General features: G+C 74.9%; 54 protein-coding genes, 1 tRNA gene and 1 other RNA gene (2 of these 56 running past the window's edge). 32 read left to right on the top strand and 24 right to left on the bottom strand.

All coding sequences use genetic code 11. The features are described from left to right. The 4 genes from ACFU9A_RS18700 to ACFU9A_RS18685 form a co-directional block, all read right to left on the bottom strand. A protein-coding gene (locus tag ACFU9A_RS18700; protein WP_430576791.1) for a LytR C-terminal domain-containing protein crosses the window boundary here: on the bottom strand, positions 1-12 show its beginning. It extends 633 nt beyond the left edge of the window; the window shows 12 of its 645 coding nt (coding positions 1-12); its start codon is at positions 10-12; its stop codon lies beyond the left edge, outside the window. 60 nt (positions 13-72) lie between these two features. Then, complete coding sequence (locus ACFU9A_RS18695; protein WP_380320948.1) at positions 73-369, bottom strand: type II toxin-antitoxin system VapB family antitoxin; 297 nt, start codon at positions 367-369, stop codon at positions 73-75. A 131-nt stretch (positions 370-500) separates the two neighbouring features. Continuing rightward, the gene (locus tag ACFU9A_RS18690; RefSeq protein ID WP_430576790.1) at positions 501-1,262 is read right to left on the bottom strand and encodes a class I SAM-dependent methyltransferase; all 762 of its coding nucleotides are present in this window, start codon (positions 1,260-1,262) and stop codon (positions 501-503) included. Between the two features lie 164 nt (positions 1,263-1,426). After that, positions 1,427-1,511, bottom strand: a tRNA-Ser gene (locus tag ACFU9A_RS18685). Between the two features lie 154 nt (positions 1,512-1,665). Here ACFU9A_RS18685 and ffs point away from each other — a divergent pair. From ffs to ACFU9A_RS18665, 4 genes are all read left to right on the top strand, one after another. Next, an RNA gene (ffs, locus tag ACFU9A_RS18680) (signal recognition particle sRNA small type) lies at positions 1,666-1,762 on the top strand. A 417-nt stretch (positions 1,763-2,179) separates the two neighbouring features. Next, positions 2,180-3,088 (top strand): MetQ/NlpA family ABC transporter substrate-binding protein, encoded by a 909-nt coding sequence (locus ACFU9A_RS18675; protein ID WP_430576789.1) that lies wholly within the window; start codon positions 2,180-2,182, stop codon positions 3,086-3,088. A 57-nt stretch (positions 3,089-3,145) separates the two neighbouring features. Further along, a complete protein-coding gene (locus tag ACFU9A_RS18670) occupies positions 3,146-4,414 on the top strand; it encodes a methionine ABC transporter ATP-binding protein (protein WP_430576788.1) in 1,269 nt (422 codons plus the stop codon). Further along, positions 4,411-5,073: a methionine ABC transporter permease gene (locus tag ACFU9A_RS18665; RefSeq protein ID WP_430576787.1), complete on the top strand. Its 663-nt coding sequence runs from the start codon at positions 4,411-4,413 to the stop codon at positions 5,071-5,073. The genes ACFU9A_RS18670 and ACFU9A_RS18665 overlap by 4 nt, the downstream gene beginning before the upstream one ends. Here the strand turns inward: ACFU9A_RS18665 and ACFU9A_RS18660 are convergent. After that, the gene (locus ACFU9A_RS18660; protein ID WP_430576786.1) at positions 5,012-5,983 is read right to left on the bottom strand and encodes an EamA family transporter; all 972 of its coding nucleotides are present in this window, start codon (positions 5,981-5,983) and stop codon (positions 5,012-5,014) included. The two genes, ACFU9A_RS18665 and ACFU9A_RS18660, sit on opposite strands and share 62 nt — an antisense overlap. 80 nt (positions 5,984-6,063) lie before the next feature. Here ACFU9A_RS18660 and ACFU9A_RS18655 point away from each other — a divergent pair, with 80 nt between their 5' ends. From ACFU9A_RS18655 to ACFU9A_RS18640, 4 genes are read left to right on the top strand one after another with little or no spacing between them, the layout of a single operon-like run. Further along, positions 6,064-6,975, top strand: a complete 912-nt coding sequence (locus tag ACFU9A_RS18655; RefSeq protein ID WP_430576785.1) for a LysR family transcriptional regulator — start codon at positions 6,064-6,066, stop codon at positions 6,973-6,975. A gap of 10 nt (positions 6,976-6,985) precedes the next feature. After that, positions 6,986-9,646, top strand: a complete 2,661-nt coding sequence (locus ACFU9A_RS18650; RefSeq protein WP_430576784.1) for a DNA polymerase III subunit gamma and tau — start codon at positions 6,986-6,988, stop codon at positions 9,644-9,646. A gap of 1 nt (position 9,647) precedes the next feature. After that, positions 9,648-10,139, top strand: a complete 492-nt coding sequence (locus ACFU9A_RS18645; RefSeq protein WP_430576783.1) for an NUDIX domain-containing protein — start codon at positions 9,648-9,650, stop codon at positions 10,137-10,139. Between the two features lie 10 nt (positions 10,140-10,149). Next, positions 10,150-10,575, top strand: coding sequence for a VOC family protein (locus tag ACFU9A_RS18640; protein ID WP_430576782.1), 426 nt, complete (start codon positions 10,150-10,152; stop codon positions 10,573-10,575). Positions 10,576-10,611: 36 nt separating this feature from the next. Here ACFU9A_RS18640 and ACFU9A_RS18635 read toward each other — a convergent pair whose 3' ends face one another. Next, entirely contained in the window at positions 10,612-11,130 is a 519-nt protein-coding gene (locus ACFU9A_RS18635) for an NUDIX hydrolase (protein WP_430576781.1), read from the bottom strand. A 122-nt stretch (positions 11,131-11,252) separates the two neighbouring features. Here ACFU9A_RS18635 and ACFU9A_RS18630 point away from each other — a divergent pair, with 122 nt between their 5' ends. The 6 genes from ACFU9A_RS18630 (at position 11,253) to ACFU9A_RS18605 (ending at position 16,290) form a co-directional block, all read left to right on the top strand. Beyond that, positions 11,253-12,227 carry an ABC transporter ATP-binding protein gene (locus ACFU9A_RS18630; protein WP_430576780.1) on the top strand — a complete coding sequence of 325 codons (975 nt, stop codon included), beginning with the start codon at positions 11,253-11,255 and terminating at the stop codon, positions 12,225-12,227. Continuing rightward, entirely contained in the window at positions 12,224-13,069 is an 846-nt protein-coding gene (locus tag ACFU9A_RS18625; protein ID WP_430576779.1) for an ABC transporter permease, read from the top strand. Before ACFU9A_RS18630 ends, ACFU9A_RS18625 begins: the two co-directional genes overlap by 4 nt. Before the next feature lie 37 nt (positions 13,070-13,106). Next, positions 13,107-14,402, top strand: a complete 1,296-nt coding sequence (locus ACFU9A_RS18620; RefSeq protein ID WP_430576778.1) for a sensor histidine kinase — start codon at positions 13,107-13,109, stop codon at positions 14,400-14,402. Further along, on the top strand, positions 14,399-15,004 hold the full coding sequence (locus ACFU9A_RS18615; protein ID WP_430576777.1) for a response regulator: 606 nt from the start codon (positions 14,399-14,401) through the stop codon (positions 15,002-15,004). Before ACFU9A_RS18620 ends, ACFU9A_RS18615 begins: the two co-directional genes overlap by 4 nt. 40 nt (positions 15,005-15,044) lie before the next feature. Further along, the gene (gene recR, locus ACFU9A_RS18610) at positions 15,045-15,644 is read left to right on the top strand and encodes a recombination mediator RecR (protein WP_380324338.1); all 600 of its coding nucleotides are present in this window, start codon (positions 15,045-15,047) and stop codon (positions 15,642-15,644) included. A 76-nt stretch (positions 15,645-15,720) separates the two neighbouring features. Continuing rightward, entirely contained in the window at positions 15,721-16,290 is a 570-nt protein-coding gene (locus ACFU9A_RS18605) for a DUF5063 domain-containing protein (RefSeq protein WP_430576776.1), read from the top strand. A gap of 10 nt (positions 16,291-16,300) precedes the next feature. On the opposite strand, the gene ACFU9A_RS18600 is transcribed toward ACFU9A_RS18605, so the two are convergent. Next, entirely contained in the window at positions 16,301-16,825 is a 525-nt protein-coding gene (locus ACFU9A_RS18600; protein ID WP_430576775.1) for an SRPBCC family protein, read from the bottom strand. 74 nt (positions 16,826-16,899) lie between these two features. On the opposite strand from ACFU9A_RS18600, the gene ACFU9A_RS18595 reads away from it, so the two are divergent. Then, the gene (locus ACFU9A_RS18595; RefSeq protein ID WP_430576774.1) at positions 16,900-17,691 is read left to right on the top strand and encodes a sulfite exporter TauE/SafE family protein; all 792 of its coding nucleotides are present in this window, start codon (positions 16,900-16,902) and stop codon (positions 17,689-17,691) included. Positions 17,692-17,727: 36 nt separating this feature from the next. Here the strand turns inward: ACFU9A_RS18595 and ACFU9A_RS18590 are convergent, their stop codons facing one another. Further along, positions 17,728-18,183: a MarR family winged helix-turn-helix transcriptional regulator gene (locus tag ACFU9A_RS18590; protein WP_430576773.1), complete on the bottom strand. Its 456-nt coding sequence runs from the start codon at positions 18,181-18,183 to the stop codon at positions 17,728-17,730. A gap of 77 nt (positions 18,184-18,260) precedes the next feature. On the opposite strand from ACFU9A_RS18590, the gene ACFU9A_RS18585 reads away from it, so the two are divergent. Further along, on the top strand, positions 18,261-18,641 hold the full coding sequence (locus ACFU9A_RS18585) for a VOC family protein (RefSeq protein WP_430576772.1): 381 nt from the start codon (positions 18,261-18,263) through the stop codon (positions 18,639-18,641). A 43-nt stretch (positions 18,642-18,684) separates the two neighbouring features. Here the strand turns inward: ACFU9A_RS18585 and ACFU9A_RS18580 are convergent, their stop codons facing one another. Further along, the gene (locus tag ACFU9A_RS18580; protein WP_430576771.1) at positions 18,685-19,578 is read right to left on the bottom strand and encodes an alpha/beta fold hydrolase; all 894 of its coding nucleotides are present in this window, start codon (positions 19,576-19,578) and stop codon (positions 18,685-18,687) included. 71 nt (positions 19,579-19,649) lie between these two features. On the opposite strand from ACFU9A_RS18580, the gene ACFU9A_RS18575 reads away from it, so the two are divergent. The 3 genes from ACFU9A_RS18575 to ACFU9A_RS18565 all read left to right on the top strand — a co-directional run bounded on the left by ACFU9A_RS18575 (position 19,650) and on the right by ACFU9A_RS18565 (position 24,191). Further along, entirely contained in the window at positions 19,650-21,650 is a 2,001-nt protein-coding gene (locus ACFU9A_RS18575; protein ID WP_430576770.1) for a BTAD domain-containing putative transcriptional regulator, read from the top strand. 107 nt (positions 21,651-21,757) lie between these two features. Beyond that, positions 21,758-23,062 (top strand): aspartate kinase, encoded by a 1,305-nt coding sequence (locus tag ACFU9A_RS18570; protein WP_430576769.1) that lies wholly within the window; start codon positions 21,758-21,760, stop codon positions 23,060-23,062. Positions 23,063-23,069: 7 nt separating this feature from the next. Further along, positions 23,070-24,191, top strand: a complete 1,122-nt coding sequence (locus ACFU9A_RS18565; RefSeq protein ID WP_430576768.1) for an aspartate-semialdehyde dehydrogenase — start codon at positions 23,070-23,072, stop codon at positions 24,189-24,191. A 70-nt stretch (positions 24,192-24,261) separates the two neighbouring features. Here ACFU9A_RS18565 and ACFU9A_RS18560 read toward each other — a convergent pair whose 3' ends face one another. After that, positions 24,262-25,068, bottom strand: a complete 807-nt coding sequence (locus ACFU9A_RS18560) for an alpha/beta fold hydrolase (RefSeq protein ID WP_430576767.1) — start codon at positions 25,066-25,068, stop codon at positions 24,262-24,264. Positions 25,069-25,220: 152 nt separating this feature from the next. Between ACFU9A_RS18560 and ACFU9A_RS18555 the strand changes: the two genes are divergently transcribed. From ACFU9A_RS18555 to ACFU9A_RS18520, 8 genes are all read left to right on the top strand, one after another. Continuing rightward, on the top strand, positions 25,221-25,610 hold the full coding sequence (locus tag ACFU9A_RS18555) for a GntR family transcriptional regulator (RefSeq protein WP_430576766.1): 390 nt from the start codon (positions 25,221-25,223) through the stop codon (positions 25,608-25,610). Then, a complete protein-coding gene (locus tag ACFU9A_RS18550; RefSeq protein ID WP_430576765.1) occupies positions 25,607-26,611 on the top strand; it encodes an ATP-binding cassette domain-containing protein in 1,005 nt (334 codons plus the stop codon). The genes ACFU9A_RS18555 and ACFU9A_RS18550 overlap by 4 nt, the downstream gene beginning before the upstream one ends. Continuing rightward, entirely contained in the window at positions 26,608-27,384 is a 777-nt protein-coding gene (locus tag ACFU9A_RS18545; RefSeq protein ID WP_430576764.1) for a hypothetical protein, read from the top strand. Before ACFU9A_RS18550 ends, ACFU9A_RS18545 begins: the two co-directional genes overlap by 4 nt. A gap of 5 nt (positions 27,385-27,389) precedes the next feature. Continuing rightward, a complete protein-coding gene (locus ACFU9A_RS18540) occupies positions 27,390-28,154 on the top strand; it encodes a hypothetical protein (RefSeq protein ID WP_430576763.1) in 765 nt (254 codons plus the stop codon). Between the two features lie 37 nt (positions 28,155-28,191). Next, positions 28,192-29,175 carry an ABC transporter ATP-binding protein gene (locus ACFU9A_RS18535; protein WP_430576762.1) on the top strand — a complete coding sequence of 328 codons (984 nt, stop codon included), beginning with the start codon at positions 28,192-28,194 and terminating at the stop codon, positions 29,173-29,175. Next, positions 29,172-29,981 carry an ABC transporter permease gene (locus tag ACFU9A_RS18530; RefSeq protein ID WP_430576761.1) on the top strand — a complete coding sequence of 270 codons (810 nt, stop codon included), beginning with the start codon at positions 29,172-29,174 and terminating at the stop codon, positions 29,979-29,981. The genes ACFU9A_RS18535 and ACFU9A_RS18530 overlap by 4 nt, the downstream gene beginning before the upstream one ends. A gap of 117 nt (positions 29,982-30,098) precedes the next feature. After that, entirely contained in the window at positions 30,099-31,067 is a 969-nt protein-coding gene (locus tag ACFU9A_RS18525) for a bile acid:sodium symporter family protein (RefSeq protein WP_430576760.1), read from the top strand. After that, entirely contained in the window at positions 31,064-31,795 is a 732-nt protein-coding gene (locus ACFU9A_RS18520; protein WP_430576759.1) for a glutamine amidotransferase, read from the top strand. Before ACFU9A_RS18525 ends, ACFU9A_RS18520 begins: the two co-directional genes overlap by 4 nt. Before the next feature lie 66 nt (positions 31,796-31,861). Here the strand turns inward: ACFU9A_RS18520 and ACFU9A_RS18515 are convergent, their stop codons facing one another. Further along, positions 31,862-34,171 (bottom strand): immune inhibitor A domain-containing protein, encoded by a 2,310-nt coding sequence (locus ACFU9A_RS18515; protein WP_430576758.1) that lies wholly within the window; start codon positions 34,169-34,171, stop codon positions 31,862-31,864. Positions 34,172-34,723: 552 nt separating this feature from the next. Here ACFU9A_RS18515 and ACFU9A_RS18510 point away from each other — a divergent pair. The 3 genes from ACFU9A_RS18510 to ACFU9A_RS18500 all read left to right on the top strand — a co-directional run bounded on the left by ACFU9A_RS18510 (position 34,724) and on the right by ACFU9A_RS18500 (position 37,361). Beyond that, complete coding sequence (locus ACFU9A_RS18510; RefSeq protein WP_430576757.1) at positions 34,724-35,791, top strand: 3-deoxy-7-phosphoheptulonate synthase; 1,068 nt, start codon at positions 34,724-34,726, stop codon at positions 35,789-35,791. A gap of 258 nt (positions 35,792-36,049) precedes the next feature. After that, entirely contained in the window at positions 36,050-36,619 is a 570-nt protein-coding gene (sigK, locus tag ACFU9A_RS18505) for an ECF RNA polymerase sigma factor SigK (RefSeq protein WP_430576756.1), read from the top strand. Further along, a complete protein-coding gene (locus ACFU9A_RS18500; protein ID WP_430576755.1) occupies positions 36,612-37,361 on the top strand; it encodes an anti-sigma factor domain-containing protein in 750 nt (249 codons plus the stop codon). The genes sigK and ACFU9A_RS18500 overlap by 8 nt, the downstream gene beginning before the upstream one ends. A 166-nt stretch (positions 37,362-37,527) precedes the next feature. Here the strand turns inward: ACFU9A_RS18500 and ACFU9A_RS18495 are convergent, their stop codons facing one another. After that, a complete protein-coding gene (locus ACFU9A_RS18495) occupies positions 37,528-38,202 on the bottom strand; it encodes a fasciclin domain-containing protein (RefSeq protein ID WP_430576754.1) in 675 nt (224 codons plus the stop codon). A 128-nt stretch (positions 38,203-38,330) separates the two neighbouring features. On the opposite strand from ACFU9A_RS18495, the gene ACFU9A_RS18490 reads away from it, so the two are divergent. After that, complete coding sequence (locus ACFU9A_RS18490) at positions 38,331-40,307, top strand: cytochrome c biogenesis protein DipZ (RefSeq protein WP_430576753.1); 1,977 nt, start codon at positions 38,331-38,333, stop codon at positions 40,305-40,307. Positions 40,308-40,344: 37 nt separating this feature from the next. On the opposite strand, the gene ACFU9A_RS18485 is transcribed toward ACFU9A_RS18490, so the two are convergent. From ACFU9A_RS18485 to ACFU9A_RS18450, 8 genes are all read right to left on the bottom strand, one after another. Further along, a complete protein-coding gene (locus ACFU9A_RS18485; protein ID WP_430576752.1) occupies positions 40,345-41,781 on the bottom strand; it encodes a sulfatase-like hydrolase/transferase in 1,437 nt (478 codons plus the stop codon). A 69-nt stretch (positions 41,782-41,850) separates the two neighbouring features. After that, the gene (locus ACFU9A_RS18480; protein WP_430576751.1) at positions 41,851-42,759 is read right to left on the bottom strand and encodes a carbohydrate ABC transporter permease; all 909 of its coding nucleotides are present in this window, start codon (positions 42,757-42,759) and stop codon (positions 41,851-41,853) included. Next, positions 42,756-43,715: a carbohydrate ABC transporter permease gene (locus ACFU9A_RS18475; protein ID WP_430576750.1), complete on the bottom strand. Its 960-nt coding sequence runs from the start codon at positions 43,713-43,715 to the stop codon at positions 42,756-42,758. The genes ACFU9A_RS18480 and ACFU9A_RS18475 overlap by 4 nt, the downstream gene beginning before the upstream one ends. Continuing rightward, positions 43,712-45,169 carry an ABC transporter substrate-binding protein gene (locus tag ACFU9A_RS18470; RefSeq protein ID WP_430576749.1) on the bottom strand — a complete coding sequence of 486 codons (1,458 nt, stop codon included), beginning with the start codon at positions 45,167-45,169 and terminating at the stop codon, positions 43,712-43,714. The genes ACFU9A_RS18475 and ACFU9A_RS18470 overlap by 4 nt, the downstream gene beginning before the upstream one ends. A 132-nt stretch (positions 45,170-45,301) precedes the next feature. Then, entirely contained in the window at positions 45,302-46,369 is a 1,068-nt protein-coding gene (locus ACFU9A_RS18465; protein ID WP_430576748.1) for a LacI family DNA-binding transcriptional regulator, read from the bottom strand. Positions 46,370-46,387: 18 nt separating this feature from the next. Continuing rightward, a complete protein-coding gene (locus ACFU9A_RS18460) occupies positions 46,388-47,767 on the bottom strand; it encodes a DUF4232 domain-containing protein (RefSeq protein WP_430576747.1) in 1,380 nt (459 codons plus the stop codon). 76 nt (positions 47,768-47,843) lie between these two features. Further along, complete coding sequence (locus ACFU9A_RS18455) at positions 47,844-49,091, bottom strand: NAD(P)/FAD-dependent oxidoreductase (RefSeq protein WP_430576746.1); 1,248 nt, start codon at positions 49,089-49,091, stop codon at positions 47,844-47,846. Between the two features lie 86 nt (positions 49,092-49,177). Beyond that, complete coding sequence (locus ACFU9A_RS18450) at positions 49,178-50,308, bottom strand: FAD-dependent monooxygenase (RefSeq protein ID WP_430576745.1); 1,131 nt, start codon at positions 50,306-50,308, stop codon at positions 49,178-49,180. 171 nt (positions 50,309-50,479) lie between these two features. Here ACFU9A_RS18450 and ACFU9A_RS18445 point away from each other — a divergent pair, with 171 nt between their 5' ends. Further along, positions 50,480-51,964 (top strand): mannitol dehydrogenase family protein, encoded by a 1,485-nt coding sequence (locus tag ACFU9A_RS18445; RefSeq protein WP_430576744.1) that lies wholly within the window; start codon positions 50,480-50,482, stop codon positions 51,962-51,964. A gap of 70 nt (positions 51,965-52,034) precedes the next feature. Here ACFU9A_RS18445 and ACFU9A_RS18440 read toward each other — a convergent pair whose 3' ends face one another. From ACFU9A_RS18440 to ACFU9A_RS18425, 4 genes are all read right to left on the bottom strand, one after another. Then, positions 52,035-52,982, bottom strand: coding sequence for a sugar-binding transcriptional regulator (locus tag ACFU9A_RS18440; protein ID WP_430576743.1), 948 nt, complete (start codon positions 52,980-52,982; stop codon positions 52,035-52,037). Positions 52,983-53,156: 174 nt separating this feature from the next. Then, on the bottom strand, positions 53,157-54,161 hold the full coding sequence (locus tag ACFU9A_RS18435) for an NAD(P)-dependent alcohol dehydrogenase (RefSeq protein ID WP_430576742.1): 1,005 nt from the start codon (positions 54,159-54,161) through the stop codon (positions 53,157-53,159). A 49-nt stretch (positions 54,162-54,210) separates the two neighbouring features. Then, positions 54,211-55,077, bottom strand: coding sequence for a sugar phosphate isomerase/epimerase family protein (locus ACFU9A_RS18430; RefSeq protein ID WP_430576741.1), 867 nt, complete (start codon positions 55,075-55,077; stop codon positions 54,211-54,213). A 40-nt stretch (positions 55,078-55,117) separates the two neighbouring features. Continuing rightward, positions 55,118-55,127, bottom strand: partial view of an HAD-IA family hydrolase gene (locus ACFU9A_RS18425; protein WP_430576740.1) — the final stretch only. The gene runs 698 nt beyond the window's last position; the window shows 10 of its 708 coding nt (coding positions 699-708); its start codon lies off the right edge, out of view — the gene reads right to left on this strand; it ends in the stop codon at positions 55,118-55,120.

Here is a 55,127-nt window from a genome sequence, read left to right as displayed (position 1 = left end):
AGGTGATGTCACGCGAAGAAACTACCTGAGTTCGTGGGATCGTTCGCGGGCGCACCGCGGTCACGGGGGCGGTCACCGGAGCACGAGGACGCGGGCGTGCAGCACCGGACGCTGCTGCAGCGCGGCGCGGACGGCGCGGTGCAGACCGTCCTCCAGGTACAGGACGCCCTGGTACTCGACGACGTGCGCGAAGAGGTCGCCGAAGAACGTCGAGTCCTCGGCGAGCAGGTGGTCGAGGTCGAGCGTGCGCTTGGTGGTCACGAGCTCGTCGAGGCGCACCTGGCGCGGCGGCACGTCCACCCAGTCCTTGGCGGTCACGTGTCCGTGGTCGGGGTAGGGACGGCCGTCCCCCACGGCCTTGAAGATCATGGCTGCCATCGTAGGGGCGGGCTCGCGACCGGCGGCCTGGTTGCCTCGCGATACGGACACGATGTCGTCACGATCCCATCACGACGGCCCCTCGGGAACCCGTCCTGGCCTGCGGCGACGCCCCACGGCGGTCAGTCCGGCCGCCGGAGCTCCAGCAGGTGGCGCGCCGAGTGGGCGACGAACGGGCCCTCCGCCTCGATCTGCTCGTGCAGCGCGCGAAGCTCCGGCAGGTAGGCCTCGACGGTGAAGCCCGGCACCATCCACACCACCTTGCGGAGGAACCACACGACGGCGCCGACGTCGTGGAACTCGATCCGCAGCCGCTCGGCCCGCAGGTCGACCAGCTCCAGCCCGGCCGCGCGGGCGTCCGCGACCTCGTCCTCGGGGTCGCGGCCGCGCCGCACGTCGTCCGGCAGCGGGCCGAGGAAGAACTCGACCAGCTCGAAGACGCTCGCCGGCCCCACGTGCTGTGCCAGGTACGTGCCGCCCGGCCGCAGCACGCGGGCGATCTCCGCCCAGCGCGGCGCGACGGGGTGTCGGCTCGTCACGAGGTCGAACGCCGCGTCGCCGAACGGGAGCGGGGAGTCGCCGTCGTGCGCGACGACGGCGACGCCGCGCGGGTGCAGCAGCGCGGTCGCGGCGGCGACGTTCGGCGGCCAGCCCTCGGTGGCGACGAGCAGGCGGGGGAGCGCGGGCGCGGTGCCGAGCACCTCGCCGCCGCCGGTCTGCAGGTCGAGTGCCGCGCCGACCGTGCCCAGCCGCTCGTGCAGCAGGCGGGAGTAGCCCCAGCTCGGGCGCTCCTCCGTGGCGCGCCCCTCGAGCCAGGAGAAGTCCCAGCCGGCCATGGGTGCGGCGTCGGCCTCGGCGACGAGCTCGTCGAACGTGCGGTCCATCTCCCCATCGTCCGGTGCCGACCGGGCGGGTGCCATCGAAATACGGGCGGCGTACGGGCGGTGCGGCGACGCCGCGGGGCGAACCGCCGGGTCGGCGACCGCGGCGAGGGGGCGCAACGACGACGGGGCCCGCACCGTGTGGTGCGGGCCCCGTCGGGTCCAGGCGGAGGATGGGGGATTCGAACCCCCGAGGGCGTGAACCCAACACGCTTTCCAAGCGTGCGCCATAGGCCGCTAGGCGAATCCTCCTGGAGCGCAGCCGACATCGAGCGCCGGCAGCCTCAGCAGGATAGCGGACACCCAGGGGTGCGTCCGAATCGCGCGGACGTGATGGTGGTCTCCGTGCCGGGAGCCGCCCCCGGGCCGGTTTCGGGACGGGGCGGGGTCTCGGTTAGGCTGTCGGGCAGACCCCTCGTGCGGCACCATCTCGCCGAACTCCCCCAGGGCCGGAAGGCAGCAAGGGTAAGTGAGCTCTGGTGGGTGTGCGGGGGGTCCTTACTTTTCCGGCCGCGATGGCGGCCTGATCCGCCCCCGCGACGCCGCGGGAGTGCCGCGGGTCACAAGATCCACGATGTGGACGGAATTTCGTCCGACCCGTGAGATTTCGGGTCGATGGGCTTGGTGGTGGGCCCCCGTGGATGGTCACCTTGACGGCATGCCCCGCATCGCTCCCGCAGCACCGTCGACCGCGCGCTCCTGCCGTCGCGGCGAGATGTGCTGCCGCGCGACCGTCGCGGGCCGAATGTGCGTGCTCGACTGACGACCCCTCGGTTTCGCGCCTGACGACCCGACCGTCGTCGCCCCGCCCCCGGCCCGGCCGGGAGCCCCGTACCTCGCCGCCTCGAGCTGATGGCCGTGGCCGCAGCACCCACCCGCCTCCTCGGCGCCGACCTGGCGCCTGCCCGGAAGGACTCACCATGTCCCGCAGCACCCGCAACCGTCTCCTCACCGTCACCGCGATCGCCGCGGCCACCACGTTCGCGCTGTCCGCCTGCGGCAGCGGCACCGACGCCGCCTCGGGCGACGGTGACGCCAAGGGCGACGGCAAGCTCCGCGTCGGCGTCGTCGGTGCCGCCGACGACAAGTGGGCCGTGTTCACCCAGGAGGCGAAGGCCGAGGGCCTCGACGTCGAGCTCGTCGACCTCCAGGACTACACGCAGGCCAACCCCTCGCTCTCGCAGGGTCAGCTCGACGCGAACCAGTTCCAGCACCTGCAGTTCCTCGCGGGCTACAACGTCGACGCCGGCGACGACCTGGAGCCGATCGGCGCGACCGCCGTCTACCCGCTGGGCCTGTACTCGTCGAAGCACGACTCGCTCGACCAGATCCCCGCCGGCGGTCAGGTCGCCGTGCCGAACGACCCGACCAACCTGGCCCGCGCGCTCCTGGTGCTCCAGGAGGCCGGCCTCATCGAGCTCAAGGACGGCGGCAGCGCCGTCTCCACCGAGGCCGACGTGCTGCCCAGCTCCAAGGTGAAGGTGACGCCGGTCGCCGCCGAGCAGACGCCGATCCAGCTCCAGTCGGTGGACGCCTCGATCGTCAACAACGACTTCCTCGAGGACTCCGGCCTCTCCGCGGACGACGCCCTCTTCCAGGACGACCCGGACTCCGCCGCCGCCGAGCCCTACATCAACGTGTGGGTGGCCCGCGCCGAGGACGCCGACGACCCCGACCTGCTGAAGCTCGCGGAGGTCTCGCACTCCGACGCCGTCGTCGCGGCCGAGAAGAAGGCCTCCGGCGGCACGGCCGTCATCAAGGAGAACACCCCCGAGGAGCTGCAGAAGATCCTCACCGGCCTCGAGGACGACATCCGCGCGGCCTCCTGACCCGACGTCGTGGCCGGGGCGCGCTGACCGCGCGCCCCGGCCACCGTGCTGGGCAGGATGGGCAGGGCGTGGACGGGCAGGACGAGCAGTGAGGACGGACAGGTGAGCGAGACCGTGACCGAGGGCGGGGCCCGGGCCGGCGCGCCGGCGATCGAGCTGCGCGGGGTGTCGAAGACGTTCGGCGACGGCGACCGCGCCGTGCACGCCGTGGACGACGTGTCGCTCACCGTGCAGGCCGGCGAGATCTTCGGCGTCATCGGGTACTCCGGCGCGGGCAAGTCCACGCTGGTGCGACTCGTCAACGCGCTCGAGACCGTGACGTCCGGCACGGTGCTCGTCGAGGGCACCGACATCACCGCGCTCCCCGAGCGGAAGCTGCGGGGCGTCCGCGCCCGCATCGGGATGATCTTTCAGCAGTTCAACCTGCTGACCTCGCGCACCGTCGCGGGCAACGTGGCCTACCCGCTCAAGGTGGCGCGCTGGCCCAAGGAGGAGCGGGCGGCGCGCGTCGCCGAGCTGCTCGAGTTCGTCGGGCTGGCCGACAAGGCCAGGGCGTACCCGCGCCAGCTCTCCGGCGGGCAGAAGCAGCGCGTCGGCATCGCCCGCGCCCTCGCGACGTCCCCGACCATCCTCCTCGCCGACGAGTCGACGTCGGCCCTCGACCCCGAGACCACCCGCGACGTCCTGTCGCTGCTGCGCCGCGTCAACGCCGAGCTCGGCATCACCATCGTCGTCATCACGCACGAGATGGAGGTGGTGCGCTCCATCTGCGACCGCGTGGCCGTCATGGAGCGCGGCAGGGTCGTGGAGGTGGGCGACGTCTACGACGTCTTCTCCGCCCCGCGCGCCGACGCCGCCCAGCGGTTCGTCGGCACCGCCATGCACGACCGCCCGTCGCCCGACGCGCTCGCCCGGCTGCGCGAGCGCCACCCCGGCCGCCTCGTCACCGTCGGCGTCCGCGAGGGTGCGAGCACCGGCACCGAGCTGTTCCGCCTGCTGCGCGAGCACGAGGTGGACGGCGCCGTCGTCTTCGGCGGCATCAGCGAGGTGGGGGAGCGGCCGTTCGGGTCGCTCACCGTCGAGCTCGTCGCCCCCGCCGACCGCCTCGCCGCCTTCCTCGCCGCGCTGCGCGCGCAGGCCGACGTCGTCGACCTCGGCACCGCCGCGAACCCCGTCGACGACCCGCGCGCGATCCGCGCCGACCGCGGCCCGCAGGCCGACACCCCTGCGCCCGACGAGGGTGACGAGCTCGGCGACCCGTATCGCGAGGCTCGTGACGCCGTCACCCGCCACGGCTTCTTCGGCAACCTGGGAGGACGCTCATGAACAAGGACTGGTCCACCCTGTGGCCCCTCCTGTGGGAGGCGTTCGGCCAGACGCTGCAGATGGTCAGCATCGCGCTGCTCACCGGCGGACTCGCGGGCCTGGCGCTGGGGCTCGCGCTCTACGTGACGCGGCCGGGCAACCTCATGGCGAACAAGGCGGTGTTCGGCGTCCTCAACGTGCTCGTCAACATCGTGCGGCCCATCCCGTTCATCATCTTCGTGACCCTGCTCGGGCCGGTGACGTTGCAGGTCGTGGGCACGACGCTGGGCACGGAGGCGTTCATCTTCCCGCTGTCGGTGATGACGGCGTTCGGCACGTCGCGCATCGTCGAGCAGAACCTGGTGGGCATCGACCCGGGCGTCGTGGAGGCCGCGCGGGCGATGGGGGCGTCGTCGTGGCGGATCATCACCACGGTGCTGGTCCCCGAGGCCCTCGCGCCGCTGATCCTGGGCTACACGTTCCTGTTCATCGCGGTGCTCGACATGTCCGCCATCGCCGGGCTCATCGGCGGCGGCGGTCTGGGTGACTTCGCGCTGCGGTACGGCTACCAGCGCTACAACTGGGCGGTCGTGGTGGTCACCGTCGCCGTGATCATCGTCATCGTGCAGGTGGTGCAGTGGCTGGGGAACCTGCTGGCGCGGAGGGTGCTGCACCGCTGATCGCGGCGCGGCGGGGCGCGAGCTGTCCCGCGACGAGCGCCAGGAGCGCCAGCGCGAACCCGGCGAGCTGCAGCGGGCTCAGCGTCTCGCCGAGCACGAGGGCGCCGAGCGCCGCGGCCGTCAGAGGCGACAGCAGCCCCAGCAGCGCCGTCGCCGTGACGGGCAGGGCGCGGATGCCCGCGAACCAGAGCGTGTACCCGACCAGCCCGCCCGCGAGCCCGAGCCAGAGGTAGCCGGCCAGCGCGCCCGCGTCGACCTGCGCGGGGACGCCCTCGAGGAGCGCCAGCGGGGCCAGCGCGAGGCCGCCCGCGGTGAGCTGCCAGCCCGCGAAGGCCATGGGCCCCACGCCCTCCGGTCGTCCCCACCGCTTCGTCAGGGTGACGCCGAACGCCATGACCGCGGCGCCGGCCAGCCCGGCTGCGAGGCCCACGGGGTCGAGCACGGCGTCCGGCCCGAGCACCACCAGCCCGACGCCGAGCACCCCGACGCCGCCCCAGGCCAGGCGCCACCGTGACCAGCGCTCGCCGAGCACGGCGACGGCGAGCACGGCGACGAGGATCGGCTGCGTCGCGCCGAGGGTGGCGGCGACGCCGCCCGGGAGCCTCTCCGCCGCCACGAACAGCAGGGGGAAGAAGGCGCCGATGTTGAGGACGCCGAGGACGGCGGCGCGCCACCACCACGAGCCCCGCGGCAGGGTGCGGCTCAGCGCGAGCGCGAGCAGCCCGGCGGGCAGGGCGCGCGCGGCCGCGGCGAACAGGGGGTGGTCCGGCGGCAGCAGCTCGGTGGTCACCAGGTACGTGGTGCCCCAGACGACGGGGGCGAGCGCCGTGCGCAGCGTGCGGGCGGCGGTGCCGCCGCGTTCCGGGGCAGGGGCCCCGACGGCGGCGGGCGGGCGGGTGGTCGTGGTCATGGGCACCACTGTCCGGCCGCCAGTGTCGATGAGTCCAACACATGCTTGTCACCGCATCGATCGTGATTCACGATAGATCGATGGAGCTGCAGCAGATGCGGTACGTCGTGGCGGTCGCGGAGACCGGGAGCTTCACCCGGGCGGCGGGACGGTGCTTCGTCGTGCAGTCCGCGCTGAGCCACCAGGTCGCGGCGCTCGAGCGGGAGCTCGGCGTCCGGCTGTTCGCGCGGACGAGCCGGCGGGTCGAGATCACCGCGGCGGGGGAGGCCTTCCTCCCGGCCGCCCGGGTCGCGCTGGAGTCCGCCGAACGGGCGGCCGCCGACGCCGCGGCCGCCGCCGGCGAGGTGCGCGGCACGCTGCGGCTCGGCGTCATCCCGACGGTGACCGCCCTCGACGTGCCGGCCGTGCTCCGCCGCCTGCGCGCCGCCCACCCGCGGGTGGGCGCGTCGCTGCGGATGGCGGGCAGCGACGAGCTCGTCGCCGCCCTGCGCGCGGGGGAGCTCGACGTGGCCGTCCTCGGGCTGCCCGACGACGGCGTCCCGGCCGGGGTGAGGCACCGCGAGCTCGCGCGCGAGCGGCACGTCGCCGTCGTCGGCCTTGACCACCCGCTGCACGGCCGCTCCCGCGTCGACCTCGCCCGGCTGGCCGACGAGGTTTTTGCGGACTTCCCCACGGGCACGCCCGGGCGCGCGCAGAGCGACCGGGCCTTCGTGGCCGCGGGCCTGCGGCGCGAGGTCGCGTACGAGGGGATGGTGACCGACCTGCTCCTCGGCCTCGTGCGGGAGGGCCTGGCGGTCGCCCTGCTGCCCGAGGCGCTGGTCGCGGGCCGGGAGGACGTCGTGGTGCTGCGGGTGACGCGGGGGCCGTCGCGGGTGCAGCACCTCGCCTGGAGCAGCCTCAACCCGAGCCCGGCGGCGGAGGCGTTCGTCCGGCTGGTGGACGAGTCCGACGCCACCCCGGACGGCCTCGTCGGTGTCGGTCGGGGCGTCTAGGGTTGGCGGGGTGACCACCGCCCTGTACCGCCGCTACCGGCCCGAGACGTTCGCCGAGGTGATCGGCCAGGAGCACGTCACCGCACCGCTCATGCAGGCGCTGCGCAGCGGGCGCGTCAACCACGCCTACCTCTTCTCCGGGCCGCGCGGCTGCGGTAAGACGACGTCGGCGCGCATCCTGGCGCGCACGCTGAACTGCGCGCGCAACACCCCGGACACCCCGATCGACACCCCGTGCGGCGAGTGCCCGTCGTGCGTGGAGCTGGCGCGCGGCGGCCCCGGCTCGCTCGACGTCGTCGAGATCGACGCGGCCAGCCACAACGGCGTCGACGACGCCCGCGACCTGCGCGAGCGCGCCACGTTCGCGCCCGCCCGCGACCGGTACAAGATCTTCATCCTCGACGAGGCGCACATGGTGACGCCGCAGGGCTTCAACGCCCTGCTCAAGATCGTCGAGGAGCCGCCGCCCCACGTGAAGTTCGTGTTCGCGACGACGGAGCCGGACAAGGTGATCGGCACCATCCGCTCGCGCACGCACCACTACCCGTTCCGGCTGGTGCCGCCGGACGTGCTCGGCCCGTACCTCGAGCAGCTGACCGCCGCCGAGGGGATCGAGCTCGGCGGCGGCGTCGTGCCGCTGGTCACCCGCGCGGGCGGCGGGTCCGTGCGCGACAGCCTGTCCGTGCTCGACCAGCTCATCGCGGGCGCCACCGGCGGCGTCGTCGAGTACGACACCGCGGTCGGCCTGCTCGGCTTCACGCACGCCACGCTGCTCGACGACGTCGTCGACGCCCTCGCGGCGGGCGACGGCGCGTCGATCTTCCGCGTCGTCGACCAGGTGATCGCCACCGGGCACGAGCCCCGGCGCTTCGTGGAGGACGTGCTGGAGCGGCTGCGCGACCTCATCGTCATCGCGGTCTCCGGCGACGCCGCCGAGGCCGTGCTGCGCGGCCTGCCGGCCGACCAGCTCGAGCGCATGCGGACCCAGGCGGGCCGCCTCGGCGTGTCCGAGCTGTCGCGTGCGGCCGACCTCGTCAACGCCGCGCTCACCGAGATGACCGGCGCCACCTCGCCGCGGCTGCACCTGGAGCTGCTGTGCGCGCGCCTGCTGCTGCCGGGTGCCGACGACGGTGCGGAGGGCCTCGCGGCCCGCATCGACCGCCTCGAGCGCGGCAGGATCGCGGCCGGCACGGCTGCGCCGGCCGGTCCGCCCGCTGAGTCCGACGCCCCGTCGACGCCCGCACCGCCCTCGTCGCCCGCACCGCTGTCGACGCCCGCACCGTCGGCGTCCGGGGGCGGCGGAGGAGGGCTGAGCGGCGCCGCTGCCGCACGGGCCGCCCTGCAGGCGAGCCGCCGTCCGGTCGCCGAGCCGGAGGCCGAGCACGCAGCAGAGCCTGCAGCAGCGCCCGAGCCCGAGCGTGTCGCCGAGCCCGAGCCCGCGGCAGAGCCTGAGCCTGAGCGTGTGGCAGAGCCCGAGCCGGTCGAGCCCGAGCCCGAGCGTGCGGCAGAGCCCGAGCCTGAGCCTGAGCCTGAGCGTGCGGCAGAGCCTGAGCCCGAGCGCGCGGCAGAGCCCGAGCCGGTCGAGCCCGAGCTGGTCGAGCCTGTCGAGGACGTCCGGCCCACCGGGCCGGAGTCCGCGCCGTCCGCTCCCGCGGGCGACGTCACGTCCGAGGTGGTCCGGCGGCGCTGGCGCGAGGTCCTGGGCGCCATCCAGAGCCCGCAGGCCGCCGCGTTCCTCGGCGAGAACGCCGAGGTGATGACCCTCGAGGGCGACGTGCTGCGCCTCGGGTTCGCGTCGGCCGTCGTCGGGCTGGCCCGCCGCGGACGACCGGAGACCATCTCGGACGCCGTCTACCAGGCGCTCGGTGTCGCGGTGCGGGTCGAGATCGTCGAGAAGGAGGCCGGCCGGCGTCCTCGGGAGGCCGGGAGCTCTCCCGCCTCGTCCGACCCGGGCGGCGATGCCCCCGAGGAGCCTGACGTCGCCGAGCCCGTCGCCGCCGAACCCGACGTCGCCGAGCCCGACATCGACGCGCCCGACGAGGGAGGACGCGGCGGAGGCGGCGGAGGCGGCGGTGCCGCCGCCGGCGGCCCGGCAGCCGGCAGCGGACACCCCGCCGCCACGGTCGCGGCGAGCGAGTCGCGCCCGGAGGCCGCCGTCGCCGTCCTCGAGCCACCCGCTCGTCGTGCGCCGCAGGACGCCCCGCAGCGGACCCGGCAGCCGCAGCCGCCGGCGGGTCGGGTCGCGTCCGTCGACGACGCCGACGCCGCCTGGCTCGCCGGCGTCTCGCTGCACGAGCCCCCGCCCGACGGCGACCCCGAGCCGCCGCTCGACGAGCCGGCCGAGGCTCCGGCCGGCCGGCCGGTCGCGACGGTGACGGCACCGCCCGCGCCGACGCCGCCCGCCCCGGCTCCCACCGCGCCGCCGGTCGCCGCCCCGCCCGCGGGGCCCCCGGCCCGCGAGACGCCGCGGCAGGCCGCCGAGCGTCGCGTCCGCGAGGCGCAGCAGGCCGAGGGGCGGTCGTCGTGGACGCCGTCCCCCGGCGCGAGCCTCGCCGACGACGAGCCGTCCGCCGACGACCCCGACATCACGTCCACCGGCGTGGTCGGCGTGCAGCTGGTGGTCAAGATGCTCGACGGCAAGGTCATCGAAGAGATCGCGGAGCAGCCCTGACATGACGGGCGAACCGAGCACCGCGGCGTCCCTCGGCAGGGCCAGGACGACCAGGACGACCAGGACGACCGGGACGACCGGGACCCGCACCACGACGCTGCACATCGTCGCGGCCGTCATCGTGCGCGCCGACGGCCGCGCGCTGCTGGTGCGCAAGCGCGGCACCACGGCGTTCATGCAGGTGGGAGGCAAGATCGAGCCCGGCGAGGACCCGGTCGCGGCGCTCGTGCGGGAGTGCGCGGAGGAGATCGGCCTCGTCGTCGACCCCGCCGCCGTCCGCCCGCTGGGGCGGCGCGCCGCCGTCGCGGCCAACGAGCCCGACCACGTGGTGGACGCGCACGTCTTCGAGGTCGCGCTCCCCGCGGGCTTCGTCGTCGAGACGCGTGCGGAGCTCGAGGAGCACGCCTGGGTCGACCCGGCCGCGCCCGTCGCCGGGCACCCGCTGGCGCCGCTGTCGGCCGACCTCATGGCCGACGTCGCCGCCGGGCGCTGACGGGGAGACGATGACCGGCGACCCCGACGGCCAGGCACCGTCCCCGCGCCGCGGCGCGATCCACCACGTCGAGCTGTGGGTGCCCGACCTCGCCCGCGCCGAGCGCTCGTGGGGCTGGCTGCTCGGCGAGCTCGGCTACCGCCCCCACCAGTCGTGGGAGCACGGCCGGTCGTGGCTGCTGGGCGACGCGTACGTGGTGGTCGAGCAGAGCCCGGCCCTCGCCGCGGCCGACCACGACCGCCTCCGCCCGGGCCTCAACCACCTGGCGTTCCACGCCGGCACCGCGACGCAGCTCGACGCCCTCGTCGCCGCCGCGCCCGCGCACGGCTGGGCGCTGCTCTTCCCCGACCGCCACCCGTTCGCCGGCGGGCCCGACCACCGCGCCGCGTACCTCGAGGACGTGGACGGCTACGAGGTCGAGCTCGTCGCCGGCTGACCCGCCGCACGGGCCGCCGCCCTCGCGGGCCCCGCACTACCTCGACGAGGTGCGGAGGCCGTCCAGCCAGCCGGCCAGGTTCGCGACGGAGTCGGGCATGAACGGCACCTCGTCGAGCATCCGGAGCAGCCGGGCGGGCGTGACCCACGCGCCCCACGCGACCTCCTCGGGCTGCCAGGTCACGGGGCCGTCGTAGGTGCACTCGTAGAGGAACTCGCGCATCCGCGTGCGCTCGTCGGCGTAGTCCGCCGCCCCGAGGGGCCGCAGCTCGACGCCGGTGACGCCCAGCTCCTCGGCCAGCTCCCGCCGGGCCGAGGACGCCGGGTCCTCCCCGGCGCGCAGCACGCCGCCCGCGCAGAAGTCGTACCGGCCCGGGTAGAGGTCCTTGGTGTCGGTGCGGCGGTGCACGTAGACGTCGCCGGCCCCGTTGCGCACCACGACCGCCGTGGCGGCGTGCCGCAGGTTCTCCGCGCGCACCCGGTCCCGGGGCGCGGAGCCGCAGGGCCGGCCCTCGTCGTCGTACAGGGCCACGACCTCCGGAGCGGACTCGTCCATGCGTGCATCCTGCCGCAGCGGCGGCCGGCATGACGGATGTCACGCCCCGCCCGTGCACCCGTCACGGAAGCCGGTGACAGCGCGCACTACCTGCGACGACGCCGCGCCGCGAGGGTGGAGCCATGACCACGGAACCCATCGTCCACGTCCGCGGGGCACGCCGCCGGTACGGCACCTTCGAGGCCGTCCGCGGGGTCGACCTCGACGTCCATCGCGGTGAGCTCGTCGCCCTGCTCGGCACCAACGGGGCGGGCAAGACGTCGTTCGTCGAGCTCGTCGAGGGGCTCGCCCCGGCCGACGGCGGCACCGTCCGCGTGCTCGGCCGCGACCCGTACCGCGACCGGCGGCAGATCGTCGGGTCGCTCGGGATCATGCTGCAGAGCGCCGGGTTCTCCGGCGACCTCACGGTGGCGGAGACCGCGCGCACCTGGGCCGGCACGCTGTCCCGCCCGCGCCCGGTCGACGAGGTCCTGGCCACCGTCGACCTCACGCACCGGGCCGACGTCCGCGTCGCGAGCCTGTCGGGCGGCGAGAAGCGCCGGCTCGACCTCGCGCTCGCCACCATGGGCGACCCCGAGGTGCTGTTCCTCGACGAGCCCACCACGGGGCTGGACCCGGAGAGCCGGCGCGCCACCTGGCGCCTGGTCCAGGGCCTGCTCGACGCCGGCACCACCGTGCTGCTCACCACCCACTACCTCGAGGAGGCCGAGGAGCTCGCGGACCGCATCGCGATCCTCCAGGCCGGCCGCGTGGTCCGGACCGGGTCGGTGGCCGACATCGTCGCGTCCGAGCCTGCCCGGGTCGACCTGGTGGTGCGCGACCAGGCAGGCCGCGCCGCGGTGCCGACGGTGGCCGACCTGCCGTCGCTCGAGGGCGTCGTGGACGTCCCCGAGATCGACCGCAACGGCCGCGTGCGCCTGCGCACCACCGCCCTGCAGGACGACCTGTTCACGCTGCTGCAGTGGGCCGACGCCCGGCAGCTGCGCCTCGACGACCTCGACGCCCGGTCCGCCTCGCTCGAGCAGGCGTTCCTCGCCATGGACGACCGCACCAGCACCGACAGCACCGACAGCACCGACAGGGAGGTGGCGGCATGACCACCACGACCACGACGACCCGTCCCGCCGCGAGGAAGGCGGAGCCCCGGATCAACCTGCGGCGCGTCGGGGCGCTCGCCCGCGCCGAGCTCCGGCTGCTCGTCCGCAACCGCACCGCCCTGTTCAACGCCCTGGCGCTGCCGCTCCTGACGGTGGGGCTGGTCACGGCGATGAGCGGCGTCGGCGACGGCGCGGGCGACGTCGCCGGCACGATGCTGCTGAACGTCCTGACGCTGATGGCGCTCACGTTCGTCGTCTACTACAACCTCACGGTCGCGTACGTGGCGCGGCGCGAGGAGCTGGTGCTCAAGCGCTACCTCGTGGGGGAGTCCTCGCGGGTGGAGATCCTCGCGGGCGCCGCCACGCCGGCGGTCGTCGTGGCCCTGGCGCAGGTGGTGCTCGGCGTCGTGGCGGTGTCCGTGCTCCTCGACCCGCCCTCCTTCGTCAACCCGCTGCTCGCGGTGATCGCGGTGGTCGGCGGCGCCCTGATGCTGACGGCGCTCGCGGCCGCGACCTCCGGCCTGTCCCGGACCGTCGAGTCGGCGCAGCTCACGACCCTGCCGCTCCTGATCGTCGCGCTCCCGTTCGCCGGCCTGTTCGGCCGGGGCGCGTCGGACGGCGTCGCGGGCGTGATCGACACGGTCGGCGCCTACACGCCGCTGCGCCCCATCACCGACCTCATGTCCCTCGGCCTGGCCGGCGTCGACGCCGACGGCCAGGTGCTGACCACGTTCGGCGAGACCGTCGCCGCCGGGCGGGGGTCCGTGGTGGTGCTCGTGGTGTGGACCGCGCTGGGCCTCCTCGCCGCCCGCCGCTGGATGCGGTGGGAGCCGCGCCGGTGACCGGACCGCGCCGCCGGTGGCGTGGCAGGCTGGCACCGTGACGACCGCCCGCCCGCCTGCCACGACGCGCACCGGCGGCGCGCGCGGGGTCGAGCTGTACACCCGCGTGAGCCTGTACCTCTTCGTCTTCCTCGAGCCGTTCTTCTACCTCTACGCCGTGACGGCGGTGTCGAACCTGGAGGCCGAGCTCTCCGTCCTCGCGGGGGTCGTGCTGGTCACGCTCGGCATCGCGCACACCGTCCTGTGCCTGGCCACCGTGCACGCCGGGTTCGACGGCCCGCTGACCGTCGGCCGGCGCCCGCGACCGGTGGTCGTGGTGCTGCTCGCGCTGACCGTCGCGGTGCTGGCGGCGGCGGTCGCGCTGCTGCCGCCGTACCCGGGCGGTGGCCTGCTGCACGACCCGCGCTCCGCGATGATCGCCGTGTGCGGGGCCGCGACGTGCGGGGCGCTCGCGGTCGCCGAGCCGCTGCGCCGGGTGGCCGTCGTCGGGGGCGCGGTCGTGCTCGTCGTCGTCGCGCTGCGGGTGCTGTCCGGCGCGGAGCCGGTCGCCGCGGCGGTGCTCGCCGGGGCGCTGACGGCGGTCTTCGTGCTCTTCTGGTCGAGCACGGCGCGGATGTCGATGTGGATCGTCGAGGTGGTGCGTCGGCTCGACGACGCCCGCGAGGTCGCCGCCCGGCTCGCGGTCGCGGAGGAGCGGCTGCGCATCGCCCGCGACATGCACGACGTCGTCGGGCGGGCCCTGTCGGCCGTGGCCGTGAAGTCGGAGCTCGCCGCCGCCCTGGCGCGGCGAGGCGACCCCCGGGGCGCGGACCAGATGGACGAGGTGCGCACCCTCGCGCAGGACTCCCTGCGCGAGGTGCGGGGCGTGGTCGCGGGGTACCGCGGCGCGGACCTGGCGACCGAGCTCGACGGCGCCCGGTCGGTGCTGCGCGCGGCCGGCGTGGCGGTGCGGGTGGTGGGCGAGGTCCCCGACCTCGCGGCGCCGCAGGTCGAGGCGCTGGCCTGGGTGGTGCGCGAGGGCGTGACCAACATCGTGCGGCACTCCGACGCCCGCGAGTGCCGCATCGTCCTGGCCGACGAGCCTGTCGACGGCGCGGGCGGCGCCGGCCGGGGCCGGGAGCTGGCGCTCACGGTGAGCAACGACGGCGTGCGCGCGGGCGCCGCGCCCGACGTCGCGGCGGGCTCGACGGCGGGCACGACGTCCGGCGCCGGGCTGGTCGGGCTCCGCGAGCGGCTCGCGGCGGTGGGCGGCGCGCTGGAGGCGGAGGCGGTCGGCGACCGCTTCGTGCTCACCGCCCGGGTCCCCGCCCCGGCGAGGGAGGCGGCCGCGTGATCCGCCTGGTGCTCGCCGACGACGAGACCCTCATCCGCGACGCGGTCGCCCAGCTCCTCGACCTGGAGGACGACCTGGAGGTGGTCGCCGTCGCGGGGACGGGCCCCGAGGCGGTCGCCGCGATCGAGCGGCACCGGCCCGACGTCGCCGTGCTCGACCTGCAGATGCCCGGCGCGGACGGGATCGAGGTCGCCGAGCGGGTCCGGCCCGCCGTGCCGGGCTGCGCCGTCGTGATCGTCACCAGCCACGGCCGGCCGGGGTACCTGAAGAAGGCGCTCGCGGCGGGCGTGCGGGCCTTCCTGCCGAAGTCGGCGTCAGCCGCGGTGCTGGCCGCCGCCGTGCGGCAGGTGGCCGGCGGCGGCCGGTACGTGGACCCGGAGCTCGCGGCCGACGCGATCGCCGCCGGCGACTCCCCGCTCACGGCACGCGAGGCCGACGTGCTCGAGCTGGCGGCCGACGGCGCCCCCGTCGAGGAGATCGCCGAGCGGGCCGCGCTCGCGCCCGGGACGGTGCGCAACTACCTGTCGTCCGCGGTGGCGAAGCTCGGGGTGACGAACCGGCACGAGGCGGTCCGCCTCGCGCGGGCGCAGGGCTGGCTGTGAGCGGCCGCGCTGTCCCCGGCAGCCCGTAGGCTGGACTCTCGTGTACGAGGGCGCAGTCCAGGACCTGATCGACGAGCTCGGCCGCCTTCCCGGCGTCGGGCCCAAGAGCGCGCAGCGGATCGCGTTCCACCTGCTCGCGGCGGACACCGCCGACGTGCGCCGCCTCGCGGACGCGCTCATCGAGGTGAAGGCGCGCGTGCAGTTCTGCGAGACGTGCGGCAACGTCGCGGAGTCGGAGAGGTGCCGCATCTGCGCCGACCCGCGCCGCAGCGACGACGTGATCTGCGTGGTCGAGGAGCCCAAGGACGTGGTCGCCATCGAGCGCACCCGCGAGTTCCGTGGGCGGTACCACGTGCTCGGCGGCGCCATCAACCCCATCGAGAACGTCGGCCCCGACGACCTGCGGATCAGCCAGCTCATGACGCGCCTGGCCGACGGCACGGTCACCGAGGTCATCCTCGCCACCGACCCGAACATCGAGGGCGAGGCGACGGCTACGTACCTCTCGCGGCTCATCGCCCCGATGGGCGTCACCGTCTCTCGTCTGGCCAGCGGGCTGCCCGTCGGGGGAGACTTGGAGTACGCGGACGAGGTGACCCTCGGGCGCGCTTTCGAGGGCCGGCGGGTCGTCGGCGGCTGACCAGCCGCGACGCCCCGCAGCGGGCACCGACCGGCACGACCGACGCCGTCGACCGCGGCGGAGAGGGGGCAGGACCGTGGGGGAGATCGAGCCGGGCTCGGAGTTCCGGGACGTCGCCGAGCAGATGTCCGCGCAGGCGCGCGTGTTCCTGTCCACCACGACGCAGGTCGCGTCCGGGGCGGCGCCGGGGGCCGAGCTGTCCCTGCTGATCCTCGCGACGTCCGACCTGCTCGCCGCCGGCGCGCGGCTGGCCGCGATCGTCGACGTCGTCCCCGCCGAGCGGTGGGAGCCCGACGCGGGCCCGGAGACCGACGTCGACCCGCTGCGCGACGCGCTCGCGCAGATGTTCGACGGCTTCGACGACTACGTCGAGGTGGCGGACCCGGCGCTGAGCGCGGACGTCAGCCCGGCCACGCTGTCCGGCGACCTGGCGTGCGTCGCCGAGGAGATCGCCAAGGGGCTGCAGCACTTCGACGACGGGCACGAGCTCGAGGGCCTGTGGTGGTGGCAGTTCAGCTACCTGTCGTCGTGGGGGGAGCGGGCGTCGTCGGCGCTGCGCGTCCTCCAGGGGGTGCTCGCGCACCTGCGGCTGGACGTCGCGGACGACGTCGCCGCCGAGGCGGAGTACGACGCCCTGCACTCCTGAGCGTGCGGCGTCAGGCCCTCTCCGCCGCCCGCGCGTAGTGCTCGCGCTGGGCGGGGTAGTACGACTCCCAGGCCACGTCGCCCGCGGGGCGTCCTGACCGCACCGCGACGAGCCGGTCGAGGTAGTACTCCCACCCGGGGCCGATCGACGCGGCGTCGTCGTCCGCACCGAGGCGCTGGCGGAACGTCAGCGTCGTCACCCCGCCGGACTCCGCGAGCTCGAGCGCCAGGTGCCAGACCCCGCCCGGCGCCGCCGTGTCGACGGCGTACCGGTGCGGCGGCTCGCACCGGGTGATGACGCACTCCGCGGCCTCGGCGTCCGGGCTCTCGGAGGTCATGAAGAACCGGACCCGGCCGCTCGTCGGGTCGCCCTCCCAGCGGCCGACCCACCGGTCGAGCAGGTGCGGCTCGGTCACGCTCGCCCAGACGTCGGGCGCGGTGGCGTCGAAGCTCCGGGTGAGGACGAGCTCCGGCCCGGCGGCCCCGTGCTCGACGGTGCCGGTCGCCGCGACGGTGGGGCGGTCTCCGTCGGTCATGCTCCCAGGGTGGCACGGCGCCGCCGGCGGCGGGAGGCGGGACGGTCCGTGACGGCGCCCGGCCACGTGACATCATGCGGCGGGTGCCCGACCTCGATGTCCTCACGATCGTCCTGCTCGTCCTCGCCGGGCTCACCGCCGGCTGGGTCGACGCCGTCGTGGGCGGCGGCGGGCTGATCCAGCTCCCCGCGCTGCTGCTGGTGCCGGGCATCTCGCCGGTGCAGGCGCTGGCCACCAACAAGCTCGGCTCGATCATGGGCACGTCCACCAGCGCGATCACGTACTACCGCCGGGTGGGCCCGGACCTCACGACGGCGGGTCCGATGGCGGTCGCCGCGCTGGTCGGGGCGTTCGGCGGCGCCGCGCTGGCGAGCCGCATCCCGGCCGAGCTGTTCAAGCCGATCATCCTCGTCGTGCTGATCGGCGTCGCCACCTACACGGTGCTGAAGCCGAAGCTCGGCGCGCACGACAACCTGCGCTGGGAGGGCAACCGGCACCGCTGGACGGCGGCCGGCATCGGGCTCGTCATCGGCGCGTACGACGGGCTGCTCGGCCCGGGCACGGGCACGTTCCTCGTCATCGCGCTGGTGAGCGTGCTGGGCTACGCGTTCCTGCCCGCGTCGGCGCTGGCGAAGATCACCAACTTCGCCACCAACCTGGGTGCGCTGCTGTTCTTCGTGCCGCACGGCGCGGTGCTGTGGGGCCTGGGCCTGATGATCGGCGCCGCCAACCTCGTGGGCGCCTACATCGGGGCGCGGATGGCGGTGGCGAAGGGCAGCGCGTTCGTGCGCGTCATCTTCGTCGTGGTCGTGGGCGCCCTCATCCTCAAGCTCGGCTACGACGTCTGGCAGGACTGGCGGTCCTGAGGCCCCGCGCCGCGGCACGCGGGCGCCCGATCGGCGTCACGCGTCGAGGGCGCGGACGATCCGGTCGAGGTCGTCCAGCAGCGCGGCCAGGCGCGTCCCGGGGATGCCGGCCACCATGCGGGCCTCGACGGCGTACACGGCGTCCTGGGCGGACCTCAGGCGGCGCTCGCCGGCGGCGGTGAGGCGCACCGGGCGGGCCCGGCCGTGGTCGACCACGTCGGGGCGCGTCGTCAGGCCCGCCTCCTGGAGCCCCCGGAGCACGAGGTTCATCGACTGCCGGGTGACGAAGGTGGCGCGGGCGAGCTCGGCGTTCGACTGCCCCGGGTGCAGCGCGAGGACCTCGAGGCACGAGTACTGGGGCACGGTCAGGTCGTGCTCGCGCAGCGCGGCGTCGAGGGCGCCCCGCAGGGCGGAGTGCGCGCGCTTCAGGCGGTAGCCGACGTGCTCGGTGACGTCGGCGGCGGGGTGCGGCGGGACCGGCGGCGTGGTCATGTCAACATGTTGACACATCGTCGCCCGCGAGCCTAGCCTCGAAGATGTCAATGTCCTGACATCAAACGAGGAGCACCATGTCCGCCACCGAGCCCGCCACCGTGACCGGCCCCGACTTCCTGGCCCTGCAGGTCCGCGACGTCGCCGCGGCCGCCGCGTTCTTCGAGGAGCGCCTCGGCCTGCGCCGCAGCCCCGCGTCCCCGCCCGGCGCCGTCGTCTTCGCGACCGAGCCCGTCCCCTTCGCCGTCCGCGGCCCGCTGCCCGGCACCGACCTCGACGCCGGCCGCCCCGGCCTCGGCGTCGCGCTCTGGTTCGCCACCACCGACGCCGTCGCGCTGCACGACAGCCTCGGTGCCGTGGGCGTCGAGGTGCTCGGCCCGGTCGTCGGCTCGCCCTTCGGCCCCACGTTCTCCTTCGTCGGGCCGGAGGGCTACGTCCTCACCGTCCACGGGGCGTGAGGGCGTCGGCCGGGCCGGGCGCGCCCGCCCGGCCGACGAGGCGTCAGCGGACCAGCAGGTCGCGCAGCGCGGTCACGACCTCCTGGGGCGCGCTCTCGGCCATGAAGTGGCCGGCGGCGGTGGAGCGGTGGTCGAGGTCGGGCGCCCACGCGCGCCACAGGCCGGCGGCGTCGTAGCCGAGCATCGAGCCCCAGTCCTGCTGCACCACCGTCACCGGCATGGCCAGCCGGCGCCCGGCGTCCCGGTCGGCGCGGTCGTGCTCGACGTCGACGCCGGCCGACGCGCGGTAGTCGGCGACGATCGACGGCACGGCCTCCCGGGACCGGCGGAGGTACTCGGCGCGCACGTCCGCGTCGAAGGGGGCGGCCGTACCCGGCGGGGTCCACGCGTCGAGGAAGTGGCCGAAGAACGCGTCGGCGGTCGCCTCGATCATGGCCTCCGGCAGCCCCGCGGGCTGGGCCATGAGGTACAGGTGGAACGCGACGGCGGCGTCCGCGCCGTGCAGCACGTCCCACATGTCGAGGGTGGGCAGCACGTCGAGCGACGCGAGGTGCGTCACCGCCTCGGGGTGGTCGAGCCCGGCCCGGACGGCGACCAGCGCACCACGGTCGTGGCCCGCCAGCGCGAACCGGTCGAACCCGAGCTCCGCCGCGAGGCGCACCACGTCGCGGGCCATGGTGCGCTTGGAGTACGTGTCGGGCGAGGTCTCGGCGGGCTTGTCGCTCGCGCCGTAGCCGCGCAGGTCGGGCACGATCACGGTGTGGTCGGCGGCGAGCGCGGGGGCGACGTGGCGCCAGCACAGGTGCGTCTGGGGGAAGCCGTGCAGCAGCACCACGGCGCGGTCGCCGCTGCCGCCCACGGCGGCGTGCAGCGCGACGCCGTCGTCCACCGTGACGCGCACGTCGCGGAAGCCGGGGATGGTGGGGGAGTCGGTCATGGGTGTTCTCCTGGTCGTGGTCGGATGGGTCGTCGGGACGACACGCTCAGCCTCGGCGGCACCGATGAGCGATGGATGAGCAGGAGGGGCGGCGGATGGTGACGGTCGGCGTCCTCGGGCCGGTCGTGGCCTGGGGCGAGGACGGCGCCGAGCTGGCCCTGCGCGGGCCGCGGCACCGGGAGCTGCTCGCGCGCCTCGTCGCCGCACGCGGCCGGGTCGTGGGGGTGACCGACCTGGTCGACGACCTCTGGGAGGACCCGCCGGACGGCGCCGTGGCCGCGGTGCGCACCTTCGTCGCGGCGCTGCGGCGGGCCCTGGAGCCGGACCGGCCGCCGCGCGCGGCGCCGCGGGTGCTGGTGACCCAGGGGCCGGGCTACGCGCTGCGCCTCCCGGACGACGCGGTGGACGCGCGGGCGGCCGAGCGGCTGGTGTCGGCCGCGGCCGCGGCCCCGGCGGCGACGGCCCTGCGGGGGCTGGACGCCGCGCTCGCGCTGTGGCGCGGCGAGCCGTACGCGGGCATCGACGCGGCGTGGGCGGCGTCCGAGCGCGCCCGGCTGGAGGACCTGCGGCTCGGGACCGTCGAGCAGCGCGCGGAGGCGCTGCTCGTGCTGGACAGCCCCGCCGACGTCGTCGCCGGCCTGGAGCGACACGTGGCGACGCAGCCGTGGCGCGAGGAGGGCTGGCGCCTGCTGGCCCTCGCCCTGCGCGCCGCGGGCCGGCAGGCCGACGCGCTGGCCGTGGTCCGCCGCGCGCGGCGCACGCTCGTGGACGAGCTCGGCCTCGACCCGGGGCCCCGCCTGGCGGAGGCCGAGGCCCGGATCCTGCGCCAGGAGGACGGCGCGGGAGCGGACCTCTGGGCGCGGGCCGCCGACACCTTCGCCCGGACGGCGTCCCAGGGACCGGCCCGGCTCGAGCAGTCGGCCACGCTGCTCGGCTCGGCGGCGGTGACGGGCGGGCTCGCGGAGGCCCGCGACCAGCGGTCCGCCGTGGTGCGGGCGGCGGACCGCCGGGGCGACCCGCGCCTGACGGCCCGCGTGCTGGACGCGGTCCACGTGCCGAGCGTGTGGCCCGTGCCCGACGACCCGGCCGAGGCGGCGGTGCTCGCGCAGGTGGCGGAGCGGACCCTGCGGGAGCTCGGGCCCGACGCCCCCGACCGCACCCGGGCGCGCCTGCTGGCGGGGCTGGCCACGGAGCTGCGCGGGGCGCGCGGGGGCCGCGGCCCGGAGGCGGCCCGGGAGGCGGTCGCCCTCGCGCGCCGCACGGGCGACCCGGCGACCCTCGCGCGCGCCCTCGGGGCCCAGGTGCTGCACACCGTGGGGCGGGCCGGGCTGGCCCCCGCCCGGGACGCGCTGGGCGCCGAGCTCGTGGACGTGGCCGCCCGCGCCGGCCTGGCGACGGACGAGATCGTCGGCCGGCTGGTGCGCGTGCAGGCCCGGACCGCCCTCGGCGACGTCGCGGGCGCGGCCGGCCACGCGGAGGCGGCCCGCCTCCTCGCCGCCGACCACGAGCGGCCCCTCGTCGAGGTGCTCGTCACGTGGGCCGCCGTCGTGCGCGAGGCGGTCGAGGGCGCGCCGGACGCCGACGTCGTCCGTGCCGTGCACGAGGCGGCCGCCCGGCTGCCGGGCGCGGGGATGGAGGGGCTGGAGGCCGGGCTGGAACCGCTCGCCGTCCTGAGCCTGCGCGTCGGGCGGGGGTGCGCGGACGCCGGCGCCCTCGCGGGGGCCACGGGCGACCCGGCCGACCCCGGCGCGGTCGCCGCCTGGGGCCCGTACCGCCCGTGGGTCCGGCCGTGGGCGCTGCACGCCGCCGGGAGGGGCCCGGACGCGGCCCGCGCGCTCGCGGGCGTCCCCGACCCGCCGCCCGGCCTGCTGGCGGAGGCGCTGTGGGTGCTGGCGGGGCGGGCGGCGGTGCTGGTCGGCGACCGGACGGTCGCCGGGCGTGCGCGGGCGGCGCTGGCGCCCGCCGTGGACGAGCTGGCGGCGGGCAGCGCGCTGGTCACGGCGGGGAGCGTCGCCGTCCACCTCGGGGCGCTGGACGCCTTCCTCGCGGGCGACCCGCCGGTCACCACCTGAGACGGTCCTCGTCCGAGGGGCGGTCCCCGTCTACCATCGACGGGCAAGCACTCGCACCCGGCGGACCGTTGAGAGAGACGGAGGCCGGTAGAGCAGAAGGTTGTGACATGGCACTAGTCGTGCAGAAATACGGCGGATCGTCCGTCTCCGACGCCCACAGCATCAAGCGCGTGGCGAAGCGGATCGCGGCGACCAAGCGGGCGGGGAACGACGTCGTCGTCGTGGTGAGCGCCATGGGCGACACCACGGACGAGCTCCTCGACCTCGCCGGGCAGATCACCCCGCTGCCCCCGCAGCGCGAGCTCGACATCCTCCTCACCTCCGGTGAGCGCATCTCGATGTCCCTGCTCGCGATGGCGATCACGAACCTCGGGGTGAAGGCGAAGTCCTTCACCGGCCAGCAGGCCGGCCTCATCACCGACGCCGTGCACGGGCGCGCCCGGCTCGTCGACGTCGTGCCGCACCGCGTCCGCGAGACGGTGGAGCGCGGGCAGGTCGCGATCGTCGCGGGCTTCCAGGGCGTGAGCTCGTCGAACGACGTGACGACGCTCGGCCGCGGCGGCTCGGACACGACCGCCGTCGCGCTCGCCGCCGGCCTCGACGCCGACGTCTGCGAGATCTACACCGACGTGGACGGCGTGTTCACGGCCGACCCGCGCATCGTCCCCGCCGCGCGGAAGATCGACCGCGTCACCTACGAGGAGATGCTCGAGCTCGCCGCGTCGGGGGCCAAGGTCCTGGCCCTGCGCGCGGTGGAGTACGCGCGCCGCTACGACGTGCCCGTGCACGTGCGCAGCTCGTTCTCCAACACCACCGGCACCCTCGTCACCGGCACGTACGGCGACGCGATCGACCCGAACGCCCCCACGGGCGACCAGCAGGAGGCAGTGATGGAAGCCCCGATCATCTCCGGCGTCGCGCACGACCGCAGCGAGGCCAAGATCACCGTCGTCGGCGTGCCGGACAAGCCCGGCACCGCGGCCCGCATCTTCGAGGTCGTGGCCGGCGCGGGCGCGAACATCGACATGATCGTGCAGAACGTCTCGGCGGCCCACACCGGCCTCACGGACATCTCGTTCACGCTGCCGCACGCGGACAGCCCGTCCACGCTGGCCGCGCTGAACGCGCTCCAGGAGGAGATCGGGTTCGCGTCGCTGCAGTACGACGACCAGATCGGCAAGCTGTCGCTGGTCGGGGCGGGCATGAAGTCCCACCCGGGCGTCTCGGCGCGGCTGTTCGGCGCGCTGCGCGACGCCGGGATCAACATCGAGATGATCTCCACCTCGGAGATCCGCATCTCTGTCGTGACCCGCGAGGACGCCCTGGACGACGCCGTGCGCGCCATCCACTCGGCGTTCGACCTGGACTCCGCCGACGGCGAGGCCGTCGTCTACGCCGGCTCGGGGCGGTGACGCGCTGATGGCACAGATCACCACCACCGGCGTGAACGTCGCCGTCGTCGGCGCCACCGGCCAGGTCGGCGGCGTGCTGCGCCGCCTCCTCGCGGAGCGCGCCTTCCCGGTCAAGGAGCTGCGGTTCTTCGCGTCCGCGCGCTCGGCGGGCAGCACCCTTCCGTTCGAGGGCGTGGACGTCGTCGTCGAGGACGTCGCGGCCACCGCCACCGACGACCTCGCGGACGTCGACGTCGCGATCTTCTCGGCCGGCGGCGGCACGTCGCGCGAGCACGCGCCCCGGTTCGCCGAGGCGGGCGCCGTCGTCATCGACAACTCCTCCGCCTGGCGCCTCGACCCCGAGGTGCCGCTGGTGGTCTCCGAGGTGAACCCGGAGGCGATCGGCGACGCCGTGAAGGGTATCGTCGCGAACCCGAACTGCACCACGATGGCCGCGATGCCGGTGCTCAAGCCGCTGGCCGACGAGGCCGGGCTGGAGCGCCTGCGGGTCGCGACCTACCAGGCGGTGTCGGGCTCGGGCGTCGGCGGGGTCAAGGAGCTGGCCGACCAGGCGCGCGCCGCCGTGGCCGGCGACCTCGAGGGCCTCGCGCACTCGGGCGGGGCCGTGACGTTCCCGGAGCCGGACAAGTACGTGGCGCCGATCGCGTTCGACGTGCTGCCGCTGGCGGGCAACCTCGTGGACGACGGCTCGGGCGAGACCGACGAGGAGCAGAAGCTCCGCAACGAGTCGCGCAAGATCCTCGGCCTGCCCGACCTCGCCGTGGCCGGCACCTGCGTGCGGGTCCCGGTCTTCACCGGTCACTCGCTGGCGATCCACGCCGAGTTCGGCTCGGCGATCACCCCCGAGCGGGCGCGCGAGCTGCTGGCCGCCGCGCCGGGCGTGGAGCTCGCGGACGTCCCGACGCCGCTGGCCGCGGCGGGCGCCGACCCGTCGTTCGTCGGGCGCATCCGCACCGACCAGTCCGTGCCCGGCGGGCGCGGCCTCGTGCTGTTCGTGTCCAACGACAACCTGCGCAAGGGCGCGGCGCTCAACGCCGTGCAGATCGCGGAGATCGTCGCGGCGGACCTGGCCGAGCTGGCCGCGTTCGACGACGTCGACGCCGCCGAGGCGGAGTCCGCCACGGCCTGACCGGGCGGTTCACGGGGCCCGGCGACGAGCGATCGTCGCCGGGCCCCGTCGCGTCTCCGGCGGTGGAACGTCAGGCCGCGCCGGCGAGGAGCAGCCGGGTGAGGCCCTCGGGGTCCTCGAGCATGGCGACGTGCCCGACGCCGGGCAGGTACTCCAGCCGGGCGCCCGGGACGGCGGCGTACCGCCGGGCCGACGCGGGGTCCCACCGCGGGTCCGCGTCGCCGAAGACCACCAGCAGCCGGACGCCGAGCGCGGCGACCCGCTCCGGCACCGGCCGCTCGGCGAGGTAGGCGGCGTAGCCCGCCATGACCCGGCGGAAGTCCGCGTACCGCGTGCGGCGCACGTCGGCGAGGAAGCCGTCGGGCACGTCGACCGGCCGCGCGGTCACCGACCGGATCCCTCGTCGCAGCATCCCGGTGGTGCGCAGCGGCCACACGAGAGGCCCGAACGGGCGCCCCATGAGGACACGCACCGCCGCGGCCTCCGGGAGCATCGCGTCCGGCGCCGGGCCGGTGCTGACCAGCACCAGCCCGCCCACCAGGTCCGGCCTCCGTTCGGCGAGCGCCGTCGCGACGTAGCCGCCGCTGGAGTGCCCCACGACGGTCGGCCGCGCGACGCCCAGCTCGTCCAGCAGCGCCGCGACGCGGTCGGCCTGCGCGGGGACGTCGTAGGCCGGGGCCCGCGGGGAGCGGCCGCAGCCGGGCAGGTCGACCGCGACGACCCGGTGCGCGGCGGCGAGCCCGGGCAGCACCGGGGACCAGGACGCCGCGGTGGCCCCCGAGCCGTGGACCAGCAGCATCGGCGGGGCGTCGGGCGGGCCGTCGACGACGACGTGGATGCCGGCGACGACTGCGTCGCGGCGGCGGGTTCCGGTCATGGTCCGAGCGTCCCCCGGTTCGGCCGGGCATGCCGGTCCTCCGCCCCGCGCGGGGGAGCTCGTCCTGGAGGGGTTGCGCGCACCGGAGGACCTATGGTTCATTAGTCGAGTAATGAACCCCTGAACCACTGAACCTGTGTGAGGAGGTCCGCGTGTTCGACGGACCCGAACCCATCTACGTGCAGATCGCCCAGATGATCCGCGCGCAGGTGCTCGCCGGTGAGCTCGCGGAGGAGGAGCAGGTCATGTCGACCACCCAGTTCGCCACGACGTTCCGCATCAACCCCGCCACCGCCGCCAAGGCCTTCGCCGGCCTGGTCGACGAGGGCGTCCTGTACAAGCGCCGCGGCCTGGGCATGTTCGTCGCCCCCGGGGCGCGCGAGCGGCTGCTGGAGCACCACCGCACCGCCTACTTCGACGAGGTGCTCGCCCCCGCGCTCGCGCAGGCCGACATCCTCGGCATCTCGACCGACGAGCTCGTCGCCTACGTGCTCGGCACCAACGGCCACCGCAAGCCCACGACCACCACGGAGGAGTCATGACCCCCGCACCCTTCGGCGCCCGTCTCGACGACGTCGTCGTCCGGTTCGGAGCCCAGCGCCGCATGACCGCGGAGGGCACGACCGTCAAGAACGACGCCGGCACCGCGCTGGACGGCGTCACCCTGGACCTGCGACCCGGCGTCATCACCGGGATCCTCGGCCGCAACGGCGCGGGCAAGTCCACGCTGCTGTCGCTGCTCGCGGCGTTCAACCGGCCCACCTCGGGCACGGTCCGCGTGGGCCCCGGCGAGCTCATGGAGGACCCGTGGGAGAACCCGTGGGCCACGGCCAACGTCCAGCTGGTGCGCGAGAGCGGCGACCTCATGGAGGAGGAGCGCGTCGCGACCACGCTGACGTACTACGCCGACCTGCGCCCCTACTGGGACGCCGACCTGGCCGGCCGGCTGCTCGACCTGTTCGAGGTGGACCCCCGCAAGAAGCCGACCGCCCTGTCGCGCGGCAAGCGGTCCGCCGTCGGCGCCACCATCGGCCTCGCGGCCCGCGCGCCGCTGACCATCCTCGACGAGGTCTACCTCGGCATGGACGCCCCCACGCGGTACGCGTTCTACGACGAGATCCTCGCCGACTACGCCGAGCACCCCCGCACCATCCTGCTGTCGAGCCACCTGGTCGAGGAGGTCGAGCGTCTCTTCGAGGACGTCGTCGTGCTGCACCGCGGCAGCGTGCTCCTCGCCGAGCCGGCGGAGGACATGCAGGCGCGCGGGTTCAGCCTCACCGGCCCCGTCGCGGCGGTCGAGGAGCTGGCCGCCGGCCGCCGCGAGCTGCACCGCCAGCGCCTCGGCGCCACCGTGCAGGTGACGATCGAGGGCGCGCCCGACGAGGGGGCCGCCGCCGCGGCCCGCGCCGTGGGCGTCGAGATCGGGTCGCTGCCGCTGCAGGACCTGTTCGTGCGCCTCACCCAGCCGCGGGACGACGACGGCCACGCCGCGCCCGCCGCCACGACCCGAACCACCCAGAGCCGGACGGGGGAGACCCGATGAGCGCCGCCACCGTCACGCGCGCCGAGCGCGACGCCTTCGTGGCGCGAGCGCAGTCCCGCGGCACGCGCCGCGTCGCCCGGTCCGTCGGGTCGGCGTCGCTCCTGCTGGGCTCCGGCTTCTGGGGCCTCTTCCTCGTCGTCTCCGTGGCCGTGCCCCTGGTGGTCCGCCAGGCCGGCGGGGTCATGGGCGGGGGAGTGATGACGGGCGCGGAGTACGCGGCGTCGTGGTTCGCCCTCTCCCTGGGCATGATCGCCCTCTCGGGGCTCACCGTGCCGCACCTGGCCGCGGGCGGCACCCGCCGCTCGATGTACGGCGGGGCGCTGGCCGCCGCGCTCGTCGCGGGGGTCGCCTTCGGCCTGGCGTACGCGGTGCTGCTGCTCGTCGAGCGCGGCCTCTTCGGCGCGCTCGGCTGGTCGTGGGACCAGCTCGGCAGCGGGCTGGACGGCGGCGGCGCGTGGGTGGTCGTGACCGGCGTGGCCGAGGCGATCGGCGTCGTCGTGTACATGCTCGTCGGGATGGCGGCCCAGGCCGCCTACCGCACGCACGGCGTCTGGACGGGCACCGCGCTCCTCGTGCCCGGCTTCGTCCTCGTCGTCCTGGTCGACCACGCCACCCGCCTGGGGACCTTCTCCGACGCGTTCGGCACCCTCGGGCTCGGCGGCGACCAGGCACCGGTCGCCCTCGGCCTCGTCCAGGCGCTCGTCGTGCTGGCCCTGGCCGTCGGCTGGTTCTGGTGGCAGGTGCGCGCCGTGCGCCTGCGGCCGGCGGGGTGAGCGCCATGACCACCACCACGACCCCCGCCGCCGAGGCGCCCGCCCGCGCCCTGCACCGCCACGCCGTGCGGGCGACCCGACGCCGGTTCCTGCGCACGCTCGCCTTCGCCGGCGTGGGGTTCTGGGCCGGCTGGGCCGCCCTGGTGCTCACCCTGCCGGTGATCGTCGAGCGCTGGGGCGGCGAGGCGGACGGGCTCGTCCACGACGCCGCCGGCGGACCCGTGCGGTGGGTGGCGCTCGGCGTCGGCGTCCTCACGACGGCGACCACGCTCACCCTGCACGTCGCGGCCGGCGGCACCCGCCGGTCGGTCGTCGAGGGCGGCCTCCGCGCAGCGCTGATCGCAGGCCCCGTGCTCGGCGTCCTCGCGGCGGCCCTCGCCCTGGCCGAGAAGGCCGTCTACGCCGACCTCGGCCGGTACTGGCAGGGCACCGCCGCGCCGCTGGGCGTCGACACCGTCACGGGCGTCGTCGTCCTGGTGGTCGGCGAGTCGCTGGTCGTCGTCACCTACCTCCTCGTCGGGACGGCCGTCATCGCCGGCTTCCGCCGGGCGGGCATGTGGCGCGGTGCCCTGCGCGTCCTGCCGCTCCTCGTCCCGGCCGCCCTGGCGGACCTCGCCACCCGCACCGGCCTGTTCGGCCTCCCGCTGCGCGGCGGCTACGACTCCGTCGCCGTCGGCGTCGTCGCCACCGTCGGCGGCACCCTGCTCGCCGCGGCCCTCGCCGCCGTCGTCGCGGCACGGATGCTCCACGCCGTCCCGCTCCGCCCCTGACCAGCCCACCGACCGATCACAACGAAGGAGGCCCGACATGGCCGCTCCCGTGGTGGAGGTGCAGCACCTCCGCAAGACGTACGGACCGAAGGTCGCCGTCGACGACGTGTCGTTCAGCGTCGCGGAAGGCGAGATCTTCGGGATCCTCGGCCCCAACGGGGCCGGGAAGACCACCACCGTCGAGACGCTCGCCGGCCTGCGCGACGCCGACGGCGGCACCGTGCGCGTGCACGGCATCGACACGCAGCGCGACCCCGCCGGCGTGCGGGACATCCTGGGCGTGCAGCTCCAGGAGGCCACGCTGCACGACAAGATCACCGTGGGCGAGGCGCTCGAGCTGTTCGCCGGGTTCTACGAGGACCCCGCCGACCCGGCCGAGCTCCTGCGCCTGCTCGACCTCACCGAGCACGCCGGCAAGCAGTTCGCCCGGCTCTCCGGCGGGCAGAAGCAGCGGCTGTCGATCGCGCTCGCCCTCGTGGGCAACCCGCGCATCGCCATCCTGGACGAGCTCACCACCGGCCTCGACCCGCAGGCGCGGCGCGCCACCTGGGACCTCGTGGAACGCGTGCGGGCCACCGGCGTCACCATCCTGCTCGTCACGCACTTCATGGAGGAGGCCGAGCGGCTCTGCGACCGCCTCGTCGTCATCGACGCCGGCCGCGTCGTCGCCGAGGGCACGCCCACCGAGCTCATCGACGGGCTCGAGGGCGGCCGCACTGTCGTCGTGCGCTTCGCCACCCACGACGTCGACCGCGGTCGCGCCGCCCTCGAGTCCCTCGCCGAGCGCGACCCCGACGTGCACCGCGTCGAGGGCGTGGACGGCGCGCCCGCCGAGGTGGCCGTCTCCGGCAGCCGCCGCGTGCTGTTCTCCCTCGTCCCCGCCCTCGCCGCGGCCGACCTCGTCCCCGACGACGTCCGCACCGTCACGCGCTCGCTGGAGGACGTCTTCCTCGCCGTCACCGGGCGCACCTACGACCCCGAGGCCGCGCCCGCCCTCGCCACCGAAGGAGCCCCGTCATGACCACCGCCGTCCCCACCGCACCCGCCCGGCCCGCCGGCCGCGCCTGGCGCGGGTTCGGTCGCCTGCTCACCACCGAGACCCGGGTGTGGCTCCGCGACTTCGCCGCCCCGTTCTTCGGGATCCTCTTCCCGACCCTCATCCTCGTCGGCGTCGGCTTCGCCATCCCCGGCATGCGCGACCCCATCACCGACGCCCCGCCGTCGTCCGTCTGGTACGGGCTCACCCCGATCGCCACCTACCTGCCGACCGTCATCGCCATGGCCGTCGGCACCGCGTCCCTCACCGTCATGCCGGTGACCATCGCGACCTACCGCGAGAAGGGCGTGCTGCGCCGGCTCTCGACGACGCCGATGCGGCCGCAGGGGATCGTCGCGAGCCACCTGCTCATCAACGTCGGCATCACGGTCGTGGGTGTCGCGCTCGCGCTCGTCGTCGCGCAGCTCGCGTTCGGCGTCGCCGTCCCGCAGCACCTCGGCGTCGTGCTCCTCGCGTTCGTCCTCGGGCTGTGCGCCATGTTCTCGCTCGGGATGCTCGTCGCCGCGCTCGCGCCCCGCGCGTCCGCCGCGAACGCCGTCGCCATGTCGCTCTACTTCCCGATGCTCCTGCTCGCCGGCCTGTGGACCCCCGGGCCGATCATGCCCGAGGTGCTGCGCCAGATCGGGCAGTTCACGCCGCTGGGCGCCGCCGCGCAGGCCATGACCACCGGGTGGTTCGAGTCCGGCTTCCCCCTGCTGCAGTGCCTCGTCATGGTGGTGTGGACGGCGGTGCTGCTGCCCGTCGCGGTGCGGGTGTTCCGCTGGACGTGAGTTCTCGTCGGGTTCTCGTCGGGCTCGTGGCCGGGGTCGGGCGGGAGGGTGGTTCGTGCCGCCGTCGACGACGGAGGAGCGGGCAGGGCGGTGCCGCGGGCGGGTAACGTGCGGCGGATGCGCAGAGTGGCAGAGCTGGCCGGCCGATGGTTCGCGGTGCTCGTGGTGCTGGGCGGGGTCGCGGGGCTGCTCGCCCCGACGGCGCTCGCGCCCATCGCCGCACAGACGCCGCTGTTCCTCGGGATCATCATGTTCGGCATGGGGCTCACGCTGCGGGGCTCCGACTTCGGCCTCGTCGCCCGGCGGCCGTGGGCGGTGCTGCTGGGCGTGGTCGCGCAGTTCACGATCATGCCGTCGCTGGCGTGGGCGATCGGGCACCTGTTCGGCCTCGAGGGCGACGCAATGATCGGCATGATCCTCGTCGGCGCCGCGCCCGGCGGGACGGCGTCCAACGTCATCGTCTACCTGGCGAAGGGCGACACCGCCCTGTCCGTCGCGCTGACGTCCGTGTCGACGCTGCTCGCCCCCGTGCTCACGCCGGCGCTGGTGCTGTGGCTCGCCGGCTCCGCGCTCGACGTCACCTACGGCTCGCTGGTCACGTCGATCCTGCAGATCGTGCTCTTCCCGGTGCTCGCCGGGCTGCTGGTGCGGACGTTCGCCGGCGGGCTGGTGGAGCGCTACATGCTGCCGTACCTGCCGCTCGTGTCCGTCGCGGGGATCGTCGTCGTGGTGGCCGGCATCGTCGCCGCCAACGCCGACGCCGTCCTCGGGACCGGCGTCCTCGTGGCGCTCGCCGTCATCCTGCACAACGGCCTCGGTCTGCTGCTCGGGTACGGCGCCGCCCGCCTCGCCCGCCTGGACGAGGCGTCGCGGCGGGCCGTCAGCGTCGAGGTCGGGATGCAGAACTCCGGCCTCGCGGCCAGCCTCGCCACCCAGTACTTCACGCCCGCGGCGGCGCTGCCTGCGGCCCTGTTCTCCGTGTGGCACAACGTCTCCGGGTCGGCGCTCGCGTCGTTCTGGGCGCGCCGTCCCGTGGCGGCGGACGACCGGCGCGCCGCCGCGCGACCGTCGGGCGTGCGGCCGTGAGGCCGTTCCTGTTCCTCGGCACCCGCGCCGAGGACGTGGCCGCGGACGGGGAGTTCGACGCCGTGCTCCGGTACTCCGGCCTGGACGCCAGGTCCCTGCGCCGCGTGCGCCTCGAGCGCGACCCCCTGCCGCAGGTCGACCTCGACGAGCTGTCGGGGGTGATCGTCGGCGGCGGCCCGTTCAACTCCTCCGACCCTGAGGCCGAGAAGTCGGGCACCCAGCGCCGCGTCGAGCGGGAGATGGCCGCGCTGCTCGACGAGCTCGTGGAGCACGACTTCCCGTTCCTCGGCGCCTGCTACGGCGTCGGGACCCTCGGCACGCACCAGGGCGGCGTCGTCGACGGCACCTACCCCGAGCCCGTCGGCCCGGCGGAGATCGAGCTGACCCCGGAGGGGCTCGCGGACCCCCTCCTCGCCGGCCTGCCCGCCCGGTTCACCGCCTACCTGGGCCACAAGGAGGCCGTGAGCGTCCTGCCGCCGTCGGCCACGCTGCTCGCCCGGTCCGCCGACGCGCCCGTGCAGATGTTCCGCGTGCGCCGGAACCTCTACGCCACGCAGTTCCACCCCGAGCTCGACCTCGCCGGCATCGAGCAGCGGGTCGAGGTGTACCGGTCGTACGGGTACTTCCCGCCCGACGAGGGCGACCGGATCGTGGCGCGCTCCCGGCAGCACCGGGTCACCGAGCCGATGCGCATCCTGCGGAACTTCGTGTCCCGCTACGCCCGCTGACACCCGCCGACCCCGGACGCGTCGGAGCCACGTCGGGCCGCGGCCCGACGTGGCTCCGACAGGTTCCTACTTGTGCGAACGGGGCGTGGTGACGTTCAGGGTCATCACGCCGTTGTTCTTGTTCACGGACTTCACCGTGATCTTGGTGCCCGTGCCGCCCACGACGACCGAGCCCCAGGGGTTCGACGCGTCGTAGTAGGCGTTCGGGTCCGTGTCGTCGAAGACGTTCTCGGCCGTCTTCGACCAGGTGCGCAGCGTCGTCATGCCCGCCGGGGTCTCCCGGTGCAGGGTGAACGCGTCGGACTTGCCGAGGCCGAAGGTCGCGTCGAACGCCTGGATGCGGTTGCGGGCGACCGTGCCGTCCGACCACCGCAGCGCCTGCGCGTTCGCGTCGACCGGCAGGGCCTGCCCGCCGCCCGGGTGCTGCGACGTGTTGTTGTCGCCGTAGAAGCTGTTGACGTACCAGACGAGCATGCCGTCCTGGTACGGGAAGTGCTCCACGGTGTTCGGCTTCGTGAGGGTCCAGCCGAAGTTGTACGGGCCCTCCTTCAGGGTCGTGTCGTAGCCGACGTACTGCCGGTTCTCCGCCACGTAGTAGTGCGAGAAGTCGACGTCGTACGTGCCGTCGGCCTTGATCGCGCTGAACCCGTCGTTCGTCCAGCCGGCGAGCCCGTCGGAGAAGTCCTCCGTCAGCGCGCTCCCCACGGCCACGTCGTCGACCAGCAGGCCCAGCAGGTTGAGGCCGCCGTCGCTCTGGTAGCGGAACCGGACCTGGGCGCTCTGCCCGGCGTAGGCGCCGAGGTCGGCGGTGAGGTCCACCCACGCCTTGCCCGAGTCGCCCGAGATGCCGCCGTTGGCGTCGGCGTCGGACAGGTTCGTCTGCAGCGACTTCCACGTGCCGCCGCCGTCGGTCGAGACCTCGGCGAAGGCGTGGTCGTAGCCCTCCTCGATCTCGTACTGCACCTTGGCGGTCAGCGACGCCCCGGCGGGCACGGTGAAGGACGGCGAGGCCAGCGTGTAGTTCGCGTTGCTGCCCGTGCCGGAGTAGGCGAACTGGCCGTCGTAGGGATCGACGCCGAGGTCGACGCTCCTGGTGCCGTCCGGCAGGTTCACCACCACGGCCTGCGGCTTCGTCGTCGCGTGGTACGACGGTCCGAGCTTGACGGTGGCGCGCTCGCCCTGGTCGACGGTCGCGTAGTCCAGCCAGCCGAGGAACATCTTCTCGGTGGCGCCCATGTGGTTCGGCGTCGTGCCGATGGTGCCGTCCCCGTGTCCGAGCCAGGAGCCCGAGCTCATGAGGTTCCAGAACGCCGTGCCGTTGTCCCCGCCCTCGGTGTCGTAGTAGTCCGGCAGGCCGAGGTCGTGGCCGAACTCGTGCGCGAAGACGCCGAGCCCGCCGTTCTCCGGCTCCGTGGTGTAGTCACGGATCCAGACGTCGGAGTCGCCGATCTTGATGCCGCCGATCTTCGGGAACTCGGCCGGGCCGTTCGTGCCCAGCGGGTTGACCGCCCAGCGGTGGGACCAGATGGCCGACTCGGGTGCGCCGGCCTCCTCGCCCTCGCCGGCGTGGATCGCCTGGAAGTGGTCGATGTAGCCGTCGGGCTCGTCGAAGACGCCGTCGCCGTCGACGTCGTAGCGGTCCCAGACGTCGAACGACTGCAGATAGGCGTCGATCTGGTCCTTCGTCTTGCCCTTCGCGATCTGGTCGGCGTACCAGGCGTCCGCGGCGTCCTGCACGAACCGGGTCATGTCCTGGTTGGACTCGGTCTGGCCGTACGACGCCGAGTTGTTGGGCACGGTCACCCAGTCGGAGACGTCGCCCTTCAGGTCGAACCGGCCCGACGACATCTCGTCGTAGACGCCGGCGAACGACTCGCCGCCCTGGTCCTCCAGCCCGGTGAAGAACATCTCCTTGTAGTGCTCCTGGGAGAAGTCGTCCTCCCAGTAGGTGGAGTTGTCGCTGCGGGTGGGCTCGGGGATCTCGTTGTGCTTCGGGCCGGTCGCCGGGGCGTCGGGGAAGCGGGGGTCTGCCTTGTCGCCGAAGTCGACGAGGAAGGTGAGCAGCTGAGCGGTCTGCTCGGTCTGGTACTCGACCCACTGGTTCTTGCCGACCTTGACCGACTTCGACGTGTTGGCTCCCTTGCCACGCGTCTGGACCACGGCGTCGCCCTGGGCGACGCGGTCGACGGCCTCCTGCTTGAGCGCGGTGCGCTTCTCGGCGAGCGGGTCCGGGCGGTTGTCCTCCTTGACGTGCGCCGCGGGGTCGGACGGTGGGGCGTCGGCCGCGGGTGCCGCGACGGCCAGGCCGGGCGCGAGGACGGCGGCGGTCAGCAGTGCTCCCGCGGCGCCGAACGCGCTGGTGGTGCGTGCTCTCACGGTGTTTCCTCCAGGGGTGTCGGAGCGACCCGGCCGTCGTGGCCGGGCACCGTCACGCCCGGGCGCTCCTGTGCGCCCGGGTGAACTGTGGCGAAGCACAGGTAACCAGAATCACGTTTCACCCGCTCGACGAACGTGTGGCGTGTCGAGGCGCGGGATTCCGGGCCTCCGGGCTCGCGCCCGGATGCTGGACGCGAGTGGACGACGCGGCGGGGGCCGTCGTACGGTCGTCGTCGTGAACACCCGTTGGTATTGGCGCTTTACGCCGGCTCCGGTAGGAGCTCGGCGGGCTGACGCCTGACCGACACCCACTCCGGAGCCAGCACAGGGCCTGGGACGCATCGCGCGTCCGGGGCCCTTCGTCGTCAGACGGGCCGCTCCGGTCGGACATGGACCCACGGTTCGAGCAGATGTCGCGACGACGACGCCGAGCCCCCACCCCCGACCGCCGCGCCGCCGACACCACCCTCCAGGAGCCCCGCGATGAGCACCACCACCCCCGCCTCCGCCCGCACCGCACCGTCCGATACCGGCCGGCCGCATACTGACCTGATGGCAGAGACCTCCGACCTGCGGGTCCGCGCGCTCGACCCGCTGCCCGCGCCCGGCGTCATGCGCCGCGAGCTGCCGCTCGGCACCCCCCGCAGCGACCTCGTCACGACGTCCCGCCGCGAGGTGCGCGACGTGCTGCGCGGCGAGGACGACCGTCTCCTCGTCATCGTGGGGCCCTGCTCCGTGCACGACCCGGCGGCCGCGCTGGACTACGCCCGCCGGCTGGCCCCGGTGGCGCGCGAGCTGTCCGAGGACCTGGTCGTGGTGATGCGGGTGTACTTCGAGAAGCCGCGCACCACGGTGGGCTGGAAGGGCCTCATCAACGACCCGCACCTGGACGGGTCCCACGACGTGCACCACGGCCTGCGCCTGGCGCGCGAGGTGCTGCTGGGCGTGCTCGACGCGGGCGTGCCCGCCGCGTGCGAGTTCCTGGAGCCCACCAGCCCGCAGTACATCGCGGACGCGGTGACGTGGGGCGCGATCGGCGCGCGCAACGCGGAGTCGCAGGTGCACCGCCAGCTGGCGTCCGGCCTGTCGATGCCGGTCGGGTTCAAGAACGCGACGGACGGCGACGTGCAGATCGCCGTCGACGGCTGCATCACGGCGGCGAGCGAGCACACCTTCTTCGGGGCGGACGCCGAGGGGCGCGCGGCGGCGGTCGAGACCACGGGCAACCCGGACTGCCACGTCATCCTGCGGGGCGGGCGCGGCGGCCCGAACTACGGCGCGAAGGACGTGGCGGACGCGCTGGCGGTGGCGCGCACGTCCGGCCTCGGCGGGGCCGTGGAGGCGGGCGTCGTGGTGGACGCGTCGCACGGCAACTCCGGCAAGGACCACGTGCGGCAGGCGGAGGTCGTGCGCGAGCTCGCCGCGCGCCTGGCCGAGGGGGACCGCGACGTCACGGGCCTGATGATGGAGAGCTTCCTGGTCGCGGGCGCCCAGAAGCCCGGCCCGCTCGAGGGCCTCGTCTACGGCCAGTCCGTGACGGACTCGTGCCTCGACTGGGACACCACCGCCGACCTGCTCGGCACCCTCGCCGCCGCCGTCCGCGCGCGCCGGGAGGGCTGACCGGGCGACGTCCGTCCCTGCGTGCCGCTCTCCCGTCGCGGGAGGGCGGCCGCCAGGGACGGACGGCGGGCCGTGTGCGAGGTCAGCGGCCGAGCCGCAGCACGATCCCGGACGGACCGTCCGCCGGCGCCGTGACGCACGCCACCCATCCGGGACGCGGTCCGCGCCGAACCACGGGTGTCCCGGACGGCCCGGGCACGGACACGCGAGGACCCCATGGCGTTCGATACGGCCTGCCCGGTGAGGCAGACTGGCCCGGTGCCGCCACCCCTGACCCGCGGGCCCGTCGACGCCGCGCTCGCCGCGTGCGCCGGTGGTGACCCCGCGACGTTCGGCCCGGTCTACGACGCGCTCGCCCCCGTCGCGTACGGGACGTCGCTCGGCGTCCTCCGCGACCCGGACCACGCGGCCGAGGTGACCCAGGAGGTGATGGTGGAGGTGTGGCAGACCGCAGCGCGGTTCGACCCTGCCCGCGCGTCCGCGCGCACCTGGGTCGCGACGTTGGCCCGACGGCGGGCCGTCGACCGCGTGCGTTCCGAGCAGTCCCGCCGGGACCGTGACCAGCGCGACCTCGACGCCTCGCTCGCGACCTCGCCGCTGGACGTCGTCGCCGACGACGTCGAGCGCCGGCTGGAGGGAGCTGCGGTGCGTCGCTGCCTCGACTCGCTGACGTCGACCCAGCGCGAGGCCGTGGTCGAGGCGTACTTCGGGGGCCGCACGTACCGGGAGGTCGCGGAGCTGCTGGGCGCCGCGCTGCCCACCGTGAAGAGCCGGATCCGCGACGGCCTCGGCCGCCTGCGCGACTGCCTGGGGGTGGCCCGTGGCTGACGACGACACGACGCGCGACACCTGGGACCTGCTCCCCGCCTACGCGCTCGACGCGGTGGACGACCTGGAGCGCCGCGCGGTCGAGCGCCTGCTCGAGTCCGACGCCGACGCGCGGCGCGCCCTCGACGAGTACCGCGACGTCGTCGCGGCCTTCGCGGTGGAGGCGGACCCGCCCGCGCACGTCCGTGACGACGTGCTCGCGCGCGTGGCCGCCACGCCACAGCTCGGGCGACCGGGAGACGCCGCTGCGCGCGGGGGGAACGGGGCCGCGCCGGCGGCGCCTGCCGCCCGGCCGCAGCGACGCCGCTGGGGCCTGGTCGCCGCCGCTGCCGCCGCGGTGGTCGCGGTCGCCGTGCCGACCACGGTCGCCGTCCAGGAGCACCGGGAGGCGGCACAGCTGGAGGCGCAGGCGGACCGGGTGGCGCAGATGCTGGCCGACCCGGACGCGCGCCTCGTCACGGCGCCCGTGGAGGGCGGCGGCGAGGCCACCGCCCTGGTCTCCGGCGACGACGTCCTGGTCTCCGCCGACGGCATGCCGGCCCCCGGCGACGGCCACGACTGGCAGCTGTGGATCGTCGCGGACGGGGCGCCCGTGTCGGCCGGCCTCATGCCGCCCGCGTCCGGCGGCGTGTCGCGGGCGCTCGTCGAGGGCGGTGCCGGGCACGTGGTCGCGGTGACGCTGGAGCCGGCGGGCGGCTCGGACCAGCCGACCACCGACCCCGTGCTGGCCATCGAGTCCTGACCCCGGGACGACCGGCCCTACCCGCCGGCGGCTCTCCGTCCCCGGCGCGCGGGCTCCCCGTCCCGGCCCGCGGGCTCCCTGTCCCGGGCATGCCGAGGGCCGCCGCACCCCCTGCGTGCGGCGGCCCTGCGAGCCTCGTGGGCGGACGACCGGGATCCCCGGCGCGTCACATCGGCGGCATCAGCACCGAGTCGATGAGGTAGACGGTGGCGTTCTGCGTCATCACGCCACCGCAGATGACGTTGGCGTCGTTGACCTTGAGGTCGTCGCCGGAGCCGGTGACCTCGACCGTGTCGCCCTCGACGGTCTTGTGCTCGCCCGCGATGTCCTCGGGCAGGACCTGGCCGGGGACCACGTGGTAGGTGAGCACCGTGGTCAGCAGGTCGGCGTCGGTCGACAGCGTGTCGAGCGTCTTCTTGTCGACCTTGGCGAAGGCGTCGTCGACGGGGGCGAAGACCGTGAACTGGTCGCCGTTGAGGGTGTCGACCAGGTTGACGTCGGGGTTGAGCTCGCCGCTGACGGCCTTCGTCAGGGTGGTGAGGATCGGGTTGTTCGACGCGGCGACGGCCACCGGGTCGGTGGACATGCCGGTGATCGAGCCGGCGCCGTCGGGCACCTGGGCGGCGTAGTCCTCGCAGCCCGGGCCGACGAGGTTCGCCGCCGGGTCGACGGTCATGTCCTCCGACGGCTCGTCGGTCGCCATGGGCGACTCCTCGGTCGCCGTCTCCTCGGAGCCGGATCCGGTGTCGGAGCCGGAGTCGGACGAACAGGCGGCGAGCCCCAGCAGGGCCAGGGTGGCGAAGCCGGCGGCGGCGGTGCGGGTACGGGTGCGGACGTTCATCGGTCTCTCTCCTTGCGTCGTCGCCCCTCCGGTCCCGGGGCGCTCGACCTGGGTTCGGAGTGGCTGCCCGACCGGATGGGTGCCGGCCTCGATCCCATCCGGCGGGCCCGCGGTTCCGAACGGCCTGCATGGAGACTCTGGTCCTGATCGGCCTGCTCGGTGGCCTCATCACCGGCATCTCGCCCTGCATCCTGCCGATGCTGCCGGTGATCTTCTTCGCCGGCGGGGTGCAGGGCGCCCGCGATCCGCGGGAGCCCGAGGCGGGCGGAGACACACCGCCCGACGACGACTCCGCGGGCACGGTCGAGGTCGCGGTCGCCGCTCCTCCAGGAGGAGCCGCCCGGCCGGGCTCGCCCCTGCGGTTCGACGTGCCGACCGCGGTGCGCACGGCCGCGGGCGGGCGCGTCGAGACCGGCATCGCCCCGGCCGGCGCCCGCTCCGCCGACGCCGTCGCCGCTGCTGACGACGCCGACGGCGGGGAGCGCCCTGCGAAGCGGCGGTCCCGGTCGTGGCGGCCGTACCTGGTGATCGCGGGCCTCGTGCTCAGCTTCAGCGTCATGACGCTGCTCGGGTCGCTGGTGCTCGGCGCGCTCGGCCTGCCGCAGGACCTGCTGCGGTGGGTCGGGATCGTGCTGCTGGCCGCGCTGGGGATCGGGATGATCGTGCCCCGCTTCGAGGAGGTGCTGGAGCGTCCGTTCCTGCGGCTCGCCTCGCTGGGTGCACGGCGGTCGTCGGGCCAGGACCGCGGCGCGTTCCTGCTCGGCCTCGGGCTCGGCGTCCTCTACGTGCCGTGCGCGGGCCCGGTGCTCGCGGCGATCACGGTCGCGGGTGCCACCGGGGAGATCGGGCCGGGGACGGTGGTGCTCACCGTGTCGTTCGCCGTCGGCGCCGCGATCCCGTTGCTCGTCTTCGCCCTGGCGGGGCGGCGGGTCGCGGAGCGGGTGTCCGCGTTCCGCCGGCACCAGCGCGGCATCCGCGTCGCGGGCGGCGTCGTCGTCCTCCTGCTCGCGGGCGCCCTCGCGCTCAACCTGCCCCAGCAGCTCCAGCGGGCCCTGCCCGACTACACCGGCGCGCTGCAGCAGAAGGTCGACGAGAACGCCTCCGTGCAGGACGCGCTGGACCTGGGCGGGATCGTCACCGACGCCAACCGCGAGCTGTCGAACTGCTCCAACGGGTCCCCCGAGCTCGCGGACTGCGGGACGGCGCCGCCGCTGACCGGCATCACCCGGTGGCTCAACACCCCGGACGGCAAGGCGCTCGACCTGGCCGACCTGCGGGGCAAGGTCGTGCTGCTCGACTTCTGGACGTACTCCTGCATCAACTGCCAGCGCGCCATCCCGCACGTCGCCGCCTGGTACGACGCGTACGAGGACGCCGGCCTGGAGGTCATCGGCGTGCACACCCCGGAGTTCGCCTTCGAGCGGGAGACGCGCAACGTCGTCGCCGGGGCCCGGGACCTCGGCGTGGACTACCCGATCGCGCAGGACAACTCCTACTCGACGTGGACCACGTACCGGAACCGCTACTGGCCGGCGGAGTACCTGATCGACGCCGAGGGCACCGTCCGCTACATCAAGCACGGCGAGGGCGACTACGGCGTCACCGAGCAGCACGTCCGCGACCTGCTGCAGGACGCCGACCCCGACGTCGAGCTGCCGGCCCCCACGGACGTCGCCGACACGACGCCCGGCGAGGAGACCACCCCGGAGACCTACCTGGCGCTCAACAAGGTGTTCAACTACTCCGGAGACCCCGCGTACGGCTCCGGCGAGGAGACGTACACCCACCCGGACGAGCAGCCGCGGGACACGTTCTCCCTCGGCGGCACCTGGGACGCCGACTTCCAGGGCGCCACGGCGGCCTCGGACGACGCGACGCTGCGGCTCGCCTACCGGTCGACCGACGTGTATGCCGTCCTGGGCGGCGAGGGCACCGTCTCCGCGCGGGTCCTCGCCCCCGACGGGAGCGTGCGCGAGGAGCGCGACGTCGACGTCGCCGGCAACCCCACGCTCTACGACCTGCTGCGCGGGGACGGGCCGACCGACGGCACCGTCGAGCTCGACGTGCCCGAAGGGGTCACCGTGTACACGTTCACCTTCGGGTGAGCGCCGGGCGGCCGCGCCGTCCGCGGCGACGACGGGCTCAGAAGTGCGCGAGCCGCGGGTTGCTCCGGTCCTCGGTGGCGACGAGCACGTCGAGCAGGTGCTCCTGGAGGTCGAGACGGCGCTCGCGGGTGTCGTCGTGGTCCCACAGGTTGGTGCACTCCTGCGGGTCCGCGTCGAGGTCGTAGAGCTCGCCGGTCCGCTCGCGGTCGGTGCTGGGGGCGCCGTGGTGGACGACGACCTTCCACCGGTCGGTGCGCAGCATCGTCGTGTGCACGGGGGTGTCGTAGGGGATGCAGCTGTTGCGGTACTCGCTGAGCGCCCAGCCCCGCTCGTCCTCCCACGTCCCGGTCGTCGCGAGGCCGAGCAGGCTGGAGCCCTGCCCGCGGGGGAGCGGCGGCGCGCCGGCGGCCTCCAGCAGGGTGGGGGCGAGGTCGATCCACTGCACGATCTCGTCGCGCACCTCGCCGGCCGGGAGCACGCCCGGCCAGCGCGCGATCAGGGGGACGCGCACGGAGCAGTCGAACATCATCGGGCCCTTGAGCAGCATCCGGTGGTCGCCGAGCAGCTCGCCGTGGTCGCTGGTGAAGACGACGAGGGTGTCGTCGGCGAGGCCCTCCGCGTCGAGGGCACGGAGGATGCGGCCCACCTCGGCGTCGACGAGCGAGACCATCGCGTAGTACTGGGCGACGATCTCCCGGATCTGCTCCTCGGTGTGCTCCGCGAAGCCCGGCAGGGACCCGGCGTACGAGCGCTGCGAAGCCTCCCGGTAGATCGCGGGCTTGTCGTCCAGGTCGTGCGCGTCCCCGACGGGGCGGGGGAGCGCGTCGGCGTCGTACCGGTCACGGAACTCGGGCGGGGCGCCGAAACCGTGGTGCGGGTCGAAGAAGTTCACCACGAAGCAGAAGGGCTTGTCCTTGTCCCGCCCCTGCGTCAGGAACTCGATCGTCTCCTCGCCGATCCAGTGGCTGTAGTGCGCCTCGGTGGGCAGCCGGTCGACGGCGTCGCCGCCCTGCGCGAGGGTCTCGTCGAGCAGGCCGGGGAAGCGCTCCTCCAGCCACCGGTGGTAGTGGTTCTCGGGGCTGCGGACGTACGGGTCGTGGGCCCAGCGGAACACGCGGAAGCCGTCGTCGACGCGCGGCTCCACCCGGCCGGCGAACGCCGACCCGAGGTGGAGCTTGCCCACGAGGCCGCAGTCGTACCCCTCGGCGGCGAGCATCGCGGTGAACAGCTGCTCGTCGGCGGAGAGGTCGACGCCGTTGGCCCACAGCCCGTGGTTGCGGGGGTAGCGGCTGGTCATGAGGCTCGCTCGCGACGGCGCGCACACCGGCGACTGGACGAAGCACCGGTCGAAGCGCACGCCCTGGGCGGCGAGGCGGTCGAGGTGCGGGGTGGCGATGGCGGCGTTGCCGGCCGCCCCGAGCGCGTCCCAGCGCTGCTGGTCGGTGCAGAGGAGCAGGATGTTCGGTCGGGACACGCGGGGGCCTCCTGGGGTTCGGTGCACGGTGGGGACTGCGGGGTGCGGGTGGCGGGCGAGGGCGTCGCGTCAGCTCTTCACGGCGCCGGCCATGCCCTCGACGAAGTAGCGCTGGAGCAGGAAGAACACGATCAGCACGGGCAGCAGCGAGAGCGTGGCGCCGGCTGCGAGGCCGCTCCAGTCGGTGGAGTTGGTGCCCTGGAAGGCGAGCATCCCGACGGCGAGCGTGCGCTGGTCGGGGTCGCTGAACGTGAACACCAGGGGCACGAAGAAGTTGCTCCACGCGCCGATGAAGGTCACGACGGCCACCGTCGCGGTGATCGGCCCGGAGAGGGGCAGCATGACGCTGAAGAAGGTGCGCAGGAACCCGGCGCCGTCGAGCTGGGCGGCCTGCTCGAGCTCGTCGGGCAGTCGCGAGAAGTACCCCGTGTACAGGAGCACGCCCGCGACGTTGCCGCCGGCCGACAGGGCGAGGATCAGGCCGACCGTGCTGGGGTAGAGGCCGAGCTGGGTGCTGAGCTGCACGACCGGGATGATCGACAGGCCGGTGGGGATGAAGCTGGCGGCGAGCAGGGTCCCGACGACGACGCGCTTGCCGCGGAACGTGTACCGGCCGAGCACGTAGCCGGCGGTCGCGCAGCGCACCACGACGACCACCACGGACCCGACGGTGACGATCACCGAGTTGAGGGTGTACCGCGCGAACCCGGCGGTCTCCCACGCGTCCACGTAGTTCTGCCAGCGCCACTCGTGCGGGAGCAGGCTCAGCCCGCTGGTGAAGATGTCGGCGTCGTCCTTGAAGGACGCCGACAGGATCCACAGCAGGGGGTAGACCCAGGCGAGCGCGACGACGGCGAGGACGGCGAACTGCACCCAGGACAGGGCGCGTCGGCGGCCGGCCGGCCTGGGGCGCCGGGCGGGTGGCGGGGGCGCGGCGGGGCGCGCGACGCGGCGGGTGGTGCTGGTGCCGGCGCTCATCGGTCGGCCCCCTTCCGTGCGGCGAGGCGGGACACGAGCGCGGCGGTCCCCACGACGAGCAGCGTGAGGACGCCGAGCAGCACGCCGATGGCCGACGCGTACCCGTACTCGGGCCGGGCCGTCTCGAACGCCTGCTGGTAGATGTAGACCTCGGTGACGAGGGTCGCGAAGTACGGTCCGCCGCCCGTCATCGTCTGGACGAGGTCGAAGATCTGCATCGTCTCGACGATGGTCAGCAGGGAGATGACGACGAGGAACGGCGTGAGCATCGGCACGGTGACGTGCCAGAAGCGTTGGCGGGCGTTGGCGCCGTCCACGCGGGCCGCCTCGTGGACCTCGTCGGGGACGGTCTGCAGGGCGGCGAGCCAGTAGACGAGGGTGAGGCCGAGCCACTTCCAGAAGTGCACGGCCATGACGGACCACAGGGCCGCGGACGAGTCGCCGAGGAAGTCGACGGGCTGGATGCCGAGCGCCCCCAGCACCTGGTTCACGGGCCCGTCCGCGGGGTCGAGGACGAAGTTCATGACGATGCCGATGATCGCCGTGGTGGCCACGACCGGGACGAAGAACGCGGTGCGCAGCAGCCGGGCGAACGGCAGGCGGGGGTCGTTGAGGAAGACCGCGAGGACCAGCGCCAGCAGCACCCGCAGCGGCACCGTGACGACGATGATGAGCAGGGTGACGCCCACCGACCGCCAGAACAGCGGGTCGGAGAACGCTCGCTCGTAGTTGGCGAGCCCCACGAAGGGGCGGTCGGGTCCGTACCCGGACCAGCCGAGGAACGAGTACCCGACGCTGGCGATCGCGGGCCAGACCGTGTAGGCGCCGAACAGGACGATCGTCGCCACCAGGAACACCCAGATCCACAGGGTGCGGCTCGCGGCGCGGCGCGGCGGCCGGCCGGTGCGCCCCGCGACGGCGACGGCGGTGCGGGCCGCGGGTGCGGCGGCGGTCATGAGCGGCTCCCGGTCGTGGTGGGCTCGGCCACGTCGTCGCGGCGCCAGTCGTCGACGCCGACGTCGTGCCCGCGGGCGTTGACGAGGGCGACGGCCCGGTCGCGCTCGGCGCGCAGCCGGTCGGTGAACCCGCGCAGCTCCGCGCGGACGTCGTCGACGTTGCCGCCGAGGTAGCCCTGGACGATCTCCCCCAGGGTGGGGCGCACCTGCACCATCTCGGACAGGACGAGCCCGACGGCGGGCTGCCTCTCCAGAGGGCTCGGCGCGGGCGTCACGGTGTCCTGCAGGATCCCGACGGCCTGCCGGTACAGGTCGGGCACGTCCGCGCGGTCCACGGCGCCCGCGTCGGCGGGTGGCTGGTCCATCGCCGCGGCCATTCCCGCGGCGTAGTCCGCGCCGGTCATCGTGGCGAGGATGCGGGTGGCGGCCTCGGGCTCGGCGGTCGCGCTCGACAGCCAGAAGGAGCCGCCCACCGGGCCGTTGACCGCCCGCGCCGTGCCGTCGGGGGTGGGCATGTTGCCGACGCCCACGCGGGGGAGGAAGTCGGGGAACTGCCCGGTGAGCACCCCGACGTTCCAGGTGCCGTCGAGGAAGAGGCCGGCGGCTCCGCCGGCCCACCGGGCGCGGGCCGTGCGTACGTCGAGCGACGTGGAGGACGGGAACATCACGCCGTCGCGCACGAGGGAGCCGAGGAACTCGAGGACGGCGACGAACTCGTCCCCGTCGAAGGGGTAGTCGCCGGTGCGGGCGTCGGCCACGCCGGGGCTGTCGGCGGAGGCCTCGGTGAACGAGAGCTGCGCGCCCGCGCCGGCAGCGAGGTCGATGACGTGCTGGCGCATGCGGTCGGTGAGCCCGAGGCCCTCGATCCAGCCGTGCGCCTCGCCGCCCCGGGTGATCCGGCGGGCGACCTGGCGGAACTCGTCCCACGTGCGCGGCCCGGTCGACGGGTCGACCCCGGCGCGCTCGACCAGGTCCCGGTCGAACCAGGTGAGGCTGACGTGCTGGCGGGAGGTGAACAGGGGGAACGAGTAGACGCGCCCGTCGAACGTGTGCAGCCCCTCCAGCAGCGTGCCCTCGGGGAACCGGGCCAGCGCCTCGTCGGGCAGGTCGAGGGGCCGCACCCAGCCGTTCTCGACGAGCGCCAGGGCGGGGATGCCGAAGCCGTTGGTGAACACGTCGGGCATCAGCCCGCTCTGTTGCGCGAGCTGGAGCGCGGACCCCAGGCCCGCGGGGTCGTAGACGGTGTAGTCGACGCCCACGCCGGTCGCCCCTGACGCTGCGTCGAAGGTCGCCTGCTCCAGGGCCTCGAGCGGCTGGAACTCGTCCCACCAGGTGAGGGCGCCCGCGCGGCGCGCGGGCGGGCCCGACGGGCCGCACCCGCTCAGCCCGAGCACCCCGGCGACCGCGGCGGTGCCGCCGAGCGCGAGGAACGTGCGCCGGTCGATGGTCGTCATGGCCTTCCTCTCGTGCAACGTTGCATGAGGCTCGTGCAACGTTGCACGGCCTCGACGAACGTACGGGGGGCGAGAGCGGATGTCAACGAGTCCGGGTGCCCGTCGGGTGCCCGGCCGGCCAGGCGAGGACGGCTACGCGGGCGGGGCCGTGGACTCGCGCACCACCAGGCGGTGCGGCGAGACGTGCCGGCTCGGCGGGCGTGTCGGGTCGGCCTTGCGGCCGACGACCAGCCGCAGCGCGGCCGCCGCGACGTCGTCGAGGTCGTGCGCCACCGTGGTGAGGGAGGGCGACAGGTACCGGCTCTCCGGCGCGTCGTCCCAGCCGGTCACGGCGACGTCCTCCGGCACCCGGACGCCGCGCCCGCGCAGCGCGTGCAGGATGCCGACGGCGAGCTCGTCGGTCGCGCACACGACGGCGTCGATCTCCAGCCCGCCCGCCCGCGCGTCCGCGATCCGCGCACCGACGCGCGCGCCGGTCTCGCGGTCGAAGCTCGCCGCTGGGAGGACGGCGCCCTCGGCCAGGGTCAGCCCGTGCTCGCGCAGCGCCTCGCGCAGGCCCTTCAGCCGCAGCGTCCCGGGGCCGGTGCCCGCACCGTTTGGAGAGCCGACGAACGCGAGGTGGCGGCGCCCCGTGCCGAGCAGGTGCTCGGCGACCTCCTGCGCCGCCGCCCGGCTGTCGGTGCAGACCTGGTCGAAGACGTCCCCCGCCGTGTGCTCGCCGAGCAGCACGGTCGGGGTGCGTGGGCGCAGGCCGGCCAGGTCCTCGCTCGACAGGGCGACCGGGCAGATGAGCGTGCCGCCGATCCCGCGGTTGGGGTGGCTCGAGGCGACCCGCCGCTCCTGCTCGGCGTCGCCGGTGGTCTCTTCGACGACGACCACGAGGTCGAGGGCGCGCGCCTGGCGGATCACCGTGTGGGCCAGCGCCGAGTAGTAGGGGGAACGGATGTCCGGCAGCGCGAGCTGCACGATCTCGGAGCGGCCGCCACGCAGCAGCCTGCCCGCCGCCGACGGCACGTACCCCACCTCGGAGATCGCGGCCTCCACCCGGTCGCGGATCTCCGGCGCCACGCTCGACCGCCCGTGCAGCACGTTCGACACGGTGCTGGCCGAGACCCCGGCGCGGCGGGCGACGTCCTTGACGGTCACGCTGCCGCCCACGGCCTGCTCGTGCGGGATGGACGCCGTCGCCCTGTCGGTCATCGCCCTATCGTCACACGGTCACGACCAGCCCTCGGCGCCCTGCGCCCAGGGGCCGACGCGCACCTCGGCGCCGTCGAGCACGTCCAGGGACTCGGCGGGCGTCAGCGTCACGGGCTCGGCGCCGGGCACCGCCGTGACCTCGACGGCGGTGGTGACGTCCGGGTCGTTCGCGGTCGACATGGCACGCCACTGCACCGTGGCCAGGGCGCCCTCGCCCGCGGGCACGACGAGGCGGGCGGGGACGACGCCCGGCGCGGACGGGACGAGCGTGACGTCCTGGCGATCGCCGTCGGCGTCCCGGAACACGAGGTCCGGAACCCCGTCGAGGGCGCACGGCCGGCCGGAGACGTTCTCGGCGCGCACGGCGAGGTACCGGCTGCCGGCAGCGGCGTCCGGCGCGCCGAGCGTGACCCGCAGGTCCTCGCCCGTGCAGTCCGGGGCGCCCGCGTCCGCGGGCCACGGGTCGACGCCCGCGGGCAGGGGCACGGCGTGCTCGGCGGGCTCGGGCGGCGCGGCGGCGGCGACCCAGCCGTCGACGCTCGTGGCGTAGCCCGGCTCGGTGAGCGTGTAGGCCAGAGGGGCGTCGCCGACGGCGTGCGACGGGTCGTCGAGCCAGCGGGCCACGTCGGCCCCCTTCGGGGACGCCGTCGGGCCGTCCAGCCCCACCTGGAGGGTCAGCGCGTCACCGTCCGCGGCGACGGAGTCGTCGGGGTAGCCCGCGTGCACGACCACCGAGGTGACGCCGGGTCGCCCGGCCACATCGACGGCGAGCCGAGCGGCGTCGGGCTCGGGGACCCGGCCGGACGCGTCGTACTGCACGCCGGCACCCGCGGTGCGCAGCGAGGCGGCGATCTCGTGCTCGGCGGCCACCTGCGCGAGCCGGACGAGGGCGTCGCCGTCGGCCGCCTCGGCGCTGGCACCGCTCACGGTCGTCGCGCCCGCGCGCCGCAGCACGAAGGCGTCGGCCACGGCGGAGGCGCCGCCGTCCTCGCCCACCCACGCCGTGAGGGGGTAGGTCTCGAGGTCGCCGGAGCCCGACGGGTCGCCGGCGCGCACGGTCGTGGTGCGCGACAGCGTGCTCACCCCGGCGACCTGGACGGCCGCGAGCGCGCGGTCCGCGCGCGCGGCGGTGTCGGCCGCCTCGGCGGGGGAGAGCGCGTCGTCGAGCACGACGTCGATCTCCGCCCGCGCGGCGTCGCCGTCCTTCGCGTCGCGCTGCGTCACCTCGTAGCCGGTCACCCGTGCCGCGACGACACCGGGCTCCGCGGCCACCGTGCGCGCGGCGTCGCGCAGCGCGTCGGGCACCGGGTCCCACGGGCGCCAGACCGCCAGGACGGCCACCGCCGCCACCACGACGACCAGCGTCGTCACCAGGGCAGCCGCCCGTCGCCCGTTCACGCCCCGATCCTGTCAGGCGGGTGTGGTGGTCCCGGGGTCGCGCGGTGAAACGACCGGGCGACGTGGACGAGGCGCGTCAGCCGACGAACGACTCCAGCTCGGCGCGCGGCACCTTCCGGCCGGAGCGGACGAGCTCCTCGACGTCGTCCATGCGGTCCCACACGTTGACGGCCATGCCGGCCTGCACCTCGCCGTCGCGCAGCCAGAACGCGACGAGCTCGCGATCGTCCGTCGACCCGCTGAGCACCACCTCGGTGTCGTCCGCGCGCGGGTCGACGAACCCCTTGTACTCCATGCCCACGTCGTACTGGTCGCTGAAGAAGTAGGGCAGGACGTCGTAGGCGGCGTCGTCGCCGAGCATGGCGCGGCCGGCGTGCGCGCCGGTGTCCTGCGCCACGGCCCAGTGCTCCACGCGCAGCGGGCGGCCGTAGTGCGGCGACGGGACGGACGCGATGTCGCCCGCGGCGAAGACGTCGGGCGCCGGGGTGCGCAGGGAGCCGTCCACCACGATGCCGCCGCCGAGCTCGCGGGCGCGCAGCTCCAGGCCGGCGGCCGAGGCGATGCCGACGTTGGGGGTGACGCCCACGCCGACCACCACGAGGTCCGCGTCGAGGTGCGTGCCGTCGGCCAGCTCCACGCCCCTGACCCGCCCGGACGCGCCCGTGAACGCGACGACGTCGCCGCGGTGCCGCTCCACGCCGCGCTCCTCGTGCAGCCGCCCGTACAGGGAGCCGAGCTCCGCGCCCAGCGGCGCCTGCAGCGGGTGCTCCAGCTGGCCGACGAGGGACACGTCCAGCCCGAGCATCCGCGCCGAGGCGGCGACCTCCGTGCCGATCCAGCCGTCGCCGACCACGACGACCTTGCCCTCGCCCTCGAGCGACGCCGGCAGCAGCACGCCCGCGAGCAGGTCCGCGTCGTCCACGGTGCGCAGCGTGTGCACCCCGATGAGGCTGCGGCCGGGCACGTTGAGGGCGCGCGGCGTCGAGCCCGTCGCCAGCAGCAGGCGGGAGTACGCCATCGTGGAGCCGTCGGCGAACGTCACCTCGTGGTCGCCGGGTGCGAGGTCGACGACGGTCGTGAGGGTGCGCAGGTCGATCCCGTGGTCGTCGTACCAGCCGGCCTTGAGCGGGTAGATGACGTCCGCCTCCGCCTGCCCCCGCAGGTAGTCCTTCGACAGCGGCGGGCGCTCGTACGGCCGGTGGCCCTCGGAGGTGACCACCACGACGTCGACCGAGGAGTCGCGCTCGCGCACGGCCTCCACGGCCCGGGCGGCCGCCAGGCCCCCTCCGACGACGAGGATGGGTGCGGTGGACGACGGGGGCATGGTGACTCCTGACCGGCGGGGGCGGGGCTGGCAGCCCCGACATTTCCACAGTTCCGTGATGCTGGCGACCGTCCCGCGGCGCCGGGTCAGGGCAGCGCGCGGACCGTCGCCATCGTGCGCGCCATGAGCCCCGGCACGTCCGCGTCGCGGACGCCGTCGAGCAGCCACTGCCCGAGCTGGACCGAGGCGTCGACCACCGTGCGGGCACGGGGCGTCCGGCGGGCCGCGTAGGCGTCGAGGAGGGCGTCGTCCCAGGTGTCGGCGCCGGTGAGGAGCTCGGCGAGCACCGTCGCGTCCTCCAGGCCCATCGCCGCGCCCTGGGCGAGGGTCGGCGGGCAGCAGTGCGCCGCGTCTCCCACGAGGACCACCCGTCCCCGGTGCCAGGCGCCGTCCACGACGAGCCGCGAGAACTCGCTGTAGTTCACGGCCGACGGGTCGGTGAGGGTGGCCGTGATCGCCGGCCAGTGGCCGCCGTACGCGCCGGCCAGGCCGCGCACGTGCGCGAGCGCGGCCTCCGGGCTCGGCAGGGTGCCGGGGTCCGTCACCAGGTACGCGTAGATCGACGACTCCCCGGTGGGGCAGTAGCCCGCGATGTAGGCGGGACCGCCGTAGGCGAGGTCCGTGCGGTCCAGCCCGTCGGGGCGCGGTGCGACGGCGCGCCACACGGCCATGCCGGTCGGCGTGGGGGAGTCGGGGATGCCGACGGCGGCCCGCGTGCGCGAGCCGACGCCGTCGGCCGCGACCACGAGGGCGTACGTCCGCTCCTCGACGGTGCCGTCGTCCCCCTCGAGCCGTACGAGGACCCCGTCGTCGTCCTGGTCGAGGACCTGCGCCCGCACGCCCTCGCGCACCCGCACGCCGCCGGCCCGCACCGCGTCGGCGAGGACCCGCTGCAGGCGGGGGCGCTCGGTGCCGAACGTGGCGGGCAGGTCGTCGCCGCCGGCCCGGACGCTCTGCTCCTCGAACAGCACCGTGCCGTCCGGGGTCGTGATCCCCGTGGTGTCGAAGCCGCACCCCGACGCCAGCACCTCGTCCCAGACGCCGACCTCGCGCAGCGCCCGCAGCGCGTTGCCCTGCAGCGTGATGCCGGACCCGGCGCCGGTCGCTCGGCGCGCCTCGACCAGCTCGACGTCGATGCCCGCGCGCCGCAGCAGCACGGCGGTGGCGCTCCCCGAGATCCCGCCCCCGACGACGAGGACGGTGGCTGACTGGCGCATGCGGGTTCCCCTGACTCGAGGCGACGGGCGACCGGAGCGGTCAGACGGAGCATAGGGGACAGAACGGTCGACCCCTGCGTGGCAGAGGCCTATGGCGCGCTCATCTGTGACGGCACAGATGCTCGTTTGATACGTTGTGCGCTCTCGCACCCGACGGAGCAAGGACGCACCATGACCGCACTCAACGCCGTGACCGTGGCGTCGCTCGCCGGCGGCGACCTGCCGCTCGCCGTCCCGGACTACGACCGCACCCGCCTGCGCACCGGCATCGTGCACCTCGGCGTGGGCGGCTTCCACCGCGCGCACCAGGCGATGTACCTGGACCGGCTGATGCGCGAGGGCGAGGCGCTCGACTGGGCGATCTGCGGCGTCGGGGTGCTGCCCCACGACGCCCGCATGCGCGACGTCCTCGCCGCCCAGGACGGCCTGTACACCCTGGTGCTCAAGCACCCGGACGGCACGCTCGAGGGGCGCGTGATCGGCTCGATCGCGGAGTTCCTCCTCGCGCCCGACGACCCGGAGGCGGTGCTGGAGAAGATGGCGTCGCCCGAGATCCGGATCGTCTCGCTGACCGTCACCGAGGGCGGCTACAACGTCAACCCCGTGACGGGGGAGTTCGACGCCGACGACCCCGCCGTGCGGGCCGACCTCGAGCCGGGCGCGGTGCCCGCCACCACGTTCGGGCTCGTCACCGAGGCCCTGCGTCGGCGGCGGGAGCGCGGCGTCCCGCCGTTCACGGTGCAGAGCTGCGACAACATCCCCGGCAACGGCGACGTGGCCCGCCGGATGTTCACCGCCTTCGCGCGACTCAAGGACCCCGGGCTCGCGGCGTGGATCGAGGAGGACGTGCCGTTCCCGAGCTCGATGGTGGACCGCATCACCCCGGTCACCACCGACGGCGACCGGGCCATGGTCGCCGAGCGGTTCGGCGTCGACGACGCGTGGCCCGTGGTGGCGGAGCCGTTCGCGCAGTGGGTGGTGGAGGACCGGTTCGCCGCCGGCCGCCCGCCCTACGAGAAGGTGGGCGCCCAGCTCGTGGACGACGTCGAGCCGTACGAGCTCATGAAGCTGCGTCTGCTCAACGTCTCCCACCAGGCCCTGTGCTACCTCGGCTACCTGGCGGGCCACCGGTACGCGCACGAGGTCTGCGCCGACGAGACGTTCGTGCGCTTCCTGCGCGGGTACATGGCCCACGAAGGCGCCCCGACGCTGCTGCCGGTGCCCGGCGTGGACCTCGCGGAGTACCAGGCCACGCTGATCGAGCGCTTCGCGAACCCGCACGTGCGCGACACCCTCGCCCGCCTGTGCGCCGAGTCCTCCGACCGGATCCCGACGTGGCTGGTCCCCGTGATCCGCCAGAACCTCGCCTCGGGCGGCGAGGTGCACCGGTCGGCCGCCGTCGTGGCGGCCTGGGCCCGGTACGACGAGGCCGTGGACGAGCAGGGCGAGCCCATCGTGGTCGTCGACCGGCTCGCGGACCGGCTCATGGCCGCCGCCGCCCGCCAGCACGACGACCCGCTCGCCTTCGTGCGCGACCACGAGCTGTTCGGCGACCTGGCGTCCGAGCCGCGGTTCGTCGAGGCGTACACCGCCGCCCTCGACTCCCTGCACGCGCGGGGCGCGCGGGCGACGGTCGAGGGCCTCGTCGGGGCCTGAACCCGGCCGGTCGCGGTGGCCCTCGGTCGCCGCCGGGCTCGACGGGGCGAGTCGTGCCCGCCGGCGGGCGCTACGCGGTCGTGACGTCCAGGAGCGCCTCGAGGGCGCTCGCGGCGTCGTCGTCGCACACCACGGTGGTCGCGATGGCGCCCGCGACGGCGGCGCGCAACGCCGGCGCGGCCTCGCGGCCGTAGCCGGCGGTGACGACCTCGGGGGTGCGCACCAGCTGGTCGAAGGTCACGCCGACCACGCGAGCGTCGAGCGGCGTGACGACGCGGCGCCCGTCGGCGTCGAACAGCCGGCCGGAGCACTCGGCGACCGCGCCGGCGGCGGTGGCGGCCCGCCGCTCGTCGCCCGTGACCTGCGGCAGCACCGTCGAGCCCGTGGGGGTCCAGGCCCCGACGGCGACGACGGCGACGTCGAGGTCGTCCGCGCGGTCGAGCGCGGCGGCGATCTCGGGCTGGCGCCGCATCCCGGCGGCGGTGCCGGGGTCGGCCACGAGCAACGGGGACCAGACGGGCCAGGTGCGCACGCCCGGCATCCGCCGGAAGGCCTGGATCATGTCGAGCGAGTCGCCCGAGCCGTCGACGGGCAGGGCCCCCACCAGCTGGACCACGTCGCACGGGGGCAGCGGGTCGAGGAGGCGCACGGCGAGCTCGAGGGTGCGCGACCAGGAGACGCCGATCGTCGCGCCCGCCCGCACGTGCCTGCCCACGACGGCGGCGAGGGTGCGGGCCACGGACTCGCGCGTGGCGGCCGGGGAGTCGCCGGCCCCGGCGATCACCACCTCGCGGGCGCCGAGCCGCTCCGCGAGCCGCCGGGCCCGCTCGGTGTCGAGGTGGGCGGGCGGCGAGATCTCGATCCGCACCACGCCGCTCTCGCGCGCCTCGGCGAGCAGCCGGGCCACCTGGAAGCGGGAGATGCCGCGGTGCTCGGCGATGTCCACCTTCGAGCGGTTGTCGAGGTAGTAGTCGCGGCTCACCTCGACGAGGAGGCGGGCGTGCTCGGCGTCGGTCACGGAGCCATCCTCGCTGGTCGAGACTGCCGCCGCCCTGGCGTCGTCGCGCAGTCTGAGCACTGGTTCTTGCTCCCTGAGCCTAACCAACGCCCGTCCGGACCGATGCGCCCGGCGACGTGAGGGCAGCGAGGCGCCGACGACGGACCCGGAGGCTCGCCGCCGGCGCCGCCGCGCTCAGACCTGCTGCGGATAGATGATCGCCTTCATCGAGCGAGGGTCGGTCGCCGCGACCTCCAGCGCGGCCGCGGTGTCCGTCAGGGTGAAGGAGTGCGTCTGGAGGCCGTCGAGGACGACGCGCCCCGTCGCGACCAGGGAGATCCCCAGCGGCCACGTGTTCTGGTAGCGGTTCACGAGCGCGAGGCTGACCTCGTTCTTGTTGAGGAAGGAGACCGGGAGCTCGACCGGCTGCTTCGGCAGGCCGATCATGGCTGCCCGGCCGGCCTCGCGCAGCCGGTCCATCCCCGCGGCGAGGACCCCGGGCGCCCCCGAGCACTCGAGCAGCACGTCGAAGGTCTCGGCGCCGGGCCGGTCGCTCGCCTCCACGGAGAAGCCCAGGTCGCGGGCCAGGTCGAGGCGGAAACCGGACACGTCGGTGACCGTGACCGAGCGTGCGCCGAGCGCCCGCGCGGACTGCGCGGCGAGCACCCCCACCGGTCCCGCTCCGGTCACCAGGACGTCGTCGCCCGGACGGAGCCCGGCGCGCTGGCAGGCCCACAGGCCCACCGAGAGAGGCTCGACCATCGCGGCCTGCTCGTAGGTCATCCCCTCGGGGATCGGAAAGAGCGTGCGGGCATCGAGGGCCACGTACTGCACCAACGCGCCGTCGTACGGGGGAGTGGCCAGGAACACGAGGTCCGGGCACAGGTGGTACCGGCCGGCCGTGCACTGCGCGCAGCTGCGGCACGGGGTGCCGGGCTCGATCGCGACCCGGTCGCCGACGGTGAGGTCGGTGACGCCGTCACCGACCTCGACCACCTCGCCGGCCGCCTCGTGGCCGAGGACGATGTCCCCGTCGACCACCCAGTCGCCGATGCGGCCGTGCCGGTAGTAGGTGGTGTCGGAGCCGCACACGCCGACCGCGTGCACCTTGACCACGGCCGTTCCGGGCGCGGCCTGCGGCATCGGCCGCTCCTGGAGCTCGATGTGGCCGATCTCGGTCATCACGGCAGCAACGTTCATGTCGTTCTCCTCGTTCCTCGTGTGGGGGCCGGGTGGGGGCCGGGTGGGCTCAGTGCAGGTCGACGGTCTCGACGGCCCGCAGGACGTTCCGGATGTAGTCGTGGGCATGGCGGCCGAGGTCCGCCCCGTCGCGCCACAGGTTCCGCCAGATGCCGAGCGTCCCGGTGAGCTGCGGGTCGACGACGGCCGAGGAGAACGACTCGAAGACGATCGGGCCGTCGTAGCCCACGTGGCGCAGGGCCCGGAAGAACGACGGGAAGTCGACCGTGCCCGTGCCGAGGTAGCCGCGGTGGCTCTCCCCGACATGCACGTACTCGAGGTGCCGGGCCGCGTCCAGGACCGGCGCGAACAGGCCCGACTCCTCGATGTTCATGTGATAGGTGTCCAGGTGGACGCCGACGTTGTCCGCCCCGACCTCGTCGACGTACCGCAGGCCCTGCGCCGCGGTGTTGAGGATGTTCGTCTCGTAGCGGTTGACGATCTCCAGGCCGAGCCGGATGCCGAGGTCGTCCGCCCGCCCGGCCAGCCGTCGCAGGGCGTCCTGCCCCGCCCGGACCTCCGCCTCGGTGGCAGGGCGCGAGTGCTTCTTCATCGGGCCGTAGACGACACCGCACAGGTGCGACGCGCCGAGGTCGTGCAGGACCTCGAGGACCGCCGTCAGGTGCGCCTCGCCACGGCTCACCACCGCGGTGTCCGCGGAGCTGATGTTCACGTCGTCGGTGAGCCCCAACGAGGCGGTCACCGCGAGGCCGTACTCCTCGGCCAGCGACCTGGTGAGCCCGACGTTCCATCCCCGCGGGGCGAACATCGGCAGCTCGATGAGCTCGAACCCGGCCTCCGCGGTGCCGCGGAACGCCGTCCTCAGGCCCTCGTCGTCGAACGTGCCGGTCCAGACGGATGCGTGACAGCCGATCATGGTCGTCCTCTCGGGGTGGTGCGGTCAGGGAGGGGGCCGGTCACGCGGGC

This window comes from Isoptericola sp. NPDC057653, from assembly GCF_042799955.1.
Classification (GTDB): Bacteria; Actinomycetota; Actinomycetes; order Actinomycetales; family Cellulomonadaceae; genus Isoptericola.
Note: the sequence above shows the minus strand (reverse complement) of the source record. Positions and strands in the feature narration are given on the sequence as shown.

Bases quoted from the DNA above. Each gene is read 5' to 3' on its own strand.
- ACFU9A_RS18695 (WP_380320948.1), bottom strand. From the start codon at position 369: ATGATCTTCAAGGCCGTGGGGGACGGCCGTCCCTACCCCGACCACGGA.
- ACFU9A_RS18450 (WP_430576745.1), bottom strand. From the start codon at position 50,308: ATGCGCCAGTCAGCCACCGTCCTCGTCGTCGGGGGCGGGATCTCGGGG.
- ACFU9A_RS18550 (WP_430576765.1), top strand. From the start codon at position 25,607: ATGACCCCCGCACCCTTCGGCGCCCGTCTCGACGACGTCGTCGTCCGG.
- ACFU9A_RS18670 (WP_430576788.1), top strand. From the start codon at position 3,146: ATGGGCAGGGCGTGGACGGGCAGGACGAGCAGTGAGGACGGACAGGTG.
- ACFU9A_RS18510 (WP_430576757.1), top strand. From the start codon at position 34,724: ATGGCAGAGACCTCCGACCTGCGGGTCCGCGCGCTCGACCCGCTGCCC.
- ACFU9A_RS18535 (WP_430576762.1), top strand. From the start codon at position 28,192: ATGGCCGCTCCCGTGGTGGAGGTGCAGCACCTCCGCAAGACGTACGGA.
- ACFU9A_RS18560 (WP_430576767.1), bottom strand. From the start codon at position 25,068: ATGACCGGAACCCGCCGCCGCGACGCAGTCGTCGCCGGCATCCACGTC.
- ACFU9A_RS18455 (WP_430576746.1), bottom strand. From the start codon at position 49,091: ATGCCCCCGTCGTCCACCGCACCCATCCTCGTCGTCGGAGGGGGCCTG.
- ACFU9A_RS18630 (WP_430576780.1), top strand. From the start codon at position 11,253: ATGACCACGGAACCCATCGTCCACGTCCGCGGGGCACGCCGCCGGTAC.
- ACFU9A_RS18565 (WP_430576768.1), top strand. From the start codon at position 23,070: ATGGCACAGATCACCACCACCGGCGTGAACGTCGCCGTCGTCGGCGCC.
- ACFU9A_RS18475 (WP_430576750.1), bottom strand. From the start codon at position 43,715: ATGACCGCCGCCGCACCCGCGGCCCGCACCGCCGTCGCCGTCGCGGGG.
- ACFU9A_RS18665 (WP_430576787.1), top strand. From the start codon at position 4,411: ATGAACAAGGACTGGTCCACCCTGTGGCCCCTCCTGTGGGAGGCGTTC.
- ACFU9A_RS18640 (WP_430576782.1), top strand. From the start codon at position 10,150: ATGACCGGCGACCCCGACGGCCAGGCACCGTCCCCGCGCCGCGGCGCG.
- ACFU9A_RS18445 (WP_430576744.1), top strand. From the start codon at position 50,480: ATGACCGCACTCAACGCCGTGACCGTGGCGTCGCTCGCCGGCGGCGAC.
- ACFU9A_RS18660 (WP_430576786.1), bottom strand. From the start codon at position 5,983: ATGACCACGACCACCCGCCCGCCCGCCGCCGTCGGGGCCCCTGCCCCG.
- ACFU9A_RS18655 (WP_430576785.1), top strand. From the start codon at position 6,064: ATGGAGCTGCAGCAGATGCGGTACGTCGTGGCGGTCGCGGAGACCGGG.
- ACFU9A_RS18465 (WP_430576748.1), bottom strand. From the start codon at position 46,369: ATGACCGACAGGGCGACGGCGTCCATCCCGCACGAGCAGGCCGTGGGC.
- ACFU9A_RS18480 (WP_430576751.1), bottom strand. From the start codon at position 42,759: ATGAGCGCCGGCACCAGCACCACCCGCCGCGTCGCGCGCCCCGCCGCG.
- ACFU9A_RS18530 (WP_430576761.1), top strand. From the start codon at position 29,172: ATGACCACCGCCGTCCCCACCGCACCCGCCCGGCCCGCCGGCCGCGCC.
- ACFU9A_RS18495 (WP_430576754.1), bottom strand. From the start codon at position 38,202: ATGAACGTCCGCACCCGTACCCGCACCGCCGCCGCCGGCTTCGCCACC.
- ACFU9A_RS18600 (WP_430576775.1), bottom strand. From the start codon at position 16,825: ATGACCGACGGAGACCGCCCCACCGTCGCGGCGACCGGCACCGTCGAG.
- ACFU9A_RS18675 (WP_430576789.1), top strand. From the start codon at position 2,180: ATGTCCCGCAGCACCCGCAACCGTCTCCTCACCGTCACCGCGATCGCC.
- ACFU9A_RS18585 (WP_430576772.1), top strand. From the start codon at position 18,261: ATGTCCGCCACCGAGCCCGCCACCGTGACCGGCCCCGACTTCCTGGCC.
- ACFU9A_RS18595 (WP_430576774.1), top strand. From the start codon at position 16,900: ATGCGGCGGGTGCCCGACCTCGATGTCCTCACGATCGTCCTGCTCGTC.
- ACFU9A_RS18525 (WP_430576760.1), top strand. From the start codon at position 30,099: ATGCGCAGAGTGGCAGAGCTGGCCGGCCGATGGTTCGCGGTGCTCGTG.
- ACFU9A_RS18570 (WP_430576769.1), top strand. From the start codon at position 21,758: ATGGCACTAGTCGTGCAGAAATACGGCGGATCGTCCGTCTCCGACGCC.
- ACFU9A_RS18690 (WP_430576790.1), bottom strand. From the start codon at position 1,262: ATGGACCGCACGTTCGACGAGCTCGTCGCCGAGGCCGACGCCGCACCC.
- ACFU9A_RS18590 (WP_430576773.1), bottom strand. From the start codon at position 18,183: ATGACCACGCCGCCGGTCCCGCCGCACCCCGCCGCCGACGTCACCGAG.
- ACFU9A_RS18625 (WP_430576779.1), top strand. From the start codon at position 12,224: ATGACCACCACGACCACGACGACCCGTCCCGCCGCGAGGAAGGCGGAG.
- ACFU9A_RS18490 (WP_430576753.1), top strand. From the start codon at position 38,331: ATGGAGACTCTGGTCCTGATCGGCCTGCTCGGTGGCCTCATCACCGGC.
- ACFU9A_RS18635 (WP_430576781.1), bottom strand. From the start codon at position 11,130: ATGGACGAGTCCGCTCCGGAGGTCGTGGCCCTGTACGACGACGAGGGC.
- ACFU9A_RS18435 (WP_430576742.1), bottom strand. From the start codon at position 54,161: ATGAACGTTGCTGCCGTGATGACCGAGATCGGCCACATCGAGCTCCAG.
- ACFU9A_RS18540 (WP_430576763.1), top strand. From the start codon at position 27,390: ATGACCACCACCACGACCCCCGCCGCCGAGGCGCCCGCCCGCGCCCTG.
- ACFU9A_RS18470 (WP_430576749.1), bottom strand. From the start codon at position 45,169: ATGACGACCATCGACCGGCGCACGTTCCTCGCGCTCGGCGGCACCGCC.
- ACFU9A_RS18430 (WP_430576741.1), bottom strand. From the start codon at position 55,077: ATGATCGGCTGTCACGCATCCGTCTGGACCGGCACGTTCGACGACGAG.
- ACFU9A_RS18575 (WP_430576770.1), top strand. From the start codon at position 19,650: ATGGATGAGCAGGAGGGGCGGCGGATGGTGACGGTCGGCGTCCTCGGG.
- ACFU9A_RS18645 (WP_430576783.1), top strand. From the start codon at position 9,648: ATGACGGGCGAACCGAGCACCGCGGCGTCCCTCGGCAGGGCCAGGACG.
- ACFU9A_RS18580 (WP_430576771.1), bottom strand. From the start codon at position 19,578: ATGACCGACTCCCCCACCATCCCCGGCTTCCGCGACGTGCGCGTCACG.
- ACFU9A_RS18545 (WP_430576764.1), top strand. From the start codon at position 26,608: ATGAGCGCCGCCACCGTCACGCGCGCCGAGCGCGACGCCTTCGTGGCG.